We start from the raw sequence: 57,671 nt of genomic DNA, 5'->3' as shown, positions 1-57,671 counted from the left end.
GGGTGGTATAACCTGTGCGTGCCAGTACATCGGCAAGTGAAAAGAAGTTATGCTGTGACTTTGATAGCTTTACTACTGAGCGAGAAGGTGAGGGGATAAAACCGGTTGTTACAGCTTCAATTCCTCGGACAGAACGTGTACCCGTTGCATATAAATTGTTAAATCCCCAACCTTCTTTATACAGCTTATCAAGGTGTGGTGTAACACCAATGCCACCTAACTCCCCGACAAAACGAGCACCTAAGCTCTCTTCTAAAATGATCACTAAGTTCTTTTTACTTTTATGGTTAAACGCTGTGTTAGCAGCAAGCGTTGGGATTGCCTCAATGGTGAACTGTGAGCGATATGATGCTTTTTTAACGGTGTCGATAATGTCACTGCGTGGCATGGTGCCATATAGACTACTGGCATTCTTTTCATTACCCATATTTTTTAAAGCAAACGCTACACTGTAGGGTGAGTTGAGCACCAGTGAATTAACCAGCGAGTCACCCGAAAAATACACTAATGCCGGATTTAGAGGGCGATGACTTACAGTACCTCTTGCGCTAATTAAACAAATTATTAAGGTGGTAACGAGTATTACCACTTGGCTAGCCTTTTTAGTGTTTTGTTGTTTACTAAATGCTGCATTTATAAAGCGATACGCAAACACACAACTTAGTGTTGCAATAATTAAGGTGCTTATCATAGCCAGCTGATGGCCATTTAACAGCATAGAGAATACTTCTTGAGGGTAATCTAGGTATTCGACAAACAAGCGATTTGGTCGCACATCGTATTGGTTAATAAATGCGGGTGTCGAAGCCTCAACAACCACGATTACAGTTACGACTAGGCTGCTATAAAGAGTAAAAGCATGTTGAAATAAAGCGGTTTTACTGCGCAAAAACACGTTAGCAAGTAACATCAAAACGGCTAAAGCTGATAGGTAACCTAGGCTACTCAAATCGATTCTCAGGCCACCAATTAGCACAGCTATGCTATCACCATCAACAAGCCGTTGCTGCTGCCATAACAGTAAGCCAATTCTCGACAGCATAAAAACTGTCATTAATAATAAGGTAAAACGAAACAAAGGTTTTAAAACGGAGAGTTTTGCTGTCATAGTCGTACTTTCTTAATCGAAACTACGGCAATAGTAGGAAGCAAAACTTAAGAAATCCTTATGGTAATCTTAATATTTTCTAAACCAGAAAAACTTCAGTAAATCTTAAGTGAATCTTAAGTTTGGTGCTGTAACCTGATGAGGTAGAAGAGTTTTTACTTATTTGAGTAACATATGAAATTGTTAATTATTGAAGATTCAGTGTCATTAAGACGTAGTCTACGAGTTGGCCTTGAAAACTTAGGTTTTACCATTGATGAAACTGGCGATGGCGCTGAAGGACTTAGTATGGCAATGACAGGAGAGTACGAATTAATAGTACTCGACATTATGTTACCCAGTATTGATGGTATTACGTTATTACAAACCATAAGAGCAAAGCAGCTCGATGTGCGTGTGCTCATTTTATCTGCCAAGCAAGAACCTGAAGACAAAGTGAAAGGGCTGCTGACTGGGGCCGATGACTACCTAACAAAACCATTTTCGTTTGATGAGCTTCATGCAAGGTTATTAAACTTGATGCGTCGCGGTGGCTTGAAAACAATCAGTGATGTGATCCGCATCGATAACTTGGCTTTGAACTTACAATTAAAACTGTTGCAAGTCGGTGACACTGTAATCGACCTTACGCCCAACGAATACAAAATTGTTGAGTGCTTATTTAGTAATCAAAATAAAGTGATTACATCAGAAAAGTTAAGTACTTATATTGCAGGGCAATATGACTTAGTTTCGAAAAACTCTATTGAGGCGCATTTATCATCAGCACGTAAAAAGGTCAGAGCGGCAGGTGGTGAGTTACCTATTCAAACCAAGCGTGGTTTTGGTTACATAATTCAAGGAAGGTGATGAAATCAATTCGCAGTAAATTAGTTTTTACTCTATCCATAGCGATAACTGGGCTTGTTTTAGGTATTTTATTAGCCACAGATATTGCAGTCGATAATTGGATTGATAATGAGTTTAACCGTGGCTTACACTCAAAAGCTGGCATGCTGATGACTTTGGTACATGAAGATGAAGAAGGGGTGGCTTTTAATTTCTCGAGTGAATTTATGCCAGAGTTTGATGGGCAGTTTGAGCCTGAGTATTTTCAGATTTGGACTGAGGAGGGAGTGTTTACACGCTCACAAAGCCTTAATTTATTTGCTTTGAAGAACCTTAAGTTTGAAGAGTTAAAATTGGGTGAAGCGAAAATAATGACCACCCAGCTACCGGATGGTCGTGACGGACGAATCATTTATACTCGTTTTCAGCCGCAACTTGACTCGCACTCACATAGGAATTTTTATAATGGAGTGAGTAGACCACATCACAGCACGCTTACTTTGGCCTATGCCGCGTCTTCTGAAGAAGTTGATTTTATTTTGTGGTTAATTGACGTTATTTTTATTGTAACCACAGTGACAGTCATTGTTTTTATTCGGCTCTTTGTACGTAAATCGGTCGACAGTTCTTTAGCGCCACTGAATAAACTCAATCGTGATATTAGTCGGCTTAGTATCGCAGATAAAAATGCAATAATTGTCGTTGAAGAACCAGTTAAAGAGCTGCAGCCGATTGTAAATAGCTTGAATGCCTTTATTAAAGAAAATAGGCAGCTGTACTTTCGCGAAAAACGTTTAACGTCAGACATCGCTCACGAACTAAAAACCCCCATTGCTGAGCTAATCAACATGGCCGAAGTGGCCATTCGTTTTCCTGATGAAAAAGAATTTGAAGCCGATTTTAAACCCGAGGTACTGAAAATTAGCCAACGGTTAAAAAGCATTGTGTCGAACCTATTGCTACTGCATAAATACAGTAATGAAGCCTTACCAAAACAAGATGCTTGCGATTTAAATCAGGTCATAATGCGTACCTTAGAAAGGTGCGATCTAGAGCGAGTTGAATTTGCACTTCAAGAAGATATCCCAGCTATTGTTAGTAACTTATTTGCACTTGAATCAATCATCATCAATCTTGTGAATAACGCCAAACAATACAGCCCAGAAAAGAGTGTAGTGACTGTAAGTACGCTGCTTAATAAAGAGGGTAAGTTGCAATTATCTGTTACTAATGAATTAAAAGTACCCTTAACCGATGAAGATATTAGCCAGTTATTTGATCCACTGTGGCAAAAAGACAGTGCCAGAACATCCAGCGATAATTTTGGTCTTGGATTATCGATTGCCAAAGCGTTAAGCACATCGATAAACGCCGAACTTAACGTTGAGTTAAATGATGAAATTATTACCTTTAGTTTGAAATTAAAGTGAAATTTTGCAGCGTGTGTATTTATGTGCAACACTGAAAGTGAACAACAATAAGGAATAATAACTATGGGTAAAATTATTGGTATCGCACTTATCGTGATTGGTGTTGCACTTGCTGTATGGGGTTATAACGTTTATGACTCGGCCAGTGCTCAAGTAAGTCGTACGTTTAGTGGCGACACACCTATCGAAGCATGGCTTGGTATGGTGGGTGGGGCAATCTGCGCCATTGTGGGAATTTATAAAGTAAAATAAGCAACCACATGTTGAAATAAGCAAGCTAATACCTGATACTGTATTTATATACAGTTGTGGTGTTAGCTATGCAAAAACAATTACCGCTAAAATATTATTTAAATCACTTTTTTGAATTAGCTGAGTTTATTCAGGCGCAATGCAAAACGTTGCTAACTCCTGAACAACAGCAATTTATCGTTAAGTTAACCCAGCTCGACGAACAAAGCTTGTGTACTTTGTTACGTATCTATTCGCGAAAACCAAGACTCGTCGCGCTTTCATCGCTTAATTACGAAGAAATCCCAAACCTACACGGCGCTATTTTTAAACTTAAGCAGTTTGCGCTGGTGGCTCACCCTACGGTTGATGATCTTGATTTGGTACTTGCTCATTTAACGAAACCTGAGCTTGTTGCATTGCTTGCCGATGACGCACTTTTTAAAACCCCTGTTACGTTTAAAAAGTCGGCCAGTAAAGGGGTTTTACTGGCACTGTGTAAACAACATATTGACCGAGAGGCGAATACGCTTGAACAGTTATGTGGAGAGTTTGTTGTTAATAGCCGAGCAGAATATTACGAGTACTTTGAATTTTTATACAGCGGTCGCTTAAGTGCAGGTGATATAAACCATCAAAACCGCTTTGTTATGCGTGATTTAGGGATAGCGAAGGTGCGTAATGATGTTGGTGAAACGCGGTCACGTTTTAATACTCTTGAAGAAGCACAGACTCATTACCAATTAAATCAATGTCGCATGCAGTTTAAGGCATGCGAGATGCCTGAACAATATCGTCATTTAGCCAATGAACTGTTACAGATAAACTGTACTGACGATTTAGCGCACAGTATTAAAAATAAACTGCTTATTCGCTTATTTAAGCAATTTAAAGAGGTCGATTTGGCTTATGCATGCACACTTTTAGATAATTGCACTGGTAGCAGTGAGGCACAAGAGCTGGCTATTCGTGTACGTTATAAACAAGGTGATACTGAATGGGTACAGCAAACGTTAGAAGCAATTATTAACGACCCCATCGACGACGGCATTTTGTATTTTGCTGAAGATTTCTTACAACGAAAATACAACAAGCAGCAGCGCTCTCGGTTAACACAAATGCTCAGTGATACTGAGTGTCAGTTAGAGATTGACGATATTTATCGTGGCGATGTTGAGCAAGGAGTCTGTGAGTATTACCAACAGCAGGGATATACGGTATTTTTTACTGAAAATAATCTGTGGTTGAGTTTATTCGCGCTGACGTTTTGGCAAGAACTGTTTGTGGATACACCGTACCCACCGTGCAATGAATTTGATATTTACCCGCATGTTTTATTAGCCGATTGTTTTTACGCTTCGCAGCAGGCAGATATTGAGCAAAAACTGGCAACGTTCACCCATAATGATTGTATTTATAAGCAGGTTTGCAAAAGTGCAGCGCAGTTTTACGATACGCCAACGGGGTTGTTTCAATGGCACAGTGATATTCTTGAGCCTTTAAAAGTGCTTATTCAGCACAGTGAACTTGAGAGTTTAAAAGCGCATTTATTGCAAATGACAAAAACTTTTAAACAACTCAAAGATGGCTACCCAGACTTAATGGTACTGAAAGACACTGGCTTGTGCTTTGAAGAAGTGAAAGCGCCTGGTGATAAACTCAGACGCAATCAGCTGGTGAGTATTGATATATTAAAACAGCATGGCTTTACCGTGAATATTGTTGCGGTAAATTGGTTTAATGATCCTAACCGTATATACAGTGTGGTTGACATTGAAACCACGGGTGGAGTGCAAGGTAATAATAAAATAACCGAAATTGCCGTGGTGCAGCTACAAGCCGGCGAAGTGATTAAGCAGTGGGCAAGTTTAATTAATCCAGAGCGAAGTATACCGCCATTTATCACCAAGTTGACCGGCATTAATGCCGCCATGGTGCGCGATGCCCCTTGTTTTGCTGATATAGCCGATACGCTCAGAGGGCTCTTAAAAGGGTCGGTATTTGTGGCTCATAATGTGAATTTTGATTACAGTTTTATTCGTAAAGAATACGCCGCAATCGCCCAGACCTTTAAAATGCCTAAATTGTGTACGGTGGTTGAGTCGCGAAAAGCATTTCCGAAACTTCCCTCATACTCGCTTGGTAATTTAGCTGCGCATTTTGAACTGAATTTAACGAATCATCACCGTGCGCTGGCTGATGCTACCGCCACAGCCCAGTTGTTAAAACTTATTCAGCAAACACAATCAAAAAAGGCGAGTTAAACTCGCCTTTTATCATTTTGCGTTTGCGGTTATTCGTACTCAATAGGGTCTGTTACGTTATTAAGTGCGAAGGCTTCTAAACGCTCTTGGCATGCACCACATTTACCACAGGCTTTGTCGCGGCCGTTGTAGCAGGTCCATGTTTGGCTGTAATCAAGGCCCATTTTTAAACCATCTGTCAAAATATCGATTTTCGTATTGTTTAAATAAGGGCTGAAAATTTCAACGGCGTCGTAGTTTGCAATACGGCATACATCATCCATTTTTTTAACGAACTCTGGACGACAATCTGGGTAAATTGCATGGTCACCTGAATGAGCACCGTAATACACTTTGCTGGCTTTTAGCGACACTGCGTAGCCAACAGCCAGAGATAATAAAATCATGTTACGGTTTGGCACGATCGTGCTCTTCATGCTCTCTTCTTCGTAATGACCTTCTGGCACGTCTATATCGTCGGTTAACGACGAGCCGCCAATCAGTTGATTAATCGCAGAAATATCAACGATTTTATGAGGAACACCAAGCTTTTCACATACTTGTGCCGCCACTTTAAGCTCTTTGACATGACGCTGGCCGTAGTCGAACGACAGGGCATACACTTCGTGGCCTTGCTGCAGGGCTTTATTTAATACGGTAAATGAGTCCATACCGCCGGAATAAATAACAACTACTTTTTGCGTCATAACTGTTTTGCTCATACTTTTGATAGAGGTTTACTTCAGGGCGCGATATACTACACGGCTCGGGCCTAAATAACAATTTTTGCCCGCGATTTTGGTTTTTAGGCGGTCAATTTTTACTGTCCGTCGCGTCGTAAGTGAGATGTCTTTTGTACAAAATTAACGAAGTGTTTGAAACAATTCAAGGTGAAGCAAGTTTTACGGGTACACCTTCAATCTTTTTACGTTTGCAAGGCTGCCCTGTGGGCTGTGCTTGGTGTGATACAAAACAAACATGGGACGTTGATAATGTGTATAGGGTGTCGCTTGATGACACGGTCGAAAAAAAAGCGGACTCTGATCATTGGGCCGAAGCCTCTGCAGAGCAAATATTAGCGCTATTTAAAGAACGCGGTTACAACGCAAAGCATGTGGTGATAACCGGTGGTGAACCTTGCATGTATGACTTAAACCCAGTGTGTGAGCTATTACATGCAAACGGTTATTCTACGCAAATAGAAACCAGCGGCACATTCGAGATTTTAGTCCCTGAGCAAACGTGGGTAACGGTTTCACCAAAAATTAATATGCGCGGCGGTTACAAAGTACTGCGAAGTGCAATGCAACGCGCCGATGAAATTAAACACCCAGTGGCCATGCAAAAGCATGTCGAAGAGCTTGAAGATTTGTTCTTAAAAACAGGCGTGAATCCGCGTTTAGTTTACCTTCAACCCATCAGCCAAAAAACATCAGCGACTAAACTTGCCATTGAGACCTGTATTGCAAAGAACTGGCGTTTATCAGTGCAAGTGCATAAGTATTTGGGAATTAGCTAAACACATAATTTTTGTGTACAGAAACAAAAAAAGCGTTGCACCATGGCAACGCTTTTTTACTGTGTTCTCGTAACTCGTAACTCGTAACTCGTAACTCGTAACTCGTAACTCGTAACTCGTAACTCGTAACTCGTAACTATTTATTCTGCGCTAAATAATCAAGCACAACCTGATGATGATCTTTGGTTTTAAACTTATCAAACACGTGCTTGATTTTACCATCTTGACCAACTAAAAAGCTGATGCGGTGAATACCTTCGTACTCTTTACCCATAAACTTTTTGTAACCCCAAATACCGAATGCATCGGCAATGGCGTGATCTTCATCGGCTAACAGATCAAAATTAAGCTCTTTCTTTGTTTCAAAATTCTTTAGTCGTTTGATTGGATCAGGGCTAATGCCAACAACGTGCGTATTGAACTTAGCAAGCTCTGCTTTTTCATCACGAAGGTTTTCAGCTTGCACTGTGCAACCAGGAGTTGATGCTTTAGGGTAAAAATAAACCAGTACTTGCTGCTCTTTTAAAAGATCAGCTAAGACAACGGTTTCGTCGTTTTGGTTTTGTAAACTAAAAGCAGGGGCTGTGTCGCCAGCTTGTAGTGGATTAATTTTCTTCATGCTTTGCTCCTTAGCGAATGCGTCTGAATATATAGTCTACGTTCAAACTACGAGAAAGATCTTCAAAGCTCACTTTAAAGTGATCAATATCGACTTCTACAGGGATATTAAACTCTAGTTCGCAGCGCATTTTAAGTTCGTCATTCTCTTCATAGGTGTCTGATTTAAGAGAACAAATACTGATATGATTGTCAGCAAAAAAGCGCGTTACTTTGCTTAGTGTTCCCGGTGTGTCAATACCTGTGTATTCGAGGGTGTAACCAGCACAAAATTCACACGCAACATGACTTGCTGTGCGTTTCATCATGGTTAATAAGCCAAGCTCCATGCCTTTTGTAGGCAATGTATGCTCAATGCGGCTAATTGCTGACATATCGCCAGCCAATAACATGATAAAGGTAAATTCGTTGCCCAAAATAGCAATGCGACTGTCAATTATATTGCAATGGCAATCACTCACTAACTGAGTCAATTCGCTAACGATACCGGGTCTATCTTCGCCAATCGCAGTGAGCACTATCTGATGATTTGTAAAAACAGTCATGGAATTTTAAGTACCTAGTAATTAATAATACCAATAGATATAAGCCAGAATAAGCCTTGATTTCACGTGAGTTTAATAACGCACGGCGGCAAAGTTTAACATAATTTACTCAGTTAACGATAGCGACGATTAATTAAGCCGTGAATAAAGTGCGCTCTTTCTTGTTTTTAGGGGCATCAGAAAGTACCATAGTTAAAATTTTGCAAGGTGATAAGCAAACACATACGTTACGCTAACCCAAACCATTCGGGTTTTTTGCATAAAATAAAAAATGTAAAGTTAAAAGTGATTTTACAGTGAACCAAATCGGCATTACCCACTCATATATTTGTTAAAAAAATTAAGGGTTTGCTAAGGAGAAATATCTGTGCAGTATTGGATCTCAAAGGCGCTTGCTGTAAGCGTATTGGTAAGTTTAACTGGGTGCGGTGTATTTACCGATGAAGCACACCATAAACGTAATTATCGTGCTAACGAACCGGTTAAAGCGCCTGAAGGACTTGCGCAACCAGCTCAAGATCCGACTTATAAAATGGAAGTGGCTCAGTACGACAATAATCCTGAAGCGAAAAATTATCGTCCACCGGCGCAAGTGATCACCATTGCACAAGGTAGCTGGGTTGAAGAAGGCGATAAAGACGCACGTGTTTATTTTGATAAAAATGACGGTATCGTTGATTTAGATGAATTTATTTGGGATTCCGTTCACGCGGTACTGAATGAGAGTAATACCCGTGCCGTTAAAGAAGATAAGTTATTAGGCAGCATAGAAACTGATTGGTACACAATCATCAAGCCTGAAGATAGCTGGTTTTGGGAAAGCGAAACGGAAGTGTCACAGCAGCGTTTTCTTTTTACAATTGAAGAGAAATCGCATCAACGTACTGCATCTTTAAATGCAAAACTGGTTGATTATAAAAGTGACTCACAAGAATTAACACCGCTTCTACAACAACAATTAGAAGTGCGTGCTTTAAACCAAGTAATCGCTGAGTTTGACTATCGTTATCGTCAACTTGAGGTTGAAATGCGTAAACAACAAGGCATTATTTCGCTTGAAATGGGCTTTGATAACAAAGGCAATGCCGCATTAGTTACTGAGCAAGATTACTTTGTTGTGTTTGATCGTTTTTCTGGTTTCTTAGAGCGTTTGTCTTTCACCATTGTTGAAATCGATCAAGAGCGCGGTTTGATCACGGCTGATTACAAAAAGCCAGAGTCAAGCGTGTGGGATTCTATTTGGGGTGAAGAGCTTGCAGAACTGCCTATTGAAGATGGCCAATACCAAATTCTTGTTAGTCGTACCAATGAAGGTGGCACAAGCCTGACTTGGATGGATTCAGAAGGCAATACACTTGAGCCGGGTACAATGAATGACCTACAACAAGCATTAGAAAATGCGCTGCGCCAACGCGGCATCAATATTTAATAATTAAAAAAGTTAAAACCACCACAAAAAGAGCCTAGCCGCTCTTTTTGTGGTTTTTACAGGTTGAAAATATGTCTAACTTAAACGCTGCAAACCGCAGTAACTTGCGAACTTTGTTTACCTTTTTCGTTCCTTCACTTATAGGTGTCTTCTTGTTTATGACGCCGGTACCCATAGGTGAAGCAATGACAATTCCAATTGCTGTTATGGCAAAAGCTGTGCAGGAGTGGATTGCGCCATTTGCATTGGGGTTAATTACCACAATTGTGTGTATCACAGGTGTTATGTCGTTAATAATAAAGTTTTTTAAGCCAAGAGCGCTGTTAAAAATATTTATTATTAAACATTTGTTTGATGTAAGTTGGCTGTGGTTGACTGTGCGTTTGCTCGGTATGGTATTTATTATATTAACGTACACGAAGCAAGGTCCCGAAATGATTATTTCGGGTGATACAGGGGCATTAGTTTTAAACGACCTCCTGCCGGTACTTTTTTCGGTGTTTATTTTAGCGGGTTTACTGCTGCCATTATTACTCAACTTTGGTTTGTTGGAGCTTGTTGGTACGTTACTGACAAAGGTGATGCGCCCTTTATTTGGTGTACCAGGACGAAGCGCAGTTAACTGCGTAGCGTCGTGGCTTGGCGATGGTAGTGTCGGTATTTTAATGACCGCACGCCAATATGAAGACAAGCATTATACACAACGTGAAGCTGCGATTATTGGTACCACATTTTCTGCGGTATCAATTACTTTTTGTTTGGTTGTTATTGGCCAAGTAAAATTAGAACACTTGTTTGCTCCATTCTATTTGACCGTGTGTTTAGCGGGTTTTGTTGCTGCTTTAATTGTTCCGCGTTTACCGCCTTTACGTTTTAAGAAAGATTTGTATGTTGACGGCACAGAGCCCGACAAGCATGCAGAGTCGGTGCCAGAAGGGAAAACTCTTATTACGCATTCTCTCGATGTAGCTTTAGCTAAAGCACGCACAGCCCCAGGCGTTGTAGGTACGCTTAAAGAAGGCTTACACAACGCATTTGACATGGTTTTTGCTGTATTACCCGTAGTGATGGCTGTGGGTACATTTGCCCTGATTATCGCTGAATACACTGCCATTTTTGAATACATGGGCAAACCATTTGTGCCATTTTTAGAATTACTGCAGGTCCCTGAAGCAGAAGCAGCGGCGCAAACTATTATGGTGGGTTTTGCCGATATGTTTATACCGTCAATATTAGCGGCGGGAAACATTGAGAGCGATGTCACCCGTTTCATTATTGCTGCAATGAGTGTCACGCAGTTAATTTACATGTCAGAAGTAGGGGCATTGTTATTAGGCAGCAAAATCCCAGTGAATATCGTTGAATTGTTTTTAATTTTTATTTTAAGAACATTAGTGACGCTGCCGGTCATTGTATTGATGGCGCATTGGTTAGTGTAAACTCGTTAGCGCATAATCAAAAAGCCCTGATCAATCAGGGCTTTTTTGATCATTTTCGTCTTTTTTTTCGGGCTTTTTAAAGTCCATTTTTGCTGCATGTTTTAATAAAGCAAGGTTGCCAATGACAACCCCAAACACGGCCACGACGATTGCAATTTTTTGCCAGGTTTCCATAGGTACACTCAGCTAATTCACCAACCTAGATAGTAGCACTTATATCAATCCGCAAAAATACTTAATCATTTTGAGTGTTCAAACCAGTCGCTACCTGCGTTAAAAATGTCTGATTTACGACTGCATGGATGCAGGAGGTAGATCAATGCAGGAGCAATTGCCGAGAACAACTAAATAACTAAATTTTTGCCTTGTTATCAACGCGGTTTTATTGCCTCAAAATAGACCTCTTAATTAAGCACAATGGTATTAAAAGCGTTTTGCATAAGAAAGAGAAATAAAATCAAGTCCAGGGTTTGGGCTTTTGAATCCCGCATTAGAGTAATGTAAATAGCGTAGTGCTAACGAACGGTTATCACCTAAATCAGCAACCAAGCCTAACCTATCTTCAAACTGGTAGTGAGTGCTAACATTTTTTCCTGCAAAGTGGGTGTCATCTAAAATTGAGACGCCTATACCAAACTCAACCGACACCGGTATACCTTTAACATTGAACACGGGGTATTGAATCACGGGTGACATTGCTAACACCACGTTAGTTTGATGATTGTTTTCTTTACCGTATTGCCAAATGTTAAAACTCGATTCGAAGTATAAACGGCCGTACTTGAGTGGTAATTTCTCGCTCGGGATATGATATTGGTAGGCTAATTTAATGCCTTTCACGTCGCCTTCACCTTGAATATAATCAATTGCATAACCATGATTTGAAGCTGCATAAAGCGGGCCTGCGAACAAAGCCGTTGCGCAAAGTATGAGGATTTTTAATTGATGCATTTTTTTCATATCGGTACTTCTCTTTGTGACTGTGAGAATGTAGATAAGGGCAGGGGGTGGCCGTTTTCAATGTGCGAAAATACACAGACGCTGTGCAGGCTCGTGGTTTTAGAAGTAATTATATGAAAATGCTAATAAAAACTGATTGGTGTCATTTTGGCATTAAAAAGGTGTCGTATTGGTTCTTTTTCTTTGGGGTCGTAATCGGTATATTAGCGAAAATTTTTTGATCCAGAAGCACACACAATGACCAGATTAGTTAATTCATTCTTGCTAATTGCAACACTCTTTACGGCCAGTGTAAGCGCCAGTAATGTGAGTTCGCCAAAGCAGTTATTAGAATCAGTAACAGCCGATTTATTTGTTGATATCGCCAATGTGAATGCCAAAGGTGATGCAAGCCCTGAAGCAATGAGCAGTATTGTAGAGCAACGTTTACTGCCACACATGGATATTAAATTTGTATCTTACAAACTGCTAGGTAAGCATATTAAAGGTTTACGCCGCGAACAGGCTGTTGAGTTTATTGCTGCTGTTGAGCATTATTTAACGGTGACTTATGCGGGTGCGCTTATGAAGTACACTGGCCAAAAAGTTATTTTCGATCAATCTCAGTTAGTCGATGGTGATTATGCAACAGTGAAAACGCAAATTGTTGATGATAATGCCCCAGCCATTGATTTACACTTTAAGTTGCGTCAAGGTAAAGACAAGCAATGGAAAGTTTACGATATCGTTGCTGAAGGTATTTCGCTCTTAAGTGCAAAGCAAAAAGAAGTATTGCAACGCATTAGCCAAGTAGGCATCGACCAAGTAACACACGAATTAGCCAGTAAATAAGTTTATATAGTCTCCAACCAAGCAGTGTGCTCCGTGTGTGTGCAACTGCTTTTCTATTTTCTTTAAAAATCACCTACTTTGCGCTAGCACCTCGTACCCTCTGTGGTAGAATCAAGCTACTTTTCTTATTAACCTAAGTATCTGTCAAGATACTCGTTTTTTGGTCGCAATATTAAGCTCAGTGTCAGTTATATTTTGTTATAACTGAGTGCTTAATAAGACCTCGAATAATGTGCAGCGGAGTTGTGTTTTTTTAATGGAAAATGTACTGATTTGGCCGAAGGAATACCCGTTACTGATCAAAGGATTAGCTGAGCAAAACGGGGCTTATATTTTAGATGCTTTAGAAGCTTGGCCTGCATGTCGTTCAACAAATGAAGATGACGGTGTGTGCACGACGGTTCTGCCACCTATTTATTACCTTACTTGGTTAACACCGCTTGAGCCTTTTGAAGAGTGCTACTTTCAGCATATTTCTGAGTTTGATGAATCTGCGCAGCACTATATAAATGCAATGAAAACGCATTTTCTAGACAACGATTACACCCCAGAAAGCCTTGTACTTATGCTCTGCCAGCGTCTTGAAAAATACGCCAGTGCATTTGCGCAATCAGCGGTTAAAACACCGATTACACTTATTCACCAGCTATTCAATCGTCGTTATTTTACGGTGATTGAGCATGTGCTGAATCAAGGTGCAAAAATGTCTGCACAAGACGTACTTGAGCTGTGGACTGAAGTGGATTTTAGAGACCGTCTTAGTGGCTTTATCCCTGAAACGGTTGCTGACCTGGAACATTTAACCAGCCTTGCAGCAGATAAAGTCGCGCAAGGGGAAGACTACTTTACGTTATTGAAGTTGGTCTCGCCAGACGTTGATTCTGTCGCGTTACTTGAGCAAGCGCTGTTAGCGCATTTAAGTCATGAAAGTGCAAAGCAAACAATGGCAAAGCGCTTTATTGAGCAAGGGGCAACAGGCACACTTGCTGACGAAAACGGTAAAACAGCGTTTATGTGGGCGATAGAAAAAGGCTACGTAAATGTTGTTGAAACGATACTCGAACATCAAGATAAAACGCGACAAGATAACAAAGGTAATACCGCATTACATTATGCCGTGTTTGCCCAAAGTGAACCTTTGTTAGTGTTTTTGTTAAAATCGGGGTTTGATTTTCGTGTCCGTAATAACGAAGGTTTAAGTTGTTATCGCTTAGCCGTCAGTATAAAAGCAGATAACTTGGTAAAATGCCTAGAGCGCGATTTTGGGATTAAAGAACTTTCACCAGAAGGGCAGTTCGAACGTGTGAAAAAAGTGCATTTGCTGCATGCCATCGTCACTTTGCTTTTCCCTGTGCAGTTGTTCTTCTTTTTTGATGATAGCATTGCTATAAAAAGTGAATTAACGCTGAGCTTTACCTTGCTTGCCATCATGTGCTTTTTCTTTGCAACGAGCTTAAAGCGTTGCGCGCTTTACCCACATTTACGCCACCCTTGGGGACTCTTTCTACTGCGTATGTTTTCGTTGTTTAGTTTGATCGCACAAGTTGGTTTGGCAAGCATTGTGGCATTAGCGACACTTTCAGAGCTTGTTTAATACCATTAATTCGTAATAATACTTAATCATTTTGAGGGTTTAACCTGTCGCTATCTGCGTTAAAAATTGCTGATTTACGACTGCATGGATGCAGGAGGTAGAGCAATGCAGGAACCATTGCCGAGAACAACTAAATAACGATTTTTTTTGCTTTGTTATCAGCGACGATTTAGCCTCAACACTGCTCATTTAATTAACCGAATTGAATTGGGATAAGTACAGAAGTGTGGAGTTTCCGCTTTTATTTCAATAAAAAAACGGCAACCTTGGTTGCCGTTTTTGCTATTTTTTAGACTCGCTTTCGTGGGCGGCTTTTTCTTCTGCTAACTCTTCTTTGAGCTTACGAATTTTCAATCCTAACTCTTGCCCTCTATGGCGTGCATAATAAGTGCAACCAATAAACATGAGGCTTGCAAAGGTTAACTCAAGTAACACCCAAATAAGCTGATCTTGGGCTACCCAAAGCAAGGTAAAGCCATGAATAAAATAGAACATGACAATAAAGTTAGCCCATGCGTAGGTGTAGGGCTTGTCTTGAATAATTCCTTTTAATGGCAATAGCAATGGCGCAATATAAACAACAAATATAAATGCGTTGCTGTGGCCTTCTCGTGGTGCAATTAAAAACAACCAAATTGGCATTAAAATTAATAAACCAATGTAACCAATTAATGCAAAACGTTGAAAACGCTTTGTAATCGGCTTTTTGGCTACAGGGTGGTTTAACTCAGACTCTGAGCTCATTGTAATTTACTCGCAATCAGTGCCAGACGTTTTCCAACACTCTGACAAATTTTTATTTCGTCTTTACTTAGAATATTGCTGTTATTACTACCCGCGACATGTGTTGCGCCATAAGGCGTACCCCCTGTTTCGGTGCCAAGCAGTTCAGGTACGTCATAGGGAACACCAAGCAACATCATACCGTGATGTAACAGTGGTAATGATAAATTAAGCAGTGTGGCTTCGTTTCCGCCATGCATACTACTTGATGACGAGAAGACACAAGCAGGTTTATCAATCAGCTGGCCTTTAAGCCATAAATCGCTTGTTGTTTCCCAAAAGCTTTTTGCTTGTGAGGCCATCATACCAAAGCGTGTAGGAGTGCCAAACGCAAGGCCATCACAGTTAATCAAATCCTCTTTACTGATCACGATGTCGTGCGGTTGACGTTGTACAAACGTACGCAATAAGGCGTTTGCCCCTTGCTGCTCAATGGCATCGCAAATCTCATGGGCCATAGCTTCTAAAGAACCATGGCTTGAGTGGTATAAAACAACAATATTGGTTGTCATTAAAGCACGCTTAATACGTTTTCAGGTGGACGACCTAGGGCTGCTTTGTTGTTATTTACAACAATTGGACGCTCAATTAATTTAGGATTAGCAACCATTGCAGCACGCAGTTTGCTTTCATCTTGCTCGTTCTTTAAATCAAGTTCTTTATAGATATCTTCTTTGGTGCGCATTAATTCTCGCGCAGAAGAAAAACCAAGCTGGTCTACAAGCGTTGCGATTTGCGCTTCATCTAGTGGCGTTTTTAAGTATTCAACCACGGTAGGTTGTACGTTATTGCTTTCGAGTAGGGCAAGTGTCTCACGTGACTTTGAACAACGTGGGTTATGATAAATAGTAACAGACATGGTGTGTTCTCTAAATTTATGAATTTGGTTTATTTTAGGGCAAGCGTGGCGAGACTTAAAGTCTCGCTAGTTCTTTTTGCAGTTGACGATATTGTGTTAGAAGTGCTTTTAAGCGTTGTTGCTTAACGAGCTCTTCAGGCTCAACAAAATTAAGCGCTTTTTGAATTTCGTCAGCGGCTTTTAAATAGGCTCCATACTGGGCAAGTACATCGGCATTTGCTTCATGATATGACGCCATATTTTCTTGTTTTTTATAAACAGAGGCAATTAATTGCTTCCCTAAGTTATGTTCTGGCTTTGCTAATAAAAACGATTTTAAAATACGCTCAGCGAGTTCGTATTGTTCTGCTTCAATTGCTGCATTTGCGTAGTTTAGGGTAATTACTTGATTGTTTGGCCTATCAACATCCAGTTTTGCTAAATACGTCACAGCCTCAGCGGCTTTGCCTTGTGCAATAAGTAAATCAGTGTGGGTGTCGATATAAAATAGGTTTTTAGGATCTTCCTTCAGTAAAGGCTCAAGAATATTGGCTGCTTCATCCAGCTTTTTTTGATCTAACAAACTAATGCCTAATCCGTATTTCAGTGCGGTGTTGTGTACGGTATTTTCACGCATTAACTTACGAAATAAGTCTTCAGCAGCTTTTGATTTCTGGTAATAGCGAGCAATAACTCGGCTTTTTGCTAAATTGAACTCGAGGCTGTCTTCGAAATGTTTTTTTGGATATTGCTCGGCACGTAGGCGAACATCAGACACCCTGCTTTCAGGTAATGGGTGAGTTAACAAAAACGCCGGTGGCTTATACTTGTAACGAATTTGTGCAGCCAGTTTAGTTAAAAATTCACTCGATTGGCGCGGATCGAAGCCGGCATTATTGAGTGTTTGCATACCAATACGGTCTGCCTCTTGTTCTGCAGCTCGGCTGTGTGTTAGTTGGCTAAATGCCGCTTGTGTTTGGTTAGCTGAAATAATAGCAATACCGGCATCGGGAGCAACGACGGTTGCTAAAATACCTGCAATCATACCGGCAATGGTTAAAGCATTATTGTCTTGTTGTTGTTGAATACGACGCGCTAAGTGGCGTTGTGTTACGTGTGCAATCTCGTGACCTAATACCGAGGCAAATTGACTTTCATTATCGGCTTGTGCAATGAGACCCGTGTGTACACCAACATGACCACCGTAAAAAGCAAACGCATTTATTTCGGGGTTGTCGATCCAAAAAAATGAAAAGGGGAAACGCACATCATTGGCATTGGCCACCAATCGACGGCCTAAAGTGGTGAGGTATTCATCAAGTACCGGATCAGATACGACAGGGGATGAGCCGCGAATTTGCATCATCATAACTTCGCCGATTGCTTGCTCTTTTTCAATCGGCAATGCTTGCAGTGCTGAGGTACCTAAATCTGGAAGCTTAAAATTTGTTTGTGCCTTCAACGGCTCACTATGCAGTATCGAAAACGTTAATAATGCACTGCATAGTGTAATAAAGGCTGATTTTATTCGCATTTTATTCCTTGTTGATTTGTTCACCTAGCATGACTTTGGCTATATCAATTTCGTCGCTGCATGCACGGCTATCTTTTTCGCACAATTGATAGAAATCTTTTATTGTGACTCCATCTAGCTTAACAACGTTCAACTCCCGTTGTAAAAAAGTTATGATTTTATGCACAACTTTATGAGCATGAAGGATCAGTGCTTTATCTGCTTTATCGCCTCGTTCAAAGTAAAATGCAATAAATTTATGTAGCTGATTGATACGAATCAGATTTTTCATAGTATGTGGATCCCACACACGAAACTCCATAAAGCGATTATCTTTAATATACTGATCGACCGTGACATCTTTTGCATAAGGATAAGCCCACAGCTCGAACCCTCGGTCCGTGAAGCTTTGGTGCAAAGCAAGGCGCGGCTTATTATTACACACTATTTCGCCTAATTCTGTTTCGTGTCCATCAAGTATATCAAGATTCCAATTTCGCGGGTCGATAAGCCGCTTTACTGCATTGTCAAAACCATGATCTAAAATACCTTCCGATTCGCTGACCGAAGATGCCACCATGTGATAAAATGGAGGCAATTCCCCCCAGTTTATTTGTTTTTTAAACCAATTAATCTCTTTAAGAGTTGGATTCGCTGGTAATTGCGCTTTATTATGCGAGCCAGGCATCGTGTTTCCTTTACTATCCGGTATCCGATAAGGATAAACTATTGCTTTGCGTGTTTTAAGAAAAAAAATGATTTATTACTCATTATAAAGACTTATTTTTTAATGAGTGCTGTGATCTAATACTTATTATTCATATAAATTACGTAGTTGATTCGTTATGTTGATGTGTGATTTGCGGCCATTTAAATGCCCGCAACAGTTTATTCAGTTTAAATTAGGGTTAAATAAGGCAGTATCTGCCAATCAATCAGTTACTTTTACATTTAATGCTGCTGAGTCGAGTGAGGATATGCAGCGATTTTTAGAAAAACATCATTACCATTTTAAAATTGACCTAAAATTAGGTGTACTCATTGTGGAGCCAATTCGTGTTTGAATATGTAAAAGCTTGGTACGAAAATAAATTTTCCGACCCCCATTCGGTCACCTTATTGTTGCTGCTAATTGCAACGGTGGCGCTGTTTTACTTTTTTGGCTCTCTTATTGTGCCGGTGCTGGTTGCGCTGGTCATTGCATATTTACTTGATTGGCCTGTTGTTCATTTAGAAAAGTTAGGTATGAAGCGCTTTACGGCCTCTATTTTAGTGATGCTGTTATTTAGCGGTTTGATGATCATGATTTTAATTGGAATGGGGCCTGTACTTTGGCAGCAAACCAGTAATTTAGTGCAAGAAACCCCCTACATGATAGAAAAAGGGAAAGCACTGCTACTACATTTACCTGAAGATTACCCCAGTTTAATTACCTCTGAACAAGTTAAGTCGATAGTCAGTAGCGTTGAAGCAAAAGTGATTGAATTTGGTCAACTTGCGCTGTCGGTTTCGTTAACGTCGTTAAAAGATGTGGCTGCTTGGCTTATTTATCTGATTTTGGTGCCACTGTTAGTTTTCTTTATGCTTAAAGACAAGCAAGAATTAACACAAAGTGCTGAACGATTAATTCCAAAACAACGCCGCCTTATCATCCAAGTATGGCAAGAGATGAATCAGCAAATCATGAATTACATTCGTGGCAAGGTGTTTGAAATTTTAATTGTCGGTACTGCTTCATTTATTGCATTTGCGGTGCTTGATTTACGTTATGCAGCATTACTTGGCGTTTTAGTGGGCTTATCGGTGCTTATTCCATTTGTTGGCGCTGCTTTGGTAACGATTCCGGTTGCGGCTGTTGCGCTATTCCAATTTGGTTTAGAGACCCAGTTTTGGACAATCCTTATTATTTATGGGGTTATTCAGGCGCTCGATGGCAATGTGTTAGTTCCGCTGTTATTTTCGGAAGCTGTTGATTTGAATCCTGTATTTATAATCGTTGCGGTTTTATTTTTTGGTGGCTTATGGGGATTCTGGGGCGTGTTTTTTGCGATACCGCTGGCATCGCTTGTTAAAGCACTAATTAATGCCTGGTCATCGAAGCAGGTCGACCTTACTCCTAGCTAGCTTAGTATTAAAAGCTATATAAAACGCACTTTACTGACTAATTGATTATTATAATTTACACGTGAAAAATGTAAAATAGGTTATAAGATATATCTTTTAGTAATATGGTGCGTTTTTCATGGCAAATTTTTTTCTTCCAGACGATGCTAATCAGCAGATTTATTTAGATGCAAACGCAACGACACCGGTACTTCCACAAATTGCAGATGTTGTGTCTCATACTATGCAAGTCTGTTTTGGTAACCCATCGAGTTCACACATCACAGGTATTCAAGCAAAATATCTATTAGAACAAACACGAAGCAAAGCACGTGATGTGATTGGGGCGTCTGATGGCGACATATTGTTTACCTCGGGAGCAACCGAAGGTATTCAGACTGCTGTTGTATCGACATTAATAGCGGCAAAAAATCATCAAATTGAAAATCCAGTGTTGCTTTATGGCGCCACAGAGCACAAAGCGGTTCCAAATACACTAAAGCACTGGAACAATGTGCTGGATATTAATGCGCAAGTGTTGGCTATTCCGGTTGATAAATACGGCATTTTAGATCATGAGTTCATCCGCAAGCATGCTGCAAATGCTCTGATGATCTGCACTATGGCAGTCAATAATGAAACGGGTGTGTTTCAAGACTTAGCGGCTATCGAGCAAGTGATCCGCAGTGAAAACACGCGCGTCGCTTGGATGGTCGATTGTGTTCAAGCTTTAGGTAAAACCCGTTTGGCTTTAAGCCAAACCACAATAGACTATGCGCCTTTTTCTGGCCATAAACTGTATGCACCCAAAGGCATTGGGGTGCTATATATTCGTAAAGGCAGTGCATACACTCCGTTTATTGCCGGTGGTGGTCAAGAAAGCGGCATGCGGTCTGGCACAGAAAACTTACCGGGTATTGCTGGCCTGAACGAGTTGTTTTCGTTATTGCTTGATAAAGAGAATCACACCTTTAAATCACTAGAGCAGTTACATGCTTTTCGCAAGCAGCTGCATGAAGCACTGATTGATACGTTTGGCAGTATTACGTTTAATCATGAATTTGAGTATTCAGTGCCAACGACATTAAATTTTGCTGTGAACGAATTAACCAGCAAAGAGGTGATGGACTTATTTGATGCTGCGGGTATTCGTGTTAGTGGCGGTTCTGCGTGTAGCTCTGGTGCGAATCGCAGCTTTGTACTTGATGCAATGGGCGCATCTGATTGGCAGAGTGAAAATGCAATTCGGATGTCATTTGGTCCAGCGGTAACCGAGCAAGAAATTAATTATGCCTGCGATAAGATCCGCTCGCTTAAACCTATTCTTGAAGCAAATTGCTTGGTGGTTTCGGACAGCACTTCACCTCAACAAGAGGTCTGTGCAATTGATTTGACTCAATTACGTCATCAAGCGGCGTGTTGTTGGTTATACGTTGATAGCAATAAGCACGCAGTTGTGATTGATCCAATTATTGAGCTGATACCGCGAATGGCTAAAATTGTCGCAACACAAGGTTTGTTAGTTAAAGCTATTTTAGACACACACAAACATCAAGAACGCTTATCTGCTCGCTGTTTACTTGCTAAAGAATTAGCAGAGCAGTACGTAGGCAAAGAAACAGACGAATTAGGCTGGCCTGTTAATGATGAGACAATACCACTTAATACCGCGCGTTTACGTAAAGTCGCGACACCGGGTCACAGCCAAGACAGTGTGAGCTATTTACTCGAAAATAGCCTAACAAATGATATTAGCTATTGTTTCTGCGGTGATTTAATTCTTCCTGGTGGGTTAGGTAACACAGTAATTAGTGGCAGTGATACGGCACAAATGGTGCAATCATTAAAATCTCTCGCTACGCTGATTGATGATACTACGCTAATTTGCTCGGGACATGATTACCAGCAATGCTTTGCGATGGATTGGCATGCACAAAAAGCGACGACTCCTTTATTAGCGACGTTGCTTAATGGGCAGTTAAGTGAGGCTGAATTTATTGAATTAAAGCAGCAAGCCGATCAACAAAAGCAGCACACAAGTCACCCATTGTGTGGCTACGTTGATGTGCTTGAAAGCTCGCCAATGAAACAGCTTACATCAACGGATGCCAAAGCTATGTTAGGCGATCAAGCAACCTATTTGATTGATACCCGTGAACCTTACGAACATGGTGTGGCTAATCTTGCTGAGGTATTTAATGTTGAGAACGCGAAAGTTATCAATATTCCATTGAGCCGTATGGCAAATGCGATAGTGCAAGGACAACTCGATAAAGCGAAAAATTATATTTTAGTGTGCCGCAGCGGTAATCGCTCAAAGCAGGCTGCAAATAATTTATCGCAATTAGGGTTTGAACATGTTTATAACTTAAATGGCGGACTCGCACTGATCAATTCCAATCAGCAATAATACTTAATTTTTGAGGAATTAAACCTGTCGCGACCTGCGTTAAAAATGCCTGATTTACGACTGCATGTATGCAGAGCAATGCAGAAGCAATTGCCGAGAACATCTAAATAACAACATTTTTGCCTTGTTATCAACGCGGTTTTATTGCCTCAAAATAGGCCACTGAATTAAGCGAATAGGTATTAGCGCGACACAGCACTATTGAGTTATAAAAAAACAAAGCCGCTATTTATAGCGGCTTTTGTATAGTTGATGTGTTTTATCAGGAGGCGCTGTTAGGCCCTGAGCTTTCACGTATCACCAACGAAGGGGTAAATGTGGTAATAATGTCTTTATCTTGATTGCGCGCACCACGTGTTTTTCTGAATAACAGGCGCGCTGCATGTTGTGAAATCACATCATTAGCCTGATGCGCGGTTGTTAGTTTAGGCCATGTTTGGCGCGAGAATGGTGAATCCTCGAACCCGGTGATTGATAATTGCTCTGGAATTTCAATTCCCATTAGTCGAGACGCGAACAACGCACCGGCTGCCATTTCATCGTTTCCGCCTAAAAGCGCAGTAATTTTCAGTGGGTTGTTCTCACCAAGTAACGCTTTGGCTCCTTCAACGCCTGATTCAAATGAATATTGGCCTTCATAAACCAGTGCATTGTTGATCGCGATGTTGTGATCTTTTAGCGCAGCTTGATAGCCTTCTAAGCGCTCAGTGGTTGACTTATGCTCTTTGTCGCCGCATAAAAAGCCAATGTTTTTATGACCAAGCGATAATAAATGAGCAGTAATTTCATACGCAGCTGCATAATCGTTCACATAAATACACGTATCTTGGTCTTCGTCTGAAGGGCGGCCAGATAATACACGCACATAATGGATACCCATTTCATCGAGCATATCAATAATACTATTTTGCTCGGATAGTGGGGGAGTGAGGACTAAACCAGCTAAACGAGAGCGTTTTATCATGGTCTTAAAATCTGCTTCCATATTGCTGTCTGTGTAGCTACATGGGTGGATTACAAGTTCATAGCCCTCTTCTTTACAACGAGATAAAACCCCATTTTGCATATCGATAACGTAATAGGCATTCGGGTTGTCATACACTAAGCCGACAGTGAAAGAAGATGTACCCGCAAGATTTCGAGCTGCAAGATTAGGTTGGTAGTTAAGCGTATTAACAGCGTCCATCACGATGTCATACGTTTTTTTTCTGACCGATGGCTCTTTATTGATCACTCGCGAAACGGTTTTCATAGAAACACCCGCAAGTTTAGCTACATCATTTATGGTTACTTTCATACGGTTACTTTATAGTTCGTTATAATTGTATTATAATATTACTCGAAAGATGTGCTCCTGCACGCTTTTCTTACTTAAGTACATTAATATTTAATATAAGTTGTTTAGTGTATCTAATGTTCTACCAAATTAGCAGTAAAATAATTGAGATAATTTTTATGATACCGGTGTCAAAAGAGAAAAATTGCGCTATTATCTCGACTATAAAATGTAAAAGCAGAACATTGACAGCGTTGTCATTTTAACTTAGTGTTATTTTACTTCGTGTTTTTAGTTGCTGTCTTTATTCTAAATTAATAAAAAGATAGTTTTAAATCAGTTTGTTGCAAGTTTTTAGGGGATTATGTTTATGAGCAGCCGTTCGCAATTAGCTAGTTGGCAAGCACTGTCAGAAAGTGCAAAGAAGATGAAACAAATTCATCTTAAAAATTTATTTGCCGAAGATAGTGCGCGTTTCGAACAATTCTCTACTCAAATCCCAGGCGTATTATTTGATTATTCAAAGCAACATATTGATAAAACGGTTTTTGAGCAGCTCATTTCATTAGCCAAAGAGTGCAATGTGAGTGCATGGCGTGAAAAAATGTTCAGTGGTGAAAAAATTAATATCACTGAAGATCGTGCCGTACTTCATACCGCTCTTCGTAATCGTGCAAACACGGCTATTGTGGTTGATGGTGAGAATGTGACCGATGCAGTCAACGCAGAACTGGCTAAAATGAAGACCTTTGTAAATAAGGTGCGCAGCGGTGAGTGGCGTGGTTACACTGGCAAAGCAGTGAAAGATGTTGTCGCGATTGGTGTCGGGGGTTCTAACTTAGGACCGCAAATGGCAACTGAAGCATTGGCCGCTTACGCTGACGATACGTTAAACGTGCATTATGTATCGAATGTTGATGGTGTACAGATTGCATCTGTTTTAAAAGAATTAGACGCAGAAACCACGCTTTTTGTGATTTCTTCGAAAACATTTACTACGTCAGAAACGATGACGAATGCTAAAACGGCTGTTGAGTGGTTTTTACAAGCGGCAGACGCACAAACGCATATCGCTAAGCACTTTGTAGCAGTGAGCACAAATTTAGAAAAAACAGCTGCATTTGGTATTGCTGATGAAAACGTATTCACAATGTGGGATTGGGTCGGTGGTCGCTTTTCTTTATGGAGTGCGATAGGATTACCAATCGCGTTGTACCTAGGCTTCGACGCGTTTGAAGCGATATTAGAAGGTGCGTTTGAAGTTGATGAGCATTTTAAAAATGCTGACTTTGAAACTAATATTCCTTTATTAATGGCACTTTTAAGTGTGTGGAATACGAGCTTTTTAGGTCATACGTCGCACGCTATTTTACCGTATGATCAAGCACTGCATATGCTACCTGCGTACTTACAGCAAGGCGAAATGGAAAGTAACGGTAAGCATGTTAACTTTGCAGGGGACACTGTACCGTATACAACAGTTCCAATCATTTGGGGTATGACAGGTATTAATGGCCAACACGCATTTTACCAATGTTTACACCAAGGTAATGTGATTGTGCCAGCTGACTTTATTGCGTCAATTGAGCCGCAAGTGAATGTTGGCAAACACCATGATATTTTATTATCAAACTTCTTTGCACAAACAGAAGCCATGATGGCCGGTGTCGATGCAGAGCAAGTAACAACAGATTTGACCGCGAAAGGTAAATCTGAAGCCGAAATTGCAGAATTACTGAATCATAAGATTCATCAAGGCAATCGCCCAACAACGTCAATGCTACTAGACAAAGTAGATGCAAAAACAGTGGGTCGTTTAATTGCGCTTTATGAGCATAAGATTTTCTGCCAAGGCATTATTTTAGAAATTTGTTCATTTGACCAATGGGGCGTTGAACTAGGTAAAGGACTTGCCTCTAAAATTGAAGCTGAATTATGTGATGACTCAGTGAGCCATCCTCATGACAGCTCAACCAACGGATTGATCGCTTACTACAAAACACATCGTAAGCAGTAACAGATTCGCAGCATTGCTGCAAAAAAAATACCTTTGAACGGGTAGCGCTGGAGTTCTTAGGGCCTGTATTTTTGTGAGAGGATTTACAGAGCCCCTAAGACTCATTTACTTCAGCACACTATAAGAATAATGAGTAAGCTACTTACAAAAAATTCAACAGGCTTTGTTAAGGGAACCTGCTAACACGGCCAAATCATCCGTATAACAATACGCACTGCCATACAACATGAAGTGAACTAAATGGCATTGCCAATGTAGAGAGTGATATATGCTAAATCCATTTGATATCGTAATTTTTGGGGGCGGTGGTGATCTTGCGTTACGCAAATTACTTCCTGCCATGTATCGCGCTTATCAAGAGGGCAACCTTCCTCAAGGTTCACGTATCCTTCCTACCGTACGTGAGCAAAGCAAATGTGAAGAATACATAGAAACTGCGCACAAAGCATTACAAGACTTCTTAGGAAAAGGCGAGTTTAACGCAAAAGACTGGAAAGCCTTTTCAGCATATTTAGTACCCGTTGTCTCTAATGTGACAGAAGCCGATGATGACTGGGATAAATTAAGAGATATTTTAGATGAACACGATACCGACAAGTCTCGTGTTTTTTATCTTTCGCTTCCTCCTGCCGTGTACGGTAGTTGTTGTGAAATTTTATCTAAAAAAGGGCTTATCACGGAAACTTCACGTGTTGTTGTAGAAAAGCCAATTGGTTATTGCGGTGCGTCTGCAGAAGAAATTAATGCCAAAATCGCTGAGTATTTTACTGAAGAGCAAATTTTCCGTATCGATCATTATTTAGGTAAAGAAACCGTACAAAACTTAATGGCGCTGCGTTTTTCAAATTCATTATTTGAAAATATGTGGGATGCAAAGTCTATCGACAATATTCAAATTAGCTTATCTGAAACTGTGGGTCTTGAAAGCCGAGCTGGTTTTTATGATAAAGCAGGTGCTTTGCGTGACATGGTACAAAACCACTTGTTGCAGTTACTTTGCTTAGTGGCGATGGAGTCACCAAATAAATTAACAGCGAATAGCATTCGTACTGAAAAATTAAAAGTACTTGAATCACTGCGTCCACTGGTTGCAGAAGATGTTGATGCAAATATTGTTCGAGGACAATATGTACCAGGTAACCTTGACGGTAAAATCGTCCCTGGTTATTTAGAAGAGTTAAACGAAGGGGCAAGTAAAACAGAAACTTTCGTTGCTATTCGTGCACACATTGACAACTGGCGTTGGGCGGGTGTGCCATTTTATCTTCGTACAGGTAAACGCATGAAGAAGCGTTGTGCTGAAATTGTCGTTGAATACAAAAAAGTATCGCACAATGTGTACAGCGATAAAGTCGGAAATATTGAGCCGAACCGCTTAGTGATCCGACTACAACCTGAAGAAACAATTCAGTTAACCTTGATGTCGAAGCGTCTTGATAACCTTGAAATGCAATTAGAGCCTGTGACAATGAACATTGAATTATCACAAGCTTACAGCAATGGTTTCCATTCTGATGCCTATAAACGTTTAATGTTAGATGCAGCAGCAAATAATCCATCACTTTTCATCCATCGTGATGAAGTTCGTCAAGCGTGGAAATGGATTGATCCAATTATCGAACGCTGGCAAGAAAAAGGGGCACCATCGTTATACCGTGCAGGTAGCTGGGGCCCAGAAGATGCAGATGAGCTACTCGAAGAAAATAACCATGTATGGTTTAACACTGGCGACAAGGCATAATTAAGATGGCTACAATTGTTGAAAAATTCTTTGCAAGCAAAGACGAATTAACAGCTGAGCTTTCAGCAAGTTTAGAGCAACGTTTAGTTGCAGGCATTAAAGATGATGGCCGTGCTGTATTAATGGTATCGGGTGGTTCTTCACCTGCACCTGCGTATAAGCATTTATCTAACCTTGATCTTGATTGGCAAAATATTGATGTTGCAATGGTCGATGAGCGCTGGGTTGATGCCTCACATGACAAAAGTAACGAAGCATTTATCAACAGCACCTTATTGCAAAACAAAGGCGCAGCCGCTAATTTCATTACAATGAAAAATGATGCGTTAACGGCACACAATGGTGTTGCTCAATGTGAAGCTGCTTATCAGACATTAAAGCGCCCATTTGATGTAACCATTTTGGGAATGGGGCCAGATGGCCATACTGCATCGTTGTTTCCACACGCTGATGGATTAGAGCATGGGCTTGCCACTGATGATTTGGTGTGTGCAATAAATGCGATTGAAAGTGATGTGACAGGTAAAATTACTGAAAGAATGACATTAACGCTTGCAGCGATTGCTCATTCAAAAGTGGTTAAGCTGTTGATCAGTGGTGAAGAAAAACTGGCTGTATACAAACAAGCGAAAGAGGGTGGTGATGTTGCAGACATGCCACTTAGAGCAGTTCTTAACCATCCAACAATTAATATTGAAGTTTATTGGGCACCTTAGTTTCTAATCAACATCTCTGTATTTAAAGCGAGCTTAGGCTCGCTTTTTTGTTTCAATAACAAAATATAAAAACGATAGACATCGTAAGAATGACTCGTTATACTTAAAAATGACAACGCTGTCATTGATATTGATATTGATATTGATTTTTATTATCATAACCCTTGACTCTTTCTGCCCTGAAAAAAGTTAACATTTCTTTTCCAGTGACAGTGCTGTTCCAAAATAGTACGTTTTTTTAATTCTAACATATTGTAAAAACAGTGGTTTATTATAACTTTTTGTTATGGTTAATAAGTGGTCACTGGCAAGTTAAGCTTACAAAAAAGTCCAAAAATGATGTCAATTTCACAAAGTTATCATTTGTGACTTGTCATCAGCCTCATTACTCATGTTATATTTGCGCCGTTTAAATGTAACAATTCTTAAATATCTAATAATTAATTTTCTTCTATATCAATAACTTTGTTTATTTGTTGCCAATTTTTTGCACAAATTCACCAAAAAGATGTAGCACAAATGTAATTTAGAGTGTATGGTTTGTTACTAGATGACAGCGTTGTCATCATCACTGGGCAGAAGTGATATAAAAACCAACAAAATGATTCAAGGGGAATCCTGTGTTAGCTAAAAATTTTAAGAAAAGCTTATTAGCAGTTAATATCGGTCTTGTAATGAGTGCCGGGTTCACTGGCGCTGCATATGCAGCTGATGAAACAAAAGTTCAAGAAGACGTTGAAGTTATTGAAGTACGTGGTATTCGTGCTTCAGCTAAATCTGATATTAATAACAAACGCTTTGCCAATGCTGTAGTAGATTCAATCACGGCTGAAGATATTGGTAAATTTCCAGACAAAAATGTTGCCGAGTCACTTTCACGCATTACTGGCGTAGGTGTAAGCCGTGAGTTTGGTGAAGGTGAAAAAATTACGGTACGTGGTTCAGATCCAACTAAAAACCGTACGTTATTAAATGGTCAAAACGTTGGTACTGCAGATTGGTTTATTCTAGATAATCCTTCGCGTAGCTTTAACTTTACTATGCTTCCTTCCTCGCTTGTTAGCAACTTAGAAGTATATAAGTCACCAGAAGCGCGTTTAGACGAAGGTTCAATCGGTGGTACAGTTATTCTTCATACTCGTAAACCTCTAGACTTAGATGCAAATACGACCTATATAAATCTTCAGAGTCAATATTCAGAAACATCTGAAAAACATGACCCTTTAATTGAAGGTTTATTTTCTTGGAAAAATGAAGATGAAAAGTTTGGTATCTTAGTTTCGGGTTCTAAATCAGATCGTACTGTGCGCCGTGAAGGTTTTGAAGTTCTTGGTTGGGATGCGCAAGATGATGGTACGTATACACCACGTACCATGGGTGTACCAGTATTCCGTCAAGATCGTGAAAGAACAACATTTTTTAGTGCAATTCAATTTGCGCCATCCGATTCATTTAGTGCGACTCTAAATATTTTAGATTCAAATATGGATGTGAATAACACAAACTCAAACTACTTACTTATGAATCCAGCATCTAACGCTACTTTGAGTTACGAAGGAGCTAATGCTGTATATGGTAGTGGTGGTACTGATGTTCGCTGGAATCATATAAACCGTATTTCAAGCACCGACACTAACTCAATTCATTTAGATATTGATTTTGCGACCGATTCTTTCAATATGAACGTTGAATTAGGTACTACTGAAGCAGAAGGTGGTACTTTGAATGAAACGTCTTGGGAGTATGGTGGGCAAGGTAATTACAATTTCGATTTAACGGGAAGCACACCTACAGTTAATGCAGGCATCGATGGTACAGATCCTTCTAAATTTAACGGTGGTTGGATTTGGGGGGGGAATAAACCTACTACAGATGAAGAATCATATGCTCAAGTAGACTTTGATATTCCAGTAGATATGGGGGCATTTACTGCTGTTAAAGTGGGTGTTAAGTATCGTGATCAGAAGCGTACTCAAGATAGAGAAGCTTACAGTTGGCATTGGGGTTATGCAAATGATGGTGTAAGCCCTAACTACATGACTCAAATCATTAGCACTGATTGTCCTACTTTGGCTAAGTGTGATCTTGCTTTAGGATCTGATAGTGTAGGTGCTGATGTTGTTAATGGTGATATTACACAGCAATTAACACATAACAGCGCTAAAATGCTTGAACTTGGCTTAGGTCCAGACGCATCATATGCTGCACATAAAGTGCTAGGTGAAATATTTGAGGTTGAAGAGAAGAAAACATCATTCTATTTACAGGGTGATTTCTCTGGTGATGATTATCGTGGTAACCTAGGTGTTCGTGTCGCGAAGACAGATCAAGACTCTTCGGGCTACTTATTCTCTTCGGATTCATCTGGCCTATTAACAGTTGATAACCCAGGGTTAAACCCAGATTTAGTTCCGTCAACGCTTGAATGGGTAACTGAATCTCGCAGTTATACGGAAATTCTTCCTAACTTTAACTTGTCATATGATCTAGCGGAAGACCAAATTGTGCGTCTATCAGCGGCAAGAACGATGGCTCGTCCTAACTTCTTTGATATTTCACCAATTACCGCACCTGGCGATTTAGAGGAAGATAACCCAACAGCACAAGCGGGTAACCCTAATTTAGACCCTCAATTAGCAAATCAGTTTGATGCTGCATGGGAATATTATTTTGATGATGCATCACTTTTTGCCATTACGCTATTCTACAAAGATATTGAAAGCTATCAGACATCAGGTACATACAATCAAGATTTTTATGACCAAAAAACTGATAAATGGGTTACTGCTAGAGTTACACGTCCTGAAAATGGCCCAGGTGGTACAACAACAGGTTTAGAAGCTACATTGCAGTATGATTTAGGAAGTGGTTTTGGTATATCAGCTAACTATACTTACACAGATGCAAATAATGATGGCGAACGTGATGTTAATAACCCAGGTTCAGGCTTAGTTTTGGGGGCATCTGAAAATATGTTAAATGCTTCGGCATACTATGAAAGTGACTTATTCTCAGTTCGCGCGATGTATAACTACCGCACTGAATGGTACAAAGGTTTACACTCTTCAGGCGCAGAGCTATGGAATGATGACTATGGTCAACTAGACTTCAGTACAACTGTAAATGTCACCGATAATATTTCAGTTGTTTTTGAAGGTATTAACTTAACTAATGAAAAAGTGGTTGAGTATAATACAAGTAAAGACCGTGTTTTATCAATTTATGAAAATGGTCGTCGATTTGTATTAGGTGCGAATTTCCGCTTCTAATATTAATAGTTAAAAATAAAAATGCCGCTAACTTTAGCGGCGTTTTTGTTTGTTAATTCTTTTTATTATGACTTCTTCAATATCTTTTATATCATCCTTGCTTGCTGATAATATTCCATTGTAATTATTTTTTTCATAAGTATTTTCATCATTATTGAAGATGTAATAATTAAATATAGATTGCCATCCGGATTTTTGTTGTTTTGGCAGGTTTCTTATCGTTAATAATGTGTGTAGTAAACTATCAGAAGGTTGTTGAGTCGTATTTTTTAATAAAAAATCATCCTTCCACCAATAGTTAACTAGCATATTAAATTTATCTTTAGCTTTTACATTATGCCACCATAAAGGAGGGATATATAATGCCTCACCAGCTTGTAAATTTGCTGTAACTATTTGATTTTGGACAGACTTGAATTTAGGAAACTTATCTAGATCTGGGTTTTCAAAATCGACTAAACTTATTGCTGGTCCTGTGATTGCGCGGTCAATCGGTGCTAGATACAAAGAAGAGATAGCATGCGTTGGGAGTAAATAAAAAGTTCTTTTACCACAAAGGTTTAGTGCTATGTTGTGCTCTGTGTCATAGTGCCCAGGGACTGTGGTTTCGTTACCTAACCAAATTCTAGGTGTAATACTTTCTAAGAAATCAGGTGATGGATTAAGGGTGCTAAAATTTGGCAGGCATTCAGATAATAATGCACTTTGAATCGCGACTCTATCGATATCAACCTTGTTGTAATCAATAGTCAACCTTTTTAAAACTGATTGCAAGGGTACTTCATATTTAGTAAAAGTATGATTGTTAAAGCTCTCATCAGAGTAACCGATTATTCCATTGTGTTCTTTTCTAATTAATAATGTATCTACATTCACATTATTGGCTTGCGACATTAGACTTCTTAAAAATTTAAGTGGCGACTCTTTCGCTAAAGAAATGCAAGGCCAATCACTAAAAAGATTTGTTATAATTACAGGCTTTTCTGATGATTCTAAATGGCTTTTAAGTTGGGTTGTGCTTTCTGCTTTTATTCTTTTTAATTCCATGCTTTTAATGGCCGATAATACATGTTAATTTAAAATTAATTATAACAATTAAAGAGCGAGTTATGTCAGAGGTTTATGAAATTTTTAGTGTGGATCAGCATCAAAATTATCACATAGATATTGATATATATTATCCCCATATTGCGTCGCAACATGTAATTAATGTGATACCAAGTGAATTGGCTAAGGTTGCCCTAAATTTTCCCATTTGTTTTATGAAGTCATCCAATAATGAAGAACGCTTCTTAATGGTTGCTGTATTAGGGCTTGAAGCGGGTAAAAATGTATTCATGAAAAAAGGGAAATTTGATTCGATTTATATACCACAACATATTTCAAAGTACCCATTTTCACTAGCTAAAGGGGAAAATGGCGATGTAATGATGGCCGTAAACTCGTCAGCCTTAAATGATGAGCAAGAAGGTATAGCGCTTTTTAATGCTAACGGCGAACCATCAGATTATTTAAGATCGAAACAAGCCCAACTTAAAAACATAGCAGAACAAGAAGCGATGTCAGAACACTTTTTAAATAAGTTACGTGAATTAGGTTTATTGGCAGAGTTTCCGTTTAAGTATGATCTTGGTGACGGTAATAAAAAACAAATCTTAGGACTTTATGCGGTAGATCGCGACCTTCTTAAGTCTTTAGGTGATGATGACCTTTTAATGTTGCAAAAAAATGGCATGCTAGAAGCTATATATGCGCATTTAATGTCACTTGGACAATTCCAGCGCCTAATAAACCTTTCTGCTGATGCCATCTAAAAAGTTGTAGTGTATTTTGTTACCAGTGGTTGCTTGTATTGCTACAAACTGCCACAAAATTTTCACTTCCTTTTTGTTGCCAAAACCTATAGGCTTTGGGCACTAACAGCAAAAAACATATTATAAAATTTAATGGAGCAGTATCATGGCGGAGCAACAAGTACAGCCTTTACATAACGAAAAACATGCCAACACTAAAATTCAAAACGGCATCAATATTGAGTTCATGAAAACTCAGCATTTAGTTCCTGTGGTTGCACACGAATTTGCACGTATCGCAAATGAATTCCCAATGGCATTTGTTAAAAACAACGAGTCAGGTCAATTTCAAGCCGTTGCGTTATTTGGTCTAGAGCCAGGTGAAAACCTTTTCATTCAAGACGACAAGTGGACAGCTGCATTTGCACCAATGGCAATGACTCGCTACCCACTGGGTCTTGTTAAGCACCCAGAAGCTGACCAATTTGGCATCGTTATCGACGAAGCAAGCCCTTTAGTTAGCGAAGAAACTGGTAATGCACTTTTCGAAAATGGTGAAGAAACTGAGTACCTTAAACGTCGTAAAGAAGCGCTTGTTTCTTTCATCGAGTTTTCTCAAGTAACTGAAGCATTCACTAAATACCTTGCAGATAAAGAACTACTTGTAGCACAAACGCTAACAGTAGAAATCAAAGGTGAGAAGAAAGACATTAACGGTATCTACCTGGTTGATGAGAAAAAACTTAACTCATTAAGCGATGAAGAGTTCTTAGACCTTCGTAAACGTGGTTACCTAGCACCTATCTACTCTTTCTTAACGTCTACTCATCAAGTAGCACGTTTAGCGCGTTTAAAAGCGGCTAAAGCTTAATTTTAAACAGCAAACAGAAAAGCGCCATTAGGCGCTTTTTTTGTTTCTTTCGTCGGTTAAAGCTTGAAAAACAGTCGTAAATTATTCACATTGGACTTACAAAATACACTCAATTTAAGTGCCCACTATGCTAAGAACATTACTCACTTCAGTCGTTGCATTCAGTGCGTTAACGACAAGCACGTTTGCTTACTCAGCAGAGCAACCATTCGCTATTGCCATTCATGGTGGAGCGGGAACCATCGAGAAAAGCCGTTTTACCCCAGAGCAAGAAAAAGCCTACCGTGCAAAATTAAAAGAGGCGGTTGAAACAGGCTATTCTGTGTTAGAAAAAGGCGGAGAAAGCTTAGATGCCATCACTGCGGCAATCAATGTACTTGAGAATTCACCTTATTTTAATGCAGGGCGTGGTGCGGTATATACCTACGACGGGACACACGAATTAGATGCGTCAATTATGGATGGCCGTTCTCGTCAAGCCGGTGCCGTGTCTGGTGTAAAGCATATTGAAAATCCCATTAATCTAGCGCGTTTAGTGATGGAAAAATCGGTGCATGTGATGTTAAGTGGCCAAGGAGCCGAAGAGTTTGCAAAAACTCAGGGCATGCCATTGGTTGAAAATAATTTATTTGATACCGAAGACCGATATGAAGCTTTACTAAAAGCCAAAGAAAAACTCGATAAAGAGAAAGTGACCAGCAAAGATTACCAAGCAGCACATAAAGCGTTACCTGTTAATTACAAAATGGGCACGGTTGGTGCCGTTGCACTAGATAAAAATGGCAACATTGCGGCAGGTACTTCAACGGGGGGAATGACAGCTAAACGCTTTGGACGCGTTGGTGATGCGCCTGTGATTGGTGCGGGCACCTTTGCCGAAAATGCATCGTGTGCTGTGTCGGCAACCGGCCATGGCGAGTACTTTATTCGCTACAACGTTGCCGCAGATATCTGCGCACGTGTGAAATACCAAGGTAAAACGATTGCTGAAGCGGGTAACGAAGTCATCCACGATGTATTAATGCCTGTTGGTGGCACTGGCGGTGTAATTATTATTGATACGAAAGGCAATATTAGTTTGCCGTTTAATACTGCTGGCATGTATCGCGCGAGTAAATCAAATACAACACCAACGTATGTTGCGATCTTCAACGATGAGTAACGAAGCTGGGCTGTTAAAAAGAAATCGACGCGTTAATCTCTTCTGCAATGCTGCTTAACGATTAGATAAGCAATAAAAAACCGAGTTACTCGGTTTTTTATTGCTTGAGTTCTGCTTATTGGCGATTAATTTTCACGTTAAAGGGGGTTGCGTCTTGATTCGTCGAGCGATAAGGATTGATATCTAAACCACCTCGGCGTGTATAGCGAGCATACACTTCAAGCTCATCAATGTTTAAGTGCTGCATTAAGTCACAGTAAATACGCTCAACACATTGTTCGTGGAACTCATTGTGAGTTCTAAACGAAATCAAATACTTTAATAAGGCTTCGTGACTGATTGCTTGGCCGGTGTAACGAATGATCACGCTGGCCCAATCTGGCTGAGAGGTGATTAAACAGTTCGACTTTAAAAGGTGGCTGTGTAAGGTTTCAGATACCTTTTCATCATGGCTATGGCAAAGTGATGTTGCATCAATGTCATAACTTGAGATTTCAATATCGAGATCATCAATACACTCACCCGGTAGCGCACTAAATGGTAAGCAATTATGATCATCTGCACGATACAAAGTAACGTTCACGTTTGCATTCACCGCCGCTGACAAATCGCGTGTAAGTGCTTGGTGCACTTCTTCAGTCGATGTAAAGCGAGTTTGGTTAAAACTATTCAAATAAAGCTTGAATGACTTTGATTCAATAATATGACTACTTTGGCAAGGAAACACGAATGTAGCGACAGCAACCATCGGCTTACCTTTACTATTTAGCCATGATAATTCATAGCCTGTCCAAATATCTTGGCCCTTAAAAGGTAAGTTATCTTCGCTCACACCGAGTGCATCGCGGTTTAGTTTACGGGCAATAGGAAACAACAAGCTAGGTGTATAGGTATCAACATAGTCCGTTGACTTACCAAGCACGCTGTTTTTTAGTTCGGGGGAGTTGCTGTAATCTGTCATCTTTACACTTTTGTGGTTACAATAACGGCATTATACCTAAAGCTAATGAGTTTCGCAGTATGTCTGTTTCTTCAAAACTGGATAAGTTACACCAAGCATTTAGTGAAAAATGCCTAGAGCGTACAGGAAAGTTTCCTGTCATTGAACATGACACCGCTTGGCCAAGTCCTTGTGAACACGGTGAAGTGGACGAGCAAGGTTTAATTCAATGGCGTGCCGTTGCGCAGCAGCCAGCAGGTTCTTTAGATGACCTAGCCAGTGCGCTTGAGCTTCGCTTCCCTGAAGGGTTAAATGCGTTATTTGGCCACCTTTATGCGGGCAACGTGCTGTTAAATATAAACGATCATCATATTGAGTTATTACAAGCATGGAATGAAGACGATTTTAGCCGCCTGCAACAAAATATTACCGGGCATGTGCTTATGAAACGTAAGTTAAAACAGCCTGAGACCGTATTTATTGGCCTCACAGAGCAAGATGATTTGCTGATTACGGTGTTAGTTGAAAACGGTCAGGTGTGTTTAGAATACGTGGGCAAAAAACCGCACCATGTACTTGCTAACAGCATTAGTGAGTTTTTAGATATGGTAACGGTTTAATACCAACCTGCAATAATACTTAATCATTTTGAGGGATTAAACTTGTTGCTACCTGCGTTAAAAATGTCTGATTTACGACTGTATGGATGCAGAACAACACCTAAATAACGACATTTTTGCCTTGTTATCAACGCGGTTTTATTGCCTCAAAATAGACCACTTAATTAAGCACAGTGGTATTAATTAAGCGCATTGCATTGGTATAGTTTAATAAACAAAAAGGGGCTGTGTGCCCCTTATGTTTACTGAAAATCCCACGATATATTCGATACAAGGCCACAGGGCTCACATCTAAAATCAAATAAGCCAAACCATGGCTCAGGCAGTTTCCAGTCACCATCACAGCTTGGACAACGTCGTTTGAGTTCTGATTCTTTATCAATACCACCAACACGATATAAGTAATAGTAGACAGGTTTTTTAGTCAAATAACTTATTCGCTTAGTAATGTCTTTACCACGACGATACAAATCACTTTGTGTGCTCGCCATTTCCTCAAGGGCTGGAAACTCGCAACGCGTAGCGCCATTGATCTGGATTTGATCGCATGCTTGCCAGTCTTCTTGCCATTTGATCAGTGTTTTGTAATCACCATTAGCAATGGCTGGAATACGAAACAGGGGGACAGGCAAAAAGTCATCACCACAATAAAGTGGGCTGCAGGTATGCACATAAGTGGTGTATAAAATATAACACGATGGGTCCTGACACGCGTCAGCCCCATTTGAATGTATATCTTGGCCGATCACTTTCACTTTAGGCGCTAACAATCCCGCCGAGTGCAGTTGCTCAATGCTGTGTTTAACAAACGGGCTGTTGTTAAGCGGGTGCATCGCATCTTCGGTTGGGCACATAACACGCGTAATAAAATAGCCATCTTTTAAAACAGTGGGGAATTCATCACCAATTATTTGGCCATTAAATCGCAATGCATTCACAAGGCGGTTTATTGCCTGTTCAGCAAGCTCTAGGGTGGTATCTTGGTAGCAATCAAAAGTCAGATCGACAACAAACATTATTTTTTCTCAAGTAATGCTAATAACCTATCTAGTTTTGCTTCAATACGATCTAATTGACTTTCTTTTGGCGCACTAACATGTTCATTTGACGGGTTATTAATAAAATTTTTAATTGAATCCGGATTGTTTTTATACTGACTAACAGCTGCAATAATTACAGGCATTGGCATCGGTTGTGATAGTTTGCTTTTTGTTAGCGCAACTGTAGGGGTTTTACCTTCATCAAGAAGGGTTTTAATTGCATCAAATACAACGGCATTCATTTTTGTATAAACTCTGATTAAAGAATAAAAAGCACTGTAGCGTATGGGCTGCAATGCGCGCGTATGGTAGCAATAATAGAGGTGATGTGAAATTACTTTCCTTATCCATAACCCAAAATTGGTAGATTTTAGGTTATGGATAACTAATCGTGTGTTTATTGACGCAATCGGGCGTCTAATTCATCAATAACCTCACTCCACGCCCCATCTTCAGCTAAAGATTCTGCTAGAAAATGTTGCTGAGCTTCGTCCCAGAATGGAGCCTCCTGTAGTAGGGTGGTATCAGACAGCTGATGCGAGGCAATAAATGCATCGATTTCACTTTCTTTGCTGGGTAAACCTAATTGTGCAAATAAGGTCGAAATATCATGTTTTGTCGTATCCATAATTCTGCTCCTTGTGTATGGCGGTCTTTATTACTGCTCAACCATAATAATGATGAACAGCAGTTTAACTCACGCTGAATTTGTCTTTAATCGCGCTTGGGTATATACCTTATAGTCTAGTACTAAAAATAATAAAACACAGAAAAGGATGAGTATGACAACTGTTGCTGAACCCGAGACCTTACGTGTGCAATACCTAAGTGCTGAAGATATCAGCACGGCCGCTAGTCTTATTTACCAAGCCTATCATGATGACCCCGTACTTCAGAATGTGCTGGGCTACAAAGAAGATAATCCCAGTAAGTATGAAACCAAACTACGCGCTTTAGTACGTGAAGAGCTCGCGAGCTTTTGGCAAGAAAAACAACCTTTAATTGGTTTGTACTCGCAAAGCCGATTAAAAGCCATTGCATGTGTGTTTGATTCATCCAGTGAGTTACAAGCAGAGCGCTATTGGCACTGGCGTTTAAAGTTAATGCTTAGTGCAGGATATTTACAGACAAATCAACTTATTGAAAAAGAGCGCACAATTCGTGAAATGTTAGCTGAAAAAGGGCAGTATTTGTTTTTAGCTTTTATCGCTGTAGACCCTCATTTTCAGGGGCAAGGTTTAGGGCGTTACTTACTTCGAGGACTAGATGATTTAGTAGACAGCCACCAACAAGTATCGGGTTTAGCCGTATTTGTCACACGTGGTGAGCAGCGTGAATTCTTTAGTTCCGAAGGGTTCGAAGTCTTTAAAGCATTAAGCTTTAATCAGGTCGAAGGTGAGTTAATGTTCAAAGCGGCGAAAGAGTAATTGGGACGTTTTGGAAAGTAGTGTGTGCGATTTCTCTTACATTGCTGTGAGTATTATCACTTTAATACAGTTATTTTTGTACCTAAAATGACTTATTTAAATGATTTATAAGGATTTATTGTTTTTTGCAATTTTGTGACTTAAGAAAAATTACTTTTTATGCCTATCTACATCTCAGGAATTCTCTAAACTTAACCATGTCAAGAAGACACAGGTTCAATGAATGAACTGATGCCAAGGATTAGGATTATGGCACACCAAGCATGATGCTTAAGCAGGAAGCAAAAGGACAAGTTCTAAGGAAGGCAAGGACGAATAAGGACACTGCCAGGACGCAGTACAATTGCGGAGCAATTGAAAAGGATTGACCAAGGGATGATATTAGCAGGAAGCTAAAGGAGCGTTTGGAAACGTAGAGGATAGCCAGTGAAGGAAAGTGGACGACACTAGGATGTGTTAAATGTGACATGATGTTGCATGGTGGGTGTATCGGATGTATACCCGTTCAGGGGATAGATGAAAACGGCAGCTTCGGCAAAAGTACGGATACTTTATCATGGAAGTAGCAAGATTGGGGCGTGGCTTGAAGCTACGCCTTAGTTCTTTATGGGGTTGTATTTTTAGCTGAGCAACTTAGTATTGTTAACTCGCAACTCGCAACTCGCAACTCGCAACTCGCAACTCGCAACTCGCAACTCGCAACTCGCAACTTAAATCTTATGCGGTGGTATCACCACACTTTTCAGCATTTCATTTTCCATAAACAGCACACCTTGATAGACACTTTCCCCATCACTTGAGAATTCAAAAATAAACTCGCTTTTGATGCCGGGTTTGCCATTTTTTAGAATGCCAATACGTCGCTTATTACATGCAACACTCACCAATTGCACATTTAACTGTTCAATTTGCCTTTGTGCATGAAGATTGGCGGCCTCAGCTACTTTTCTGTTTAACCAAAAAAAATAGATAATGCTGCCAATAATGATGAGTGTCCATAAACCTGCCATTTACGAAAATAACCTTCCTATTGCTCGCGCGAGTGTTTCGCTGCGATTTTCTAAACGTAACAAACCTAATAAGTGAGGTCGAATAGTTGGAATTGCAACTAGGTCTGTGAAAATACTCACAAACAACTGTTCGATATCGGTGTGATGCGCACAACAATCCATAAAAACATGTAGGCGCGCAGGATCTTCTAAGGTACTAAAGCAACGTCCGGCAATGGTTAAAAGCACATCTGAATGCGTGTTCATTTCAGAGTTCAATACGGCATCAACCAGTTGGGCTGTTAAACCTTGTGCTGATGCTTTTGATATACTGCGAAGTGCGGCGACGAGTGCTATCTCATCTTTTTGCTCTATGGCATTTAAGCCATAAGCTAAAAGTTGCTCCGCAAAAGCGGGAGGAATTGTAACGTGTTCAAGCATAGCGCTGAGTGGTTGTAACACTTCAACAGGCAGTTGCGGCCACGCTGATTGCAAGTTAGTTAGGTTTTTATCGTTGTCTAATCGCATTGCAAAATCAGCAATGCCTTGTACAGCAACACTTTGCCAATTTTCAAAACCTAGGGTGCCAGAAAAATAAAGTTGTGCATATTCATAATATTGCGATGCACTTTGTTTGAGTAAGCACTTAACTTGGGCATTAAATGCGGCCAATTTATTGGCGTTTGGTGTAAATACATACGGGTTATTGTCGAGCTTGCCTTCGGCATTTTCACCGGTAATTTCGGTACCTAATGCTTCGATGACCATGTTCGCAAAATGATCACGGCTGGCACTGACTAAACGGCTTTGTTCATCGAGTGGGAACTTCAAAAACCAGACATAAGGCTCTTTGGATGCTTTGACATCCCAAAACTGAATCGCAAGCCAAGCGTGACCTGCAAGTGGGTAAGGGTAAGGGATTTTAGTTTCTTCAATCGCAAGAAATTGTTTTTTGTCTAACTTAGTGATGTGTCTACCAATATCAAAAGCACGCCATGTAGTGCCCGCAGCATCAAGAAGTTGCCCTAAAGTAGCAATTTGCTCTGTCATAAAATCCCAATCGTCGTTTATAAATCGTTATAAGATGCGAATTATACGCCATACCATGGCGCCTTGGAACAGGGTATAATAAGTCCAAAGGTTTTAAGAGTTATATAATGTATCAACAGACTTTGGCGCTGCTGCGCGAATTACAAACGACACTCCAACGTCATGAACTATGGCAAACAGCTGCAATTGATCCTGCAGCATTAAATTCATCTGTTCCGTTTTGTCATGACACCATGGCGTTTGAGCAGTGGTTACAATTTGTATTTATTGAAAAAATGCAGATGTTAATCACCAATAACCAGCCATTGCCTCGAAACTTTGCTATTGCGCCTATGGCTGAAATGATGCTGGCACAACATGCCGGTGGCCATGATGTTATTAGTGTTTTACTAAAGCTTGATCAGCATTTGAGTGATAACCAAGATGGATGAAATTGTTAAACCGCACTATGAAGAGTTAACGGTTTTATATCGCGACGAAAATTATATCGCAATAGACAAACCGTCTGGTTTACTGGTGCATCGCTCATTTTTAGATAAACACGAAACACAATTTGCCATGCAAATGCTACGTGATCAAATTGGTCAACATGTGTTTCCGGTGCACCGTTTAGATAGACCCACCTCAGGTGTTTTATTGTTTGCATTGAGCTCAGAAGCGGCTCGAGACATGAATCAATTGTTTATTGATGGGCAAATAGAAAAGCGTTACTTAGCCTTGGTTAGGGGCTTTTTAAATGAGTCAATCTTCCTTGATAAGCCTTTAAAAGAAGAACTCGATAAAATAGCCGATAAGTTTGCTGATCAAAATAAGGCTGCACAAGAGGCGCAAACTCACTTTAACTGCTTGCACCAAGCTGCTTTGCCGATCCCAATTGGTAAATACCCCACTGTGCGTTATTCGCTAGTGGAGTGTTTTCCTAAAACGGGGCGAAAGCACCAAATTAGACGGCATTTAAAACATTTATCGCTACCGATCATTGGTGATGTAAACCACGGTGATAACCAACATAACCAATTTTTTAGAGAGCACTTTCAGCTGCGTCGTCTGATGTTATTTGCGTCTGAGCTAAAGTTTGTGCACCCTTATAATAAACAAGTAATAACGATTAGAGCCCCCCTTGGAGAGGCGATGTTAACGATTTGCCAGCAACTAGGCTGGCCAACAGAAGAAAAGGATTATTATGGCAACCATTAGTATTTTTGTCGGCAGTGTGTACGGCGGTGCAGAGCGTTTAAGTGAGCAAGTAATTGAGGTGATTGAAAAGTCACCGCACCAAGCACAGCTTATTGAAAATGGCACAGTAGAAGACATGCTGGCTGCATCACATATATTGGTGATTACCTCGACCACAGGCCAAGGTGATATTCCTGATAATTTAGTGACATTGTACAGCCAATTAAATGATCAATTCCCCATGTTAACAGGCAAGCAGTATGGCATTATCGCTATGGGTGACCGCAGCTATGGTGATACATTTTGTGGGGCAGGGCGCAGTTTTGATGAACTATTTCGTGATTTACAGGCAAAGCCTGTTGGTCATCGCCTTGAAATTGATGCCTGTGAAGACTTTGAACCGTGGCCGGTAACTGAGCCATGGTTAAATGAATGGCTAACAAAAATTAGCTAATAGCTTATAGCCTATTCACACGTGCCGATTGGGGAAAGCAATTGGCACGGTCTGCGACTTTAAGTGCGCTCTTACTGTGCGATACATCATTCACCGCGAGACACCCCCTGTAGTCGGTTTAACGGTGATTTTTATGATTTAAAGATTTAAATATCGGAATAATCACACTTTGCAATTAATGCCTGCCTAAATCGCGTTTAATTCTAACTGAAACTCGCATCTTTAGGTGGTTTGGGTATACTAACGGCTTCATTTTATGAGGCTGTTATGATTTCAAAAAACCAACTGAAACTTATTCGAGCATTAGGTCAGAAGAAATACCGCAAGCAATACAACCAGTATTTAGTTCAAGGTGAAAAAAATGTCCTTGAGTTATTAAACAGTGGTTTGAGTATCGCAAATATATTCGCAACCCCCGCGTTTATTGCCGCGCATCGCTCAGCACTTGCAGCCCATCAAATTATCGAAGCCGATGAAGACAGTCTAACGAAAGCCAGCACCTTGGTGACCAATAACGCAGCCATTGCTGTTGTTGATATGCCAAAGCAGCAAGCATTACCCACCTCGGGCCTTATTTTAGCGCTAGACGGCGTATCAGACCCCGGTAACTTAGGCACAATTATTCGCGTGGCGGACTGGTATGGAATTAACCATATAGTGACAAGCCAAGACAGTGCCGATGCATATAATCCAAAAACCATTAGTGCAACCATGGGGTCATTTGCCCGTGTGACAGTGTCGCAAACCGATTTAACGTGCTATTTACCGAGCTTAAACCTGCCCGTTTATGGGGCTTTTTTAGCGGGTGATAATATTCATCAAGCAAAGCTTAAACAAGATGCTGTTCTTTTAATGGGCAGTGAGTCGCACGGTATTCGCCCAGATTGTGAAAAGCTGGTCACTGATAAAATAACCATACCTGCTTATGGTCAGGCTGAATCGCTGAACGTAGCCATGGCAACAGGCATTATTTTAGATAATTTTAAACGTCACGCTTAACCTTTTGTTATAAAATGAGTTAAATTGCAGAATAATAATAAAAATCGGTAAAACAACTAGATGCGCTTAAGCACCATAAAGTTAGCGGGTTTCAAATCGTTTGTTGAACCCACTAAAATCCCATTTCCTGATCAAATGACTTGTGTTGTCGGGCCTAACGGCTGTGGCAAATCAAATGTTATTGATGCGGTGCGCTGGGTGCTTGGTGAAAGTTCAGCGAAGAACTTACGTGGCGATGCCATGACCGATGTTATTTTTAATGGCTCAACCAATCGTAAGCCGATTTCACAGGCCTCTGTTGAGCTAATTTTTGATAATACCAGTGGTCATTTACCGAATACGTTTGCTGACAGGAACCAAGTTGCTATTAAGCGTTTGGTAACGCGTGATGGGCAATCTATTTATTTTCTTAATGGCAGCAAATGTCGTAAGCGCGACATTACTGATATTTTCTTGGGAACAGGGCTTGGGCCGCGAAGCTATGCCATTATAGAACAAGGCATGATATCGCGACTAATCGAGAGTAAGCCTGCCGATTTGCGTGTGTTTTTAGAAGAAGCCGCGGGGGTGTCTAAATACAAAGAGCGCCGACGCGAAACACAAACCCGTATTAAAAGTACTCGCGAAAACCTTGAGCGCTTACTGGATGTTCGTAAAGAGTTACAAACGCAACTCGATAAACTTGCTGTACAGTCAGTCGACGCGAAAAAATACCGTGAGTTAAAAGCCACAGAGCGGACTCTAAAAGGGCAAATTGCGGTTTTAAAGTGGCAAAAGCTGCATCAACAGCAAGTTGATAAGGCTGCTGAAATAGATAAGCTTAAAGAACAAATACAGTTTTTTAAAGAAGCCCACTCTGGTCATGATGATGTTTTAGCGAGCCTTGAGAATCAAGTACAGCTTGAGCAGCAAAAATTACAAGATGCACAACACGCGCAGCACCAAACTCACACTGAGTTAACGCGTAAAGAGCAGCAACAAATCAGCTTAAAGCAACAGCAGCAAAATATTAGTCAAAACTTGATTAAGCAGCAGCAACTGCAATTGCAAAACAAAGAGTTGCAGGCTGAGCAACACGCTGCGGCTTCTTTACTGCAAGAGCAGTTACAAGAAGCGATAGAGCAAAGTTTATTATGTGCAGAGCACGTGGCCGAAGTTGAACTTCACGCATCAGAACAACATCAGCACAGACATACAGCTTCACAGGAATACCAGCGTGCATTAGAGCAAAGTCAAACGCTCAGTAGTGAGGTGACAGTAGCCAAAAATCAGCTGGCGCATTTTTCGCAATCCATCGACCAACTAGAGACACAGCTTAAACAGCTTACGGACGAAATCAGTGAGCTTGAAGCGACTCCTGTTGCGACGCAGATTACTGAGCAGCAAACTCATATCCAAGCGCTCACCAAGGAACTTGCTCAACAGCAAACGGCTCTGAATCGGCTGACACAAAATCTAGTGCAAACAGAGACAGAGCAAGCACAGTTAGCGCAAGCACTACAACGGGTGCAACAACACAGCAATGAAAATAAAGCCAGTATTGCGGCACTGAGTTCAGTCCTGAGTGAGCATGCTGACAGTGACCGCACTTCTTTATTATCGCAATTAAAAGTAACGCCAGGTTTTGAGCCTCTCGTTGAGCAAGCTTTACTGGGTCTTGAGCATTTACAGGTCAGCAAAAATGCGCAGCCTAATAGTGTTTGGTCACAGACCCTTGCTGTGCCTGATCATTCATTAGCACAATACATTGAACAGGGGATTTACCCTGAATTGCTGACACGATTTGCATTTCAAGCAACGTTTGATGAAGCGATTCTAGCGGATCCATATTGGCTCGCCGTGATTGATGAAAAGGGCTGTATTTATGGTCGTAATTTTCAAGCTGATGCAAAAAAAGACACGGACAACTCACTGCTGTTAAAACATGCCCAGTTGAGTGATGCAGAGGAACTTGATGAAGAGCTCAATGAGCAAATCGCAGACAAGCAACAGCAGCTCGACAGTCACCTTACCAAAAAGAACACGCTCATCGCTGAAAAAGAGCAACACAGAGAGCGTATTCATCACGTTGCGCAGCAAATTGCCTCAGCAAGTACTCGCAGAGACATGCTCCTTGAGCAGCAAACGCAGTGGCAAAATCAACTGGCTAAATTACAGCTGCGCAAAACGTCGCTTAAAGAGCAAATGCAAGGTGTCGTTCAGCAACAAGAAAACCAACAATTGCGCCTAGAAGATTTGCTAGAACACCACGCAACGCTTGAAAGTAACCTTGAACAGGCTAAGCAAGTGCAAATGGATGCTGACAATCAGTATCGCCAAGTTGCGTCTCAATTAGAGCATTACAAGACACTTGCCCATCAAGCGAATTTAGCGGAACAAAAAGCCCGTAGTGAGTGTCAACTCAGTGAAACAAAATTACAACATGCTGATGCAGCACATACAGCCGCAAGTGACGCTGTTTTAGAATTAACAGCGCAGTTAGAAGAGTTAGTGATCCCGCTTGAAGAGACGGCAGAGCATATTGTGTTATTGCTTGAAAAACATCAACAAAGTGACGTTGAGCTAAAAAACTTGCAAGCGTCACTGACTCACGCTAAAAAGGAACTAGCGGATAAGCAGGCATCGCTTAAATCATCGCAATCAGAGCTAGTTACGTTGCAAGAACAACTGCAATCACTGGCGTTAGATGAACAAAGTTTGCTTGTAAAAGCGCAAGCGGCGCTGGAGCCACTTGAAGAGTTGGATCAACACTTAAAAACAGTGCTTGAATCACTGCCAGACAATGCCAACTTAAATAGTATGCAAAGCATGCTATCTAAAACGACGCAGGGCTTACATGAACTAGGGGCAGTTAACTTAGCCGCGATCGATGAGTTTGAGCAGGCTAAGCAGCGAAGTGACTATTTAGATCAGCAACTTGATGATTTAACTCAAGCACTTAATACGCTTGAGGGCGCGATTCAAAAAATCGACCGCGAAACAAAAAATCGATTTAAGGCGACGTTTGAACAAGTAAATAGTGATTTTGGTGAGTTATTTCCAAAAGTATTTGGCGGCGGAAGCGCTTACTTAGAATTAACCAGTGATGACTTGCTTGAAAGTGGTGTTAGTATAATGGCACGGCCTCCTGGCAAGAAAAATTCGACAATTCACCTGCTTAGTGGTGGAGAAAAAGCGCTGACCGCATTATCATTGGTGTTTTCAATATTCAGGCTCAATCCAGCTCCATTCTGTATGCTAGATGAAGTGGATGCGCCATTGGATGATGCAAATGTGGGTCGTTTTTGCCGTTTGGTAGAAGAGATGTCACAATCAGTGCAATTTATTTATATCAGTCATAATAAGATTGCTATGGAAATGGCAGGCAGATTGACGGGTGTAACTATGGCTGAACCAGGCGTTTCACGTATGGTTGCCGTAGATATCGAACAAGCTGTGCAATTGGCACATGCATAAATTTAGTTAGGCATATCAAATAATAAAGGTGAGGGGATGGCCGAAGAATTAAGATGGGCTTTAATCGTAATCAGTGTATTTGTCATTGGTGGTTTATTAATTCATGGTTTATGGTCTGTGCGCAAAAAGGATAATCCTGATGTTGAGCAGCAAGAACGGGTTGAGCCAAATGAAGCAAGTGCAGAAACGAGTGAGTCTTCACAGCCTTATGCGCAAGAGCGTGATGAGCCTGAGTTTGGTGATTTAAGCTTTACTGCTGAAAACACCGAAGAGCCAGACGTTGAAGTCGAAGAAGCGGCTGACACTGAAGAGCAACCAGAATCGCCTGCACCGACAGACTTTATAATTGTGCACTTACAGATGCCAGAAGGCTTAGCAATGGAGGGCAGTCAATTACTGCCAGCTGTTAATATGCTAGGTTTCAAATACTCGGATGAAGGCTTCTTTAATCGCCATCTAGACCCTGCTGGAACAGGCCCTGTGTTATTCCGTTTAGTGAATATGTACAATCCTGGAACGTTTGATATTGATAATATGGAACAGTTCAGCACAGCGGGTGTTAGTTTGTTTATGACATTACCATGCGATGGTGATGGCCTAAGTGCCTTCAATATGTTGCACAGCGCTGCTAAAAAGTTAGCGGATGAGTTTGGTGCGACTATTTTAGATAGCAACCGTGAAGAAATGACGGTTGATAGCGTACGTGAATATGTTGAAAAGGTAAGAAGCTTTTCAGCGTAATCCATATTCGCAAGTAAATGATTGTTAGGCCACTTGGCGTTAAGTCGTCTAAGTGGCTTTTTTATGTAGATTTTTGAGGTTTTCATGTCCAGCCCTATCTTTGAGCAAATTAGTCAACTACGTGCCCAGTTAGAAGAGCATAACCATAATTATTATGTGCTGGATGCACCCAGTATTCCCGATGCTGAATATGACCGCTTAATGCGAGAGCTAAGTAGCTTAGAGCAAGCAAATCCTGAGTTTCAGAGTCCTGATTCACCCAGCCAAAAAGTGGGTGGGGCCGCGCTTGATAAATTTGAACAAGTAACGCACCAAGTTCCTATGTTGTCGCTTGATAATGCTTTTTCACAAGAAGAGTTTGCGGCGTTTAATCGCCGAATTAAAGAGCGCGTGATGGATACCCGCGAACTCACATTTTGCTGTGAACCAAAGCTTGACGGTTTAGCTGTGTCGATTATTTATCGTAATGGTGCGCTGGTTCAAGCTGCAACACGTGGCGATGGTATGGTGGGTGAGAACATTACACAAAACGTGAAAACGATTCGTAATGTGCCATTAAAACTTCGCGGCAATGACTTTCCTGCTGAACTTGAAGTACGCGGCGAAGTATTTATGGACAGTGCAGGCTTTGCAAAACTGAACAGCGACGCTGAAAAGCGAGGCGAAAAGGTATTTGTTAACCCTCGTAATGCTGCGGCTGGGAGTTTACGTCAGCTCGATTCTAAGGTAACGGCAAAACGCCCATTAATGTTTTATGCATACAGCACAGGGCTGGTGGCTGATGGACAACTGCCAGAAGATCATTACCAACAACTGGCAAAATTGACTGATTGGGGATTACCACTTTGCCCTGAAACTAAGTTAGTTGAAGGTCAACAGGCGGCGCTTGATTATTATCAAGACATCTTAGCGCGCCGAAGTGAGCTTGCCTATGAAATTGACGGTGTGGTTATTAAGGTCAACGACAAAAAGCTCCAAGAGCGTTTGGGCTTTGTTGCCCGCGCGCCCCGTTGGGCTATTGCGTTTAAGTTTCCAGCTCAAGAAGAAATTACACAACTTTTAGATGTTGAATTCCAAGTAGGGCGAACGGGTGCAATTACACCGGTAGCACGTTTGGAGCCCGTATTTGTTGGCGGAGTCACTGTATCGAATGCCACTTTGCATAATGGGGATGAAATAGCCCGTTTAGGCGTTAAAATTGGCGATACGGTGATTATTCGCCGCGCAGGCGATGTAATCCCTCAAATTACCCAAGTGGTACTGGAACGTCGTCCTGAGAGTGCAAGAGAGATTGTATTCCCAACCACTTGTCCAATTTGTGACTCGCATGTAGAGCGTATCGAGGGTGAAGCAGTTGCACGATGCACCGGTGGGTTGGTGTGCCAAGCACAACGTAAACAAGCAATTAAGCATTTTGCTTCACGTAAAGCGCTTGATATTGACGGGTTAGGAGACAAAATTGTTGACCAATTAGTCGATCGTGAGCTTATCAAAACGCCTGCTGATTTATTTATTTTAAAACAAGGTCACTTTGAGTCACTTGAACGAATGGGACCAAAGTCTGCTAAAAATTTGGTGAATGCGCTGCAAGAGGCAAAGCAAACTACCTTAGCTAAATTTCTTTACTCTTTGGGTATTCGTGAAGTCGGTGAAGCAACAGCTCAAAACCTCGCTAATCACTTTTTAACCTTAGAGAAAATTACTCAAGCCAGTGTTGATGCACTAACAGAAGTGAGCGATGTGGGTGAAATTGTTGCTAAGCATGTGCGCGGGTTCTTTAGTGAAGAGCACAACATGGCTGTTGTTAATGCGTTAATAGAGCAGGGAATTCATTGGCCAGCTTTAAATGCACCAAGCGCTGAGAAGCAACCTTTAGCTGGGCTGACGTATGTTTTAACAGGCACCTTAAGTGAGCTTAATCGAAACGATGCGAAAGCGCGTCTGCAAGCTCTCGGCGCAAAAGTATCGGGGAGTGTGTCGGCTAAAACAAATGCCCTTATTGCAGGTGAAAAAGCAGGCTCTAAACTAACAAAAGCACAAGAGCTGGGTATTGAGGTGCTTACTGAAGCCGATTTAATTGCTTTATTAAGTGAACACAATGGATAGTTTGCAGCAAGCTGTCTCGTCAGTCGCTTTAACGATAGGTCAGTGGATTCAACCCCATTTGTATAATATTTCTTTATTGTTAGTGGTGTGTTTTATCTCATTATATGCCAACGATATTATTAAAGTGACTAAGCGCTTTGTTGCCAGACGTCACTTTATTATTCGCGTGTTATGCTTTGTTGCCGTGACAGGCTTTGGTATGGGGCTTTTGGTGGTGTTTGTGACGCCATTTTTAAGTAAGCTACTGATGTTATTAGGTATAAAGTGGTTAGGTTTAACGTTAACCGGTGCATTCTTGGTATTGGGTGTTATCGCAGATAAGAAGAATCAGCTATGATGCGTTACGGGCCAGAATATTGGGATAAACATGGCGCTTATCGAACCCCCATAGCGTTTCATTTAACCTTGTTAGTACTGCTTCGTAGTTATTTTATCTGGTTAATGGCCGCGTTAAGTCGGCGTCCTGATTTAGATATTATGTCGTTGTTTTTTAGCTCTAAATCAGAGTTTTTTATGGCGATAGGCATTGCAGCAATTGCGCTGTTACCCGCGGTTGTTTTTTGTTTTAGAAGGCCACAAGAAAACCCTGAAACCGCTAAGCGGTGGGCAACTGTGTGGCGTTTTATGCGGTGGCCTTTGATTGTGTGTGCTGTGATAGATTTAGGCTGGCTGACCTACCAAGCCGCGCACAGTTATTATCAATTCTCATTTTTTTTGGCGTGCCAAATGGTATTGGTGCTTTGGGTGCTACTTTATCTGGTAAAAAGTCGCTATTTATCCGTGTTTTTCAATGATTGGCCCGATCCAATCGTAAAAAAAGGAAACTAACCATGCTGGCTATTAATCAATTACTAGCAAAAATTTCAGCATTGATTGCAGTGGTATTGATTGCCCTGTGGTTTTTTACACCACTTTGGCACAGTGTCGCGTTTTCTTTTTTTGTTCTTTTGTGGGCTTTTATCACAGTATCAAGTCTGTACCGTGTGACACCTTTATTCGTGTCACGCAATCCAATTGAAGATTCATTAAAGCGCGATGTTAACCAGTTAGCATTGATTAGCCTTTCCGGTTTGTTTGATTTTAAACGCAAAGCGGAATTTGTATTAATAGGGCAGATTAAAAAGATAAAAATTGGCGATGGCATTATTCATGTTACCGATATCAATGAACAGACATTGACCGCAGTTTTAAGCGTTGCAGAGTCGAAAATTGACGCTTATTTACATACCTTACTGTCTGAACGAGAACGCGAAAATATAAAAATAATTAAGCAGTCTAGTACCGACTAGCCATAATACAGAATCATTTCGATGGATTTAACCAGTTGCTATCTGCGTTAAAAATTGCTCATGAACGACAGTTTCGTTGTGGGCGTTAGAGCAAGGTAGGAGCAATGGCCGATAGCAACTAAATATCATCGTTTTTGCCTTGCGACCACACGGTTTTTTTTGCATCAAAATAGATCATTTAAGTAAGTAAATTGGTATAAGGTTTAATTTGCTTAACTATTTTTTAAGCAGTATTTTGAACGTGGGTTTATCAATACCTAGGAGAACACAATGTTAACTTGGCAAGATATTTTAGAGTTTGCCCACAACGGCAATCCAACACCTCCCCGTAGAGTTGAAAAGACGCCATTAGAGTGGCAGCGTGAGCTTGCGCAAGATACTTTCTATGTAACACGCCAAAAAGGCACAGAGCGTCCGCACAGCTCTGATTCATGCACACTCTTTGAGCCTGGGAAATATGCGTGTGTATGTTGCGATAATTTATTGTTTGATGCCGATGAAAAGTTTGACAGTGGCACTGGTTGGCCTTCATTTACCCAACCAAGCAGTGTCGAAAGCATTGCGTACATAGCCGATACAAGTCACGGTATGCAACGTATTGAGGCTATTTGTAATGTCTGCGATGCCCATTTAGGTCATGTTTTTCCTGATGGTCCGCCGCCAAGTGGTTTGCGCTACTGCATGAATGCTGTGGCAATGAAAAAATGCGATTAGGTAAACTAATCTAAATATTGCGCAATAATAACAATAAGGTGCTCTCGGTAAATTGGCTTACTGATAGTGTAGTCTGTCAAGATACTTGATTGTGCCTTATCATCCTTTAAAGCCGAGGCTGTTACAGCAATAATCGGGATATGTTTAAAACGATCATCACTGCGAATTAACTGGCTGGCTTCAAGCCCTCCCATTACAGGCATCTTCAAATCCATTATGATTAGGTCAGGCTGATGTTGCTCTATTTTTTTCAGTGCATCTTCACCATTAATTGCCGTATCGATAGTAAAACTCCAGCGCGATAAGAACGATTCTAAATAATCACGGTTATAGGGAATGTCGTCTACGATTAAAATGCGCGCAGGATTAAAGTGATAACTAGTGATTGCAGGGTAATTACGGTGCTCAATTTCTGTTATTGATTCAGCTAACTCGACGTTGGGAATTGAAACAATAAACTCACTGCCTTTGCCTTTTTCACTGATAACAGATAACTCGCCGCCCATCAATTTTATAAAGCGTAATGAAATAGCAAGGCCTAAGCCTGTACCACCAAACTCAGAACTGCGTTGTCCTTGAACTTGTTCAAAGTCATTAAAGATTAAATCTTGTTGATCTTTTGGAATGCCTTTACCGGTATCTTTCACATGAATTTTTATATCAAGATGGCTGTCGTCATCATGTGGTTTAAAGTCAAAGTATACGCTTACACTGCCTTGTGACGTAAACTTAATAGCATTACTTATTAAGTTGGTAAGTACTTGACGAAGCTTGTTACTGTCGAGCAATACGGGGGGAGTGAGATCAGGGTGTGCGGTTACTTTAAAATTGAGATCTTTTTGTGCGCTGAGCTGTAAAAACATCATATTTAATTCATGGCACATGGTGGGAATTTCAACCCGCTCAATATCGAGCTGCATTTTACCTGCATCGACTTTTGATAAATCAAGAATATCGTTTAGTACGTTTAATAACGAATTGCCTGAGATAGAAATCGCTTCAAGGTAGCGGCGTTTGTTTTTGTCGGTTTCGCTGTCTTGCAATAATTGGCTGAAGCCTAACACGGCGTTTAAAGGTGTTCTTAACTCGTGAGACATATTGGCTAAAAAGCGACTTTTTGCTTGGTTTGATTGTTCTGCTTGTTCTTTTGCATCCAAGTATTCTTGAGTGCGCTTAGCCACGGTTTCTTCGAGTTGACTGTGCTGTTCATGCATGCTGTTAATTTGCTGTCTAACCGCGGCTCGCATCATTTTAAAGCCACTGGCAAGTGTGCCTATTTCATCTTGGCTTTTAATATTAATAGGGCAATTTAAGTCGCCTGTGGTCACTGCATGGGAGAACTCAACAAGTTGATCAATGGGTTGCAAAATTATGCGCCTAATAATGATATAAGCAATAATGAGTGCTGTTAGCAGGTAGATTGCAAATAAAGAGACGGCGTTACTGATAATAGATTTGGTTTTTTGGGATAAATCGATGTCAGAAAACGTGACAATAACGTAACCAATATTTTCACCGTAATGATTTTTTACTGGCACTGTTACAGCGTACTGGTGATCAAGCGCGATAATCTTATTTCGTCTCGGATTGAGTTGCTGCAATATCGTTTGATTCGTCTCTAAGGTATCGACTTTGCTGTTATCGGGGTGAGCCGCAATAAAGTTATTTTGATCAATAAAATAAATAGTTTTGAGGTCATCAAAGGTATTATGTTTGAGAATATTTTTTAATGTTATCCCCTGAATTTTTAAGACCCAACTGCCAGTGGTGTTATCTGATGTTAATGAGTTTATTTCAGACAGCATCGGCGAAACAATCGCGTCTGCTTTTTCACTCATATTAAGCAAGGTTTGCTCTTTTAATTCCAAGACATGTATAGCCGTGCTCACGCCTAAAATTAGCGTGATAGTAAAGCCTATGATTATCAGAATTTTATGCGCAATACTGATTCTCATTGGCTGCTCTTAGTTTGTGTTTTTAAAGCGTGCATGTTTGCATTAATTTTTGCATCAGTACTTTTAATTAATTGTTTAATGTCGGCACCATAAAATATTTGGCTAAATGTTTGCGAAATAATTTCACCAATGACTGGAAATTCAACCATACCGGCTTGCAGTCGATCAGGCGTAGCATGCTCAAACACCCATAGCATTGCGTTGTTAAAGCCGGGTTTATTGACTAAAGTAAATAGCTTTTCGTGCCATACCTTTTGTCTTGGTGGCGACCCCCCGGTGCTGAGTAAAGCGGCCGTTTGCTCACTCGTTGCCCATTGAATAAATAACCAGGCTGCAATTTTTTTATTAGAGTGGCTATTAATCGCAAATGCCCATGCCCATGGTGATGTTTCTCTGGCAACAGGTCCTTTTGGAAGGGGAGCGGCTTCCCATTTATTCCAAATATCGGATTCTTCAGCCGTGTCTATTTCATTGTAAAAGTGAGACGCAAGGATTGCTGAAGCCAGTTTGCCGTGCTTAAACAATTGACGTATCTCATAAAAATGCAGTAAGCGGCTATTTTCCGGATTACCGTAACCTGTAACTAAGTTTCGATACATTTTAAGGCTTTGTGCCGTCTGTGGACTATCAAATGTTGATACACCTTGTTCATTGAGCACTTCTGCGCCATAGGCACGCATTACGGGTAACACCGTCCATGTATTAAGCCCCGCACCGGGTAGTGTGCGTGAAGCAAACGCGTGCATGCCGGCGAGTTTAGAGTCGGCATCAATCGCGCGCTGTAATTTTATTTTAGTTGCGTGTAACTGCTCGTAAGTATCTGGCACTTCAAGGTTAAAGCGCTCAAATAAATCTTTGCGATAAAAATAAATAGGGGCTGAAAAATCAAAAGGTAAAGAATAAAGTTTGTTATCTATTTTGCAAAGAGTGAGGCTTCTTTCGCTAATATCTTCAAGTTGATACCACGTTTTATCAGTTATGAGTGGGTTATCTAGATAAGGTTGTAGGGGCTCTATCCAGCCTTGATTTTGTGCTTCACCTAAAAATGTAATGCCCATAGGCAATACATCGTATAGGCCTAAACCTTCGCTTAAATCTTGATGACGACGAGAGCGCATTTGAGATTGTTCCAGCGCATGGAAACCAACAGAAATCCCGGTAAGCTGCTCAAACAGGGGGATATAAGGTTTAAGAGCCAAAAATGCGGGCTGCTCGTCAGCCAGTATATTTATATGACTGCCTGCTTCACTTTGCCAATTTATATTAGCTTGCTGCCAATACTGCAAAGTAGCAGAAGCAATACTGACTGGACTGAAGAGTGCTATTGCAGCTAAAAGAAGCTTAATTGATTTCAAAAAAGGGCGCTCCATAATGAGAACATTTACTCAGATAGCTGAAGATTCATTTTTGCAGCTTGCGCTTTTATTTTTTCGAAGCGAGTGGCTTGCTCATCGTGTAATGTGTATTCATTAAGTAAAGCGTAGCATTTTTTTGCTAGCAATAAGTTAAATGATTGCCCTTGCGCATTAGAGTCGAATAAACATTGTAAAAGATTCAATGCAATACTGGCGTTTTTAGGCATAATTCTAAAGGCCTGTGTAAACGCTTCGAGCGCAATATTTAGCTGGCCTTTATTAAATTGCGTAACAGCATGGTTATTGAGTTCTTTCGGCCCCATTTTGATATCACGACGTTCAGTTTGCTGTTGTTGAATGTAGCGAAGAAACACAGGATCACTTACAGAAGGATGGCGCTCACAATGGCTTATAATTTGATTAAAGAGTGTTTGCGCTTTGTTGTGAAAACCGAGCTCGTGGAATGCCTTTGCTTTATCAAGCGCACCATCAACAGAACGAATTTGACTGTCACTCTCATCAAGCTGCTCGATTAGGGCCTTTGCTTTTTTATGCTCGTCTTTCAAATAATGTAAACGTGCGTTGAGTACATCAATTTGGGTTTGATTATTACTATTTGGAAACTGTTGTTTTAAATCATTTAAATATTGATTTGTTTGTCTCGCAATACGATTAACTTGGTCTGTTTGATCTGTTGTCAGAGCAAAATCGATACCTGCCCGTGCTGCATTTAAGTATATATCAGGGTGATCATGTATGGAATGCTTTGCATAACTGGCGATATCTTTTTGCGTTAAGTAGCTTTTCTCGTAGTCATGATTTAACAGTGATACATGGCTGAGTGTTTTTTGTCGCTCAATGTTTCTTGGTGCTATATCAACAGCTTGACTAAAAAATAGTTGAGCGTCATCAAACTTATTAAGTTTAATGTCTAAACGACCTAACAAATCAAGGGCCACAAGGCGAGTTTCACTGCGCTGTAGCATGGTTTTTAACATGCGTTGAGCAAGAATATGCTCATTATTGGCAATAAGCGCCTCTACTAACCCGACTTTAGCCCACGTAAATTTTTGTATATCGAGTACGGATTTAAAAAATGTTTTCGCATCTTCATTTCGATTTAAACGAAGTAGGGCATCACCTTTTAATCGTAATAAAATGGCACTGTAGGTATTACTTTTATTTTGTAGTAATTCATCGATTTTCTTTATTGCTTTCGAGTCATTTTCATCATCAATTAGCTGATAAACACTGTAAAGGTGGTGCTTACGTAGTAGTACTTTCTCAATACGGCTTTTTAATTCATAAATGGTAAATGGCTTTACTAAAAAATCGTCAGGCTGGAGCTCTAACACACTATGAACTAGAGAACCGCTTGTTTCGGCTGAAATGAAAATAAACCCTGTGGAGTTTTTAATTAAGCGTTTAACTTTAAGTTCTTCGTAAAGTTGGTAGCCATCTTGGTGCTTGCTTAAATTGAATGAGCAAACAATGAGATCAAATTGTTCGTCCTGACATTGTTCTTTGGCTGAAATGGCATGGTCAGCAAAGCGCAGTTGTCGAAAACCTAATCCTTCGAGGGATTGTTTCATGTAGCTTTGAGCGAGTGGTTGCTCTTCAACTATTAAAATTTTGGCTTTCGAAAAAATCTTTGCAGGCATTGGACTTGCGATCGAGTGATATTAACAGTGACTATAATAAACAGTCTAGCTGCTGACAAGGCAAATTACAGGTTTTCAATTAATTTAAAAACCTGACTCATGCTATAGCATGACTTATGTCGTATTTTTTATTTCCTTTTTATCTCAAAGAATTAGCTTAGCAATTAGCTACAAACGTGATGATATTTATATTAGTGAATATCAAAAATGGCACAACGACTAGACGTGTTTTACAGGTGATGGGTCGTACTGGACTAGCACCATCGAGCCGAGTCTTTGTAGAGAGTGGCGATGCTTTTAGAAAATTTAGAATATAAAGTACAAAGTATGGAGTATGAAAAGAGAGTTTTATATGTGGTGGGTCGTACTGGACTTGAACCAGTGACCCTCGCCTTGTAAGGGCGATGCTCTCCCAACTGAGCTAACGACCCA

53 protein-coding genes and 1 tRNA gene (1 of these 54 running past the window's edge) are annotated in these 57,671 nt (G+C 40.5%); 31 read left to right on the top strand and 23 right to left on the bottom strand.

Features of this window, described 5'->3' with window-relative positions; genetic code table 11:
- Positions 1-1,108 carry the 5' portion of an LTA synthase family protein gene (locus tag BM378_RS03235; protein ID WP_074988605.1) on the bottom strand. 836 nt of this gene lie to the left of the window's left edge, so the window shows 1,108 of its 1,944 coding nt (coding positions 1-1,108); the start codon lies at positions 1,106-1,108; its stop codon lies beyond the left edge, outside the window.
- Positions 1,109-1,282: 174 nt separating this feature from the next.
- Here BM378_RS03235 and BM378_RS03230 point away from each other — a divergent pair, with 174 nt between their 5' ends.
- The 4 genes from BM378_RS03230 to BM378_RS03215 all read left to right on the top strand — a co-directional run bounded on the left by BM378_RS03230 (position 1,283) and on the right by BM378_RS03215 (position 5,861).
- The gene (locus tag BM378_RS03230) at positions 1,283-1,957 is read left to right on the top strand and encodes a response regulator transcription factor (RefSeq protein WP_036969661.1); all 675 of its coding nucleotides are present in this window, start codon (positions 1,283-1,285) and stop codon (positions 1,955-1,957) included.
- A complete protein-coding gene (locus BM378_RS03225; protein WP_074988604.1) occupies positions 1,957-3,366 on the top strand; it encodes a sensor histidine kinase in 1,410 nt (469 codons plus the stop codon). The genes BM378_RS03230 and BM378_RS03225 overlap by 1 nt, the downstream gene beginning before the upstream one ends.
- Positions 3,367-3,429: 63 nt before the next feature.
- The gene (locus BM378_RS03220; RefSeq protein WP_065979772.1) at positions 3,430-3,618 is read left to right on the top strand and encodes a DUF3185 family protein; all 189 of its coding nucleotides are present in this window, start codon (positions 3,430-3,432) and stop codon (positions 3,616-3,618) included.
- Positions 3,619-3,686: 68 nt separating this feature from the next.
- Positions 3,687-5,861: an exonuclease domain-containing protein gene (locus BM378_RS03215; RefSeq protein ID WP_036969653.1), complete on the top strand. Its 2,175-nt coding sequence runs from the start codon at positions 3,687-3,689 to the stop codon at positions 5,859-5,861.
- A gap of 29 nt (positions 5,862-5,890) precedes the next feature.
- Here the strand turns inward: BM378_RS03215 and queC are convergent, their stop codons facing one another.
- Complete coding sequence (gene queC, locus BM378_RS03210; RefSeq protein WP_141687275.1) at positions 5,891-6,562, bottom strand: 7-cyano-7-deazaguanine synthase QueC; 672 nt, start codon at positions 6,560-6,562, stop codon at positions 5,891-5,893.
- Between the two features lie 131 nt (positions 6,563-6,693).
- On the opposite strand from queC, the gene queE reads away from it, so the two are divergent.
- A complete protein-coding gene (queE, locus tag BM378_RS03205; protein ID WP_036969649.1) occupies positions 6,694-7,359 on the top strand; it encodes a 7-carboxy-7-deazaguanine synthase QueE in 666 nt (221 codons plus the stop codon).
- 136 nt (positions 7,360-7,495) lie between these two features.
- On the opposite strand, the gene bcp is transcribed toward queE, so the two are convergent.
- Together bcp and BM378_RS03195 are read right to left on the bottom strand one after the other, a co-directional pair.
- Positions 7,496-7,978, bottom strand: a complete 483-nt coding sequence (gene bcp, locus BM378_RS03200) for a thioredoxin-dependent thiol peroxidase (protein ID WP_036969646.1) — start codon at positions 7,976-7,978, stop codon at positions 7,496-7,498.
- 10 nt (positions 7,979-7,988) lie between these two features.
- A complete protein-coding gene (locus BM378_RS03195) occupies positions 7,989-8,522 on the bottom strand; it encodes a glycine cleavage system transcriptional repressor (protein ID WP_036969643.1) in 534 nt (177 codons plus the stop codon).
- 367 nt (positions 8,523-8,889) lie between these two features.
- Here BM378_RS03195 and bamC point away from each other — a divergent pair, with 367 nt between their 5' ends.
- Both bamC and BM378_RS03185 read left to right on the top strand, forming a co-directional pair.
- Positions 8,890-9,951, top strand: coding sequence for an NlpB/DapX family lipoprotein (gene bamC, locus BM378_RS03190; protein ID WP_036969641.1), 1,062 nt, complete (start codon positions 8,890-8,892; stop codon positions 9,949-9,951).
- 71 nt (positions 9,952-10,022) lie between these two features.
- Positions 10,023-11,390, top strand: a complete 1,368-nt coding sequence (locus BM378_RS03185; RefSeq protein ID WP_074988603.1) for a YjiH family protein — start codon at positions 10,023-10,025, stop codon at positions 11,388-11,390.
- Between the two features lie 30 nt (positions 11,391-11,420).
- Here the strand turns inward: BM378_RS03185 and BM378_RS03180 are convergent, their stop codons facing one another.
- Both BM378_RS03180 and BM378_RS03175 read right to left on the bottom strand, forming a co-directional pair.
- Positions 11,421-11,564 (bottom strand): DUF2897 family protein, encoded by a 144-nt coding sequence (locus BM378_RS03180; protein WP_074988602.1) that lies wholly within the window; start codon positions 11,562-11,564, stop codon positions 11,421-11,423.
- Between the two features lie 249 nt (positions 11,565-11,813).
- Positions 11,814-12,350: an acyloxyacyl hydrolase gene (locus BM378_RS03175; protein WP_074988601.1), complete on the bottom strand. Its 537-nt coding sequence runs from the start codon at positions 12,348-12,350 to the stop codon at positions 11,814-11,816.
- 237 nt (positions 12,351-12,587) lie between these two features.
- Between BM378_RS03175 and BM378_RS03170 the strand changes: the two genes are divergently transcribed.
- Complete coding sequence (locus tag BM378_RS03170; protein WP_036969635.1) at positions 12,588-13,181, top strand: MlaC/ttg2D family ABC transporter substrate-binding protein; 594 nt, start codon at positions 12,588-12,590, stop codon at positions 13,179-13,181.
- A 256-nt stretch (positions 13,182-13,437) separates the two neighbouring features.
- A complete protein-coding gene (locus BM378_RS03165; RefSeq protein WP_074988600.1) occupies positions 13,438-14,775 on the top strand; it encodes an ankyrin repeat domain-containing protein in 1,338 nt (445 codons plus the stop codon).
- Positions 14,776-15,057: 282 nt separating this feature from the next.
- Here BM378_RS03165 and BM378_RS03160 read toward each other — a convergent pair whose 3' ends face one another.
- Genes BM378_RS03160 through BM378_RS03140 form a run of 5 tightly spaced genes read right to left on the bottom strand, consistent with a single transcriptional unit; the run spans position 15,058 to position 18,597 of the window.
- Positions 15,058-15,519, bottom strand: coding sequence for a DUF2069 domain-containing protein (locus BM378_RS03160; protein ID WP_074988599.1), 462 nt, complete (start codon positions 15,517-15,519; stop codon positions 15,058-15,060).
- Complete coding sequence (gene wrbA, locus BM378_RS03155; RefSeq protein WP_074988598.1) at positions 15,516-16,070, bottom strand: NAD(P)H:quinone oxidoreductase; 555 nt, start codon at positions 16,068-16,070, stop codon at positions 15,516-15,518. Before wrbA ends, BM378_RS03160 begins: the two co-directional genes overlap by 4 nt.
- Positions 16,070-16,417 (bottom strand): arsenate reductase (glutaredoxin), encoded by a 348-nt coding sequence (gene arsC, locus BM378_RS03150; RefSeq protein WP_074988597.1) that lies wholly within the window; start codon positions 16,415-16,417, stop codon positions 16,070-16,072. Before arsC ends, wrbA begins: the two co-directional genes overlap by 1 nt.
- Before the next feature lie 55 nt (positions 16,418-16,472).
- A complete protein-coding gene (gene bepA / locus BM378_RS03145) occupies positions 16,473-17,930 on the bottom strand; it encodes a beta-barrel assembly-enhancing protease (protein ID WP_036969619.1) in 1,458 nt (485 codons plus the stop codon).
- A 1-nt stretch (position 17,931) separates the two neighbouring features.
- On the bottom strand, positions 17,932-18,597 hold the full coding sequence (locus BM378_RS03140) for a hypothetical protein (RefSeq protein ID WP_036969618.1): 666 nt from the start codon (positions 18,595-18,597) through the stop codon (positions 17,932-17,934).
- Between the two features lie 368 nt (positions 18,598-18,965).
- Between BM378_RS03140 and BM378_RS03130 the strand changes: the two genes are divergently transcribed.
- Both BM378_RS03130 and BM378_RS03125 read left to right on the top strand, forming a co-directional pair.
- The gene (locus BM378_RS03130) at positions 18,966-20,033 is read left to right on the top strand and encodes an AI-2E family transporter (RefSeq protein WP_036969615.1); all 1,068 of its coding nucleotides are present in this window, start codon (positions 18,966-18,968) and stop codon (positions 20,031-20,033) included.
- A gap of 118 nt (positions 20,034-20,151) precedes the next feature.
- Complete coding sequence (locus tag BM378_RS03125; RefSeq protein WP_074988596.1) at positions 20,152-22,422, top strand: aminotransferase class V-fold PLP-dependent enzyme; 2,271 nt, start codon at positions 20,152-20,154, stop codon at positions 22,420-22,422.
- Positions 22,423-22,684: 262 nt separating this feature from the next.
- Here BM378_RS03125 and BM378_RS03120 read toward each other — a convergent pair whose 3' ends face one another.
- On the bottom strand, positions 22,685-23,719 hold the full coding sequence (locus BM378_RS03120; protein ID WP_074988595.1) for a LacI family DNA-binding transcriptional regulator: 1,035 nt from the start codon (positions 23,717-23,719) through the stop codon (positions 22,685-22,687).
- Positions 23,720-24,068: 349 nt separating this feature from the next.
- Between BM378_RS03120 and pgi the strand changes: the two genes are divergently transcribed.
- The 4 genes from pgi to BM378_RS03100 all read left to right on the top strand — a co-directional run bounded on the left by pgi (position 24,069) and on the right by BM378_RS03100 (position 31,441).
- A complete protein-coding gene (pgi, locus tag BM378_RS03115) occupies positions 24,069-25,715 on the top strand; it encodes a glucose-6-phosphate isomerase (protein ID WP_074988594.1) in 1,647 nt (548 codons plus the stop codon).
- Positions 25,716-25,983: 268 nt separating this feature from the next.
- The gene (gene zwf / locus BM378_RS03110) at positions 25,984-27,456 is read left to right on the top strand and encodes a glucose-6-phosphate dehydrogenase (RefSeq protein ID WP_036969609.1); all 1,473 of its coding nucleotides are present in this window, start codon (positions 25,984-25,986) and stop codon (positions 27,454-27,456) included.
- A 5-nt stretch (positions 27,457-27,461) separates the two neighbouring features.
- The gene (pgl, locus tag BM378_RS03105) at positions 27,462-28,172 is read left to right on the top strand and encodes a 6-phosphogluconolactonase (protein WP_036969607.1); all 711 of its coding nucleotides are present in this window, start codon (positions 27,462-27,464) and stop codon (positions 28,170-28,172) included.
- A gap of 620 nt (positions 28,173-28,792) precedes the next feature.
- The gene (locus BM378_RS03100) at positions 28,793-31,441 is read left to right on the top strand and encodes a TonB-dependent receptor (protein WP_036969601.1); all 2,649 of its coding nucleotides are present in this window, start codon (positions 28,793-28,795) and stop codon (positions 31,439-31,441) included.
- A 33-nt stretch (positions 31,442-31,474) separates the two neighbouring features.
- On the opposite strand, the gene BM378_RS03095 is transcribed toward BM378_RS03100, so the two are convergent.
- Entirely contained in the window at positions 31,475-32,488 is a 1,014-nt protein-coding gene (locus tag BM378_RS03095) for a cupin-like domain-containing protein (protein ID WP_074988593.1), read from the bottom strand.
- 62 nt (positions 32,489-32,550) lie between these two features.
- Here BM378_RS03095 and BM378_RS03090 point away from each other — a divergent pair, with 62 nt between their 5' ends.
- The 3 genes from BM378_RS03090 (at position 32,551) to BM378_RS03080 (ending at position 35,267) form a co-directional block, all read left to right on the top strand.
- Positions 32,551-33,255, top strand: a complete 705-nt coding sequence (locus BM378_RS03090; protein ID WP_074988592.1) for a SapC family protein — start codon at positions 32,551-32,553, stop codon at positions 33,253-33,255.
- Positions 33,256-33,400: 145 nt separating this feature from the next.
- The gene (locus tag BM378_RS03085; protein WP_036969596.1) at positions 33,401-34,105 is read left to right on the top strand and encodes a SapC family protein; all 705 of its coding nucleotides are present in this window, start codon (positions 33,401-33,403) and stop codon (positions 34,103-34,105) included.
- Between the two features lie 127 nt (positions 34,106-34,232).
- Positions 34,233-35,267, top strand: a complete 1,035-nt coding sequence (locus BM378_RS03080) for an isoaspartyl peptidase/L-asparaginase family protein (RefSeq protein WP_036969594.1) — start codon at positions 34,233-34,235, stop codon at positions 35,265-35,267.
- A 115-nt stretch (positions 35,268-35,382) separates the two neighbouring features.
- On the opposite strand, the gene queF is transcribed toward BM378_RS03080, so the two are convergent.
- Complete coding sequence (queF, locus tag BM378_RS03075; protein WP_074988591.1) at positions 35,383-36,228, bottom strand: NADPH-dependent 7-cyano-7-deazaguanine reductase QueF; 846 nt, start codon at positions 36,226-36,228, stop codon at positions 35,383-35,385.
- A gap of 59 nt (positions 36,229-36,287) precedes the next feature.
- Between queF and syd the strand changes: the two genes are divergently transcribed.
- Complete coding sequence (gene syd, locus BM378_RS03070) at positions 36,288-36,827, top strand: SecY-interacting protein (protein ID WP_074988590.1); 540 nt, start codon at positions 36,288-36,290, stop codon at positions 36,825-36,827.
- A gap of 242 nt (positions 36,828-37,069) precedes the next feature.
- Here syd and BM378_RS03065 read toward each other — a convergent pair whose 3' ends face one another.
- The 3 genes from BM378_RS03065 to BM378_RS03055 form a co-directional block, all read right to left on the bottom strand.
- Positions 37,070-37,843 carry a Zn-ribbon-containing protein gene (locus tag BM378_RS03065; RefSeq protein ID WP_036969585.1) on the bottom strand — a complete coding sequence of 258 codons (774 nt, stop codon included), beginning with the start codon at positions 37,841-37,843 and terminating at the stop codon, positions 37,070-37,072.
- Positions 37,843-38,109 carry a hypothetical protein gene (locus tag BM378_RS03060; RefSeq protein WP_036969583.1) on the bottom strand — a complete coding sequence of 89 codons (267 nt, stop codon included), beginning with the start codon at positions 38,107-38,109 and terminating at the stop codon, positions 37,843-37,845. Before BM378_RS03060 ends, BM378_RS03065 begins: the two co-directional genes overlap by 1 nt.
- Before the next feature lie 155 nt (positions 38,110-38,264).
- Entirely contained in the window at positions 38,265-38,495 is a 231-nt protein-coding gene (locus tag BM378_RS03055; RefSeq protein WP_036969581.1) for a DUF2789 domain-containing protein, read from the bottom strand.
- Between the two features lie 148 nt (positions 38,496-38,643).
- On the opposite strand from BM378_RS03055, the gene BM378_RS03050 reads away from it, so the two are divergent.
- Positions 38,644-39,294 carry a GNAT family N-acetyltransferase gene (locus tag BM378_RS03050; protein WP_118844163.1) on the top strand — a complete coding sequence of 217 codons (651 nt, stop codon included), beginning with the start codon at positions 38,644-38,646 and terminating at the stop codon, positions 39,292-39,294.
- Between the two features lie 710 nt (positions 39,295-40,004).
- On the opposite strand, the gene BM378_RS03045 is transcribed toward BM378_RS03050, so the two are convergent.
- Together BM378_RS03045 and BM378_RS03040 are read right to left on the bottom strand one after the other, a co-directional pair.
- On the bottom strand, positions 40,005-40,304 hold the full coding sequence (locus BM378_RS03045) for a DUF3301 domain-containing protein (protein ID WP_036969572.1): 300 nt from the start codon (positions 40,302-40,304) through the stop codon (positions 40,005-40,007).
- Entirely contained in the window at positions 40,305-41,333 is a 1,029-nt protein-coding gene (locus BM378_RS03040) for a DUF3549 family protein (protein ID WP_036969569.1), read from the bottom strand.
- A 107-nt stretch (positions 41,334-41,440) separates the two neighbouring features.
- On the opposite strand from BM378_RS03040, the gene BM378_RS03035 reads away from it, so the two are divergent.
- The 11 genes from BM378_RS03035 (at position 41,441) to msrB (ending at position 52,268) form a co-directional block, all read left to right on the top strand.
- Positions 41,441-41,764, top strand: a complete 324-nt coding sequence (locus BM378_RS03035; protein WP_074988589.1) for a YqcC family protein — start codon at positions 41,441-41,443, stop codon at positions 41,762-41,764.
- Entirely contained in the window at positions 41,757-42,530 is a 774-nt protein-coding gene (gene truC / locus BM378_RS03030) for a tRNA pseudouridine(65) synthase TruC (protein WP_036969558.1), read from the top strand. Before BM378_RS03035 ends, truC begins: the two co-directional genes overlap by 8 nt.
- On the top strand, positions 42,517-42,963 hold the full coding sequence (locus BM378_RS03025; RefSeq protein WP_036969555.1) for a flavodoxin: 447 nt from the start codon (positions 42,517-42,519) through the stop codon (positions 42,961-42,963). The genes truC and BM378_RS03025 overlap by 14 nt, the downstream gene beginning before the upstream one ends.
- A 267-nt stretch (positions 42,964-43,230) precedes the next feature.
- Entirely contained in the window at positions 43,231-43,962 is a 732-nt protein-coding gene (locus tag BM378_RS03020) for a TrmH family RNA methyltransferase (RefSeq protein ID WP_036969551.1), read from the top strand.
- 60 nt (positions 43,963-44,022) lie between these two features.
- Positions 44,023-47,418 (top strand): chromosome segregation SMC family protein, encoded by a 3,396-nt coding sequence (locus tag BM378_RS03015; protein ID WP_074988588.1) that lies wholly within the window; start codon positions 44,023-44,025, stop codon positions 47,416-47,418.
- 36 nt (positions 47,419-47,454) lie between these two features.
- Positions 47,455-48,159, top strand: a complete 705-nt coding sequence (gene zipA, locus BM378_RS03010; RefSeq protein ID WP_036969545.1) for a cell division protein ZipA — start codon at positions 47,455-47,457, stop codon at positions 48,157-48,159.
- A gap of 84 nt (positions 48,160-48,243) precedes the next feature.
- Positions 48,244-50,265 (top strand): NAD-dependent DNA ligase LigA, encoded by a 2,022-nt coding sequence (gene ligA / locus BM378_RS03005; RefSeq protein WP_074988587.1) that lies wholly within the window; start codon positions 48,244-48,246, stop codon positions 50,263-50,265.
- Complete coding sequence (locus tag BM378_RS03000) at positions 50,258-50,602, top strand: DUF3392 family protein (RefSeq protein ID WP_036969540.1); 345 nt, start codon at positions 50,258-50,260, stop codon at positions 50,600-50,602. Before ligA ends, BM378_RS03000 begins: the two co-directional genes overlap by 8 nt.
- The gene (locus tag BM378_RS02995; protein ID WP_065979790.1) at positions 50,599-51,093 is read left to right on the top strand and encodes a DUF2919 domain-containing protein; all 495 of its coding nucleotides are present in this window, start codon (positions 50,599-50,601) and stop codon (positions 51,091-51,093) included. The genes BM378_RS03000 and BM378_RS02995 overlap by 4 nt, the downstream gene beginning before the upstream one ends.
- Positions 51,094-51,095: 2 nt before the next feature.
- Positions 51,096-51,554 carry a hypothetical protein gene (locus BM378_RS02990; protein WP_036969534.1) on the top strand — a complete coding sequence of 153 codons (459 nt, stop codon included), beginning with the start codon at positions 51,096-51,098 and terminating at the stop codon, positions 51,552-51,554.
- Between the two features lie 270 nt (positions 51,555-51,824).
- On the top strand, positions 51,825-52,268 hold the full coding sequence (msrB, locus tag BM378_RS02985; protein WP_036969532.1) for a peptide-methionine (R)-S-oxide reductase MsrB: 444 nt from the start codon (positions 51,825-51,827) through the stop codon (positions 52,266-52,268).
- Between the two features lie 5 nt (positions 52,269-52,273).
- Here msrB and BM378_RS02980 read toward each other — a convergent pair whose 3' ends face one another.
- From BM378_RS02980 to BM378_RS02965, 4 genes are all read right to left on the bottom strand, one after another.
- Positions 52,274-54,223 carry an ATP-binding protein gene (locus BM378_RS02980; RefSeq protein WP_074988586.1) on the bottom strand — a complete coding sequence of 650 codons (1,950 nt, stop codon included), beginning with the start codon at positions 54,221-54,223 and terminating at the stop codon, positions 52,274-52,276.
- On the bottom strand, positions 54,220-55,578 hold the full coding sequence (locus tag BM378_RS02975; protein WP_167330958.1) for an extracellular solute-binding protein: 1,359 nt from the start codon (positions 55,576-55,578) through the stop codon (positions 54,220-54,222). The genes BM378_RS02980 and BM378_RS02975 overlap by 4 nt, the downstream gene beginning before the upstream one ends.
- Before the next feature lie 26 nt (positions 55,579-55,604).
- Positions 55,605-57,239, bottom strand: coding sequence for a response regulator (locus tag BM378_RS02970; protein WP_065979792.1), 1,635 nt, complete (start codon positions 57,237-57,239; stop codon positions 55,605-55,607).
- Between the two features lie 355 nt (positions 57,240-57,594).
- Positions 57,595-57,670: transfer RNA gene (locus tag BM378_RS02965), tRNA-Val, on the bottom strand.
- Position 57,671: the final 1 nt, after the last annotated feature.

Origin of the sequence: Pseudoalteromonas lipolytica (assembly GCF_900116435.1) — a bacterium.
In the GTDB taxonomy this organism is placed as follows: domain Bacteria; phylum Pseudomonadota; class Gammaproteobacteria; order Enterobacterales; family Alteromonadaceae; genus Pseudoalteromonas; species Pseudoalteromonas lipolytica.
Note: the sequence above shows the minus strand (reverse complement) of the source record. Positions and strands in the feature narration are given on the sequence as shown.

Excerpts from the sequence above, each read along its gene's own strand:
- BM378_RS03020 (WP_036969551.1), top strand. The coding sequence starts at position 43,231 with ATGATTTCAAAAAACCAACTGAAACTTATTCGAGCATTAGGTCAGAAG.
- pgi (WP_074988594.1), top strand. The coding sequence starts at position 24,069 with ATGAGCAGCCGTTCGCAATTAGCTAGTTGGCAAGCACTGTCAGAAAGT.
- BM378_RS03215 (WP_036969653.1), top strand. The coding sequence starts at position 3,687 with ATGCAAAAACAATTACCGCTAAAATATTATTTAAATCACTTTTTTGAA.
- BM378_RS03000 (WP_036969540.1), top strand. The coding sequence starts at position 50,258 with ATGGATAGTTTGCAGCAAGCTGTCTCGTCAGTCGCTTTAACGATAGGT.
- BM378_RS03195 (WP_036969643.1), bottom strand. The coding sequence starts at position 8,522 with ATGACTGTTTTTACAAATCATCAGATAGTGCTCACTGCGATTGGCGAA.
- BM378_RS03080 (WP_036969594.1), top strand. The coding sequence starts at position 34,233 with ATGCTAAGAACATTACTCACTTCAGTCGTTGCATTCAGTGCGTTAACG.
- queF (WP_074988591.1), bottom strand. The coding sequence starts at position 36,228 with ATGACAGATTACAGCAACTCCCCCGAACTAAAAAACAGCGTGCTTGGT.
- BM378_RS02990 (WP_036969534.1), top strand. The coding sequence starts at position 51,096 with ATGCTGGCTATTAATCAATTACTAGCAAAAATTTCAGCATTGATTGCA.
- BM378_RS03225 (WP_074988604.1), top strand. The coding sequence starts at position 1,957 with ATGAAATCAATTCGCAGTAAATTAGTTTTTACTCTATCCATAGCGATA.
- wrbA (WP_074988598.1), bottom strand. The coding sequence starts at position 16,070 with ATGACAACCAATATTGTTGTTTTATACCACTCAAGCCATGGTTCTTTA.
- BM378_RS03035 (WP_074988589.1), top strand. The coding sequence starts at position 41,441 with ATGTATCAACAGACTTTGGCGCTGCTGCGCGAATTACAAACGACACTC.
- BM378_RS03015 (WP_074988588.1), top strand. The coding sequence starts at position 44,023 with ATGCGCTTAAGCACCATAAAGTTAGCGGGTTTCAAATCGTTTGTTGAA.
- arsC (WP_074988597.1), bottom strand. The coding sequence starts at position 16,417 with ATGTCTGTTACTATTTATCATAACCCACGTTGTTCAAAGTCACGTGAG.
- BM378_RS03170 (WP_036969635.1), top strand. The coding sequence starts at position 12,588 with ATGACCAGATTAGTTAATTCATTCTTGCTAATTGCAACACTCTTTACG.
- queC (WP_141687275.1), bottom strand. The coding sequence starts at position 6,562 with ATGAGCAAAACAGTTATGACGCAAAAAGTAGTTGTTATTTATTCCGGC.
- BM378_RS02970 (WP_065979792.1), bottom strand. The coding sequence starts at position 57,239 with ATGCCTGCAAAGATTTTTTCGAAAGCCAAAATTTTAATAGTTGAAGAG.
- BM378_RS03165 (WP_074988600.1), top strand. The coding sequence starts at position 13,438 with ATGGAAAATGTACTGATTTGGCCGAAGGAATACCCGTTACTGATCAAA.
- BM378_RS03085 (WP_036969596.1), top strand. The coding sequence starts at position 33,401 with ATGGCGGAGCAACAAGTACAGCCTTTACATAACGAAAAACATGCCAAC.
- zwf (WP_036969609.1), top strand. The coding sequence starts at position 25,984 with ATGCTAAATCCATTTGATATCGTAATTTTTGGGGGCGGTGGTGATCTT.
- zipA (WP_036969545.1), top strand. The coding sequence starts at position 47,455 with ATGGCCGAAGAATTAAGATGGGCTTTAATCGTAATCAGTGTATTTGTC.
- BM378_RS03140 (WP_036969618.1), bottom strand. The coding sequence starts at position 18,597 with ATGCCTGGCTCGCATAATAAAGCGCAATTACCAGCGAATCCAACTCTT.
- bepA (WP_036969619.1), bottom strand. The coding sequence starts at position 17,930 with ATGCGAATAAAATCAGCCTTTATTACACTATGCAGTGCATTATTAACG.
- BM378_RS03120 (WP_074988595.1), bottom strand. The coding sequence starts at position 23,719 with ATGAAAGTAACCATAAATGATGTAGCTAAACTTGCGGGTGTTTCTATG.
- BM378_RS03125 (WP_074988596.1), top strand. The coding sequence starts at position 20,152 with ATGGCAAATTTTTTTCTTCCAGACGATGCTAATCAGCAGATTTATTTA.
- BM378_RS03060 (WP_036969583.1), bottom strand. The coding sequence starts at position 38,109 with ATGAATGCCGTTGTATTTGATGCAATTAAAACCCTTCTTGATGAAGGT.
- truC (WP_036969558.1), top strand. The coding sequence starts at position 41,757 with ATGGATGAAATTGTTAAACCGCACTATGAAGAGTTAACGGTTTTATAT.
- msrB (WP_036969532.1), top strand. The coding sequence starts at position 51,825 with ATGTTAACTTGGCAAGATATTTTAGAGTTTGCCCACAACGGCAATCCA.
- ligA (WP_074988587.1), top strand. The coding sequence starts at position 48,244 with ATGTCCAGCCCTATCTTTGAGCAAATTAGTCAACTACGTGCCCAGTTA.
- BM378_RS03050 (WP_118844163.1), top strand. The coding sequence starts at position 38,644 with ATGAGTATGACAACTGTTGCTGAACCCGAGACCTTACGTGTGCAATAC.
- BM378_RS03180 (WP_074988602.1), bottom strand. The coding sequence starts at position 11,564 with ATGGAAACCTGGCAAAAAATTGCAATCGTCGTGGCCGTGTTTGGGGTT.
- BM378_RS03045 (WP_036969572.1), bottom strand. The coding sequence starts at position 40,304 with ATGGCAGGTTTATGGACACTCATCATTATTGGCAGCATTATCTATTTT.
- BM378_RS03095 (WP_074988593.1), bottom strand. The coding sequence starts at position 32,488 with ATGGAATTAAAAAGAATAAAAGCAGAAAGCACAACCCAACTTAAAAGC.
- bcp (WP_036969646.1), bottom strand. The coding sequence starts at position 7,978 with ATGAAGAAAATTAATCCACTACAAGCTGGCGACACAGCCCCTGCTTTT.
- BM378_RS03185 (WP_074988603.1), top strand. The coding sequence starts at position 10,023 with ATGTCTAACTTAAACGCTGCAAACCGCAGTAACTTGCGAACTTTGTTT.
- BM378_RS03025 (WP_036969555.1), top strand. The coding sequence starts at position 42,517 with ATGGCAACCATTAGTATTTTTGTCGGCAGTGTGTACGGCGGTGCAGAG.
- BM378_RS03040 (WP_036969569.1), bottom strand. The coding sequence starts at position 41,333 with ATGACAGAGCAAATTGCTACTTTAGGGCAACTTCTTGATGCTGCGGGC.
- BM378_RS03055 (WP_036969581.1), bottom strand. The coding sequence starts at position 38,495 with ATGGATACGACAAAACATGATATTTCGACCTTATTTGCACAATTAGGT.
- BM378_RS03160 (WP_074988599.1), bottom strand. The coding sequence starts at position 15,519 with ATGAGCTCAGAGTCTGAGTTAAACCACCCTGTAGCCAAAAAGCCGATT.
- BM378_RS03220 (WP_065979772.1), top strand. The coding sequence starts at position 3,430 with ATGGGTAAAATTATTGGTATCGCACTTATCGTGATTGGTGTTGCACTT.
- pgl (WP_036969607.1), top strand. The coding sequence starts at position 27,462 with ATGGCTACAATTGTTGAAAAATTCTTTGCAAGCAAAGACGAATTAACA.
- BM378_RS02980 (WP_074988586.1), bottom strand. The coding sequence starts at position 54,223 with ATGAGAATCAGTATTGCGCATAAAATTCTGATAATCATAGGCTTTACT.
- BM378_RS03175 (WP_074988601.1), bottom strand. The coding sequence starts at position 12,350 with ATGAAAAAAATGCATCAATTAAAAATCCTCATACTTTGCGCAACGGCT.
- BM378_RS03230 (WP_036969661.1), top strand. The coding sequence starts at position 1,283 with ATGAAATTGTTAATTATTGAAGATTCAGTGTCATTAAGACGTAGTCTA.
- BM378_RS03090 (WP_074988592.1), top strand. The coding sequence starts at position 32,551 with ATGTCAGAGGTTTATGAAATTTTTAGTGTGGATCAGCATCAAAATTAT.
- syd (WP_074988590.1), top strand. The coding sequence starts at position 36,288 with ATGTCTGTTTCTTCAAAACTGGATAAGTTACACCAAGCATTTAGTGAA.
- BM378_RS03065 (WP_036969585.1), bottom strand. The coding sequence starts at position 37,843 with ATGTTTGTTGTCGATCTGACTTTTGATTGCTACCAAGATACCACCCTA.
- BM378_RS02995 (WP_065979790.1), top strand. The coding sequence starts at position 50,599 with ATGATGCGTTACGGGCCAGAATATTGGGATAAACATGGCGCTTATCGA.